Raw genomic sequence first — 51,429 nt, forward strand, 5'->3', positions numbered from 1 at the left:
CGGAGGTCGGCGGCTTCGACCCCCGGGCCTTCGAGTCCGCCGCCTTCGAGTCCGCGGCCGCCGAGCGGCCGAGCGGGGGGCGCCCCGCGGGGGGCGGCCGCCCCCCCCCCGCGGGCGGGGGGGGGCCCGCCACCCGGCGCCCCGCCGGCCCCCCCCTGGCCGCCCCGGCCGCCCCCGCGCGCGCCATCGACCTGCCCGCGCCCACCGTCGGCCGCCCGGTCGGCACCACCAGCCTGCACCTGGTCGACCACGGCCGCCCCGACCCGTTCGCCCCCGTCCCCGGCCCGCGCGAACTCATGGTCCAGTTCTGGTACCCGGCGCGCGGCACCGCCGGCCGGCCCCGCGCGCCCTACACCACCGCGCGGGTCGCGGCCGCGATCGAGCGGATCCTGCCGCTGGATCCGGGCACCCTCGCCCTGGTCCGCCCCACCGCCCGCGCCGACGCCCCCGCCCACCCCGGCCCGCTCCCCCTGCTGCTGCTCGGCCACGGCCGCGGCGGCGCACGCAGCAACTGCACCGCACTGGCCGAGGAGTTGGCCGCCCACGGCTACCTCGTCGCGGCCGTCGACCACACCTACGACGCCGCCGCCGTCGAGTTCCCGGACGGCCGGCTGGTGCGCGGCGCCCTGCCGGAGAGCCCGCCGGGCTGGGACCCCGAGGACCGCAAGGAGATCGCCGCACGGGTCGGCGACCTGCGCTTCGTCACCGACGAACTGACCGGCGGCCGGCTGCCGTTCCGGGTCGATGAGGAGCGTATCGGCGTGCTCGGCCACTCCATGGGCGGAGCCGCGGCCGCCGAGGCGCTGCGCCAGGACCGGCGCCTGCGGATCGGCCTCGACCTCGACGGCGGCCTGTTCGGCTCCCCTGTCCCCGAACTCGGGCTGGACCGGCCGTTCCTGCTGCTCACCTCGATCGACGACCACGACACCTGGCAGCGCTGGCGCGAGCACCACCACGCCTGGGGCCGCCAGCTGCGCACCCTGGGCGCGGGCCACCTCAGCTTCACCGACCTGCCGCACGCCGCCGCCCCCGGCCACCTCGCCGACCACCTCCCCGCCGACGCCTACGCCGCCCTGCTCGGCACCCTCGCCCCGCCCCGCGCCACCGCGCTCACCCGCAGCTACGTCCGGGCCTTCGCCGACCGCTTCCTGCGCGACCGCCCCACCCCGCTCCTCGACGGCCCGTCGCCTCGCCACCCGGAGATCGAGTTCCGCTGGAGCCGCGGGTAGGGGCCGTGTCGCCGATCGTTCCCGGGCCGGGACACTCCCCCGGCCTTCGGGCCGGGCGGTACCCCACCCCCGCCCTGCGATGCACGCACCCCAAGGCCGCGCCCTGATCCGGACTGGTCGACAAGACGGGCCCCGGGCACGATCCCACCCTAACCCGCCGGGTACTCCGCCGGGTCGCGGCCGAAGAAGGCGGCGAGCCGGTCGTACGCCGGGGCGTCCTCGGGGGCGGCGACGGCGGGGCCGAACGCGTGGTGCTCCTCCTCGGCGCCGCGGTACTCGGGCTTGAGCGCGCCGCCGGCCCAGGCGAGCGCCGCGTGTGCGACCTCGTGGTCCAGGCCCTCGGTGGACTGGCCGGTGGCTCGGGCCAAGTCCCAACCGTGGACAGCGAATTCAGCGATCTGCTGGTCCACCGGGAAGCGGGCCGGGAGGGTGCCGACGCCGGGGATCTCCAGGGTGCCTCCGAGGTCGCCGGCCGCGCGCCAGGCGTCGACCAGTTCCTCCGCCCCGGCCTCGAAGGCGTGCAGCCAGTCCTCCTCGACCCGGTCGAAGGGCTGCGACCAGTCCGGCTGCCCGCCCTTCGCCCGTACGGTGAACTGCCGCAGGTCGTGCAGGAGGTGGCTGACCAGGTCGCCGACGTCCCACGAGCGGCAGGGCGTCGGGTGGCCGGCCAGCTCGACGCCGGTGCCGTCGATCAGTCCGGCGGTCTGCGCGAGGGCCCGGGCGAGCAGCTCGATCGGGTCTTCCGCTGCGGTCATGGCACACCTCTCGGTACGGGGTCCCGGTGCGGGAGCGCGGGTCGTGCCGGGTGATCGTAAGCGCGGGCGCCGACCACCGCCCGCCACGACACCGCACCCACCGTCACCGGGCCCGCCGCCGGGCGTCAGGAAGCGAAGCCGCCGTCCACCGCCAGCTCCGCGCCGGTGACGTACCGGCCGTCCGCGCCGACCAGGTAGGCGACGGCGCCGGCGACGTCCGCCCCGGTGCCGAAGCGGCCGAGTGCGGTGAGTCCGCTCTGGAGCTCCGCCGCCGGGCCGTCGACCGGGTTCATGTCGGTGTCGATCGGCCCGGGGTGGACCAGGTTGGCGGTGATCCCGCGCGGGCCGAGCTCGCGGGCCAGCGCCTTGGTCAGGCCGATCAGCGCGGCCTTGCTGGTCGCGTACAGCGTGGCACCGGGGAAGGCGGCGCGCTGGGCGATGCAGCTGCCGATGCTGACGATCCGCCCGCCGTCGGCCAGGTGCGCGGAGGCCGCCCTGGCGTACAGGAAGGGGGCCCGGACGTTCACCTCCATCACCCGGTCGACGTCCTCCAGCGTGAAGTCGCCGATCGGGCCGACGGCGCCGACGCCGGCGTTGTTCACCAGGACGTCCAGTTTCCCGAACCGCTCGACGACGGCCTCGACCACGCTCTCCACCGCCTGCGGGTCGCAGCTGTCCGCCCGTAGGGCCCAGCCGGTCCGCCCCATCGCGGTGATCTTGGCGACGACCTCCTCGGCCCGCTCCGCACCGCCCTGGTAGGTCAGCACCACGTGGGCACCGTCCTCGGCCAGCCGCAGGGCGACCGCCGCCCCGATCCCCCGGCTGCCGCCGGTCACCAGCGCCACCTTGCCGTCGACCCCGTCGATTCCCGCCGCACCGTTCATCGTCATCTCTCCAGAACTCCTCGTTCCGATCTCGGACATGACTCGATCCTGGTCCGGGGCGTTTCAAACCTCCGGCGGAAATCAGACGTTGCGTTCAACGTTCAACCATTCGCGGGACGCCCCGCACCCCGGCGTACGCGCCCGTCAGTGGCAGTACGAGCCGACCGCCGTCTGTCCCGTGCGGTCGGGCCCGGCCGCCGGGTCGGCTCCGGCGTAGCCGAAGGGCCGCTCCAGCTCCCGCGCGCCGTCCAGGAGCAACGGGTGCCGCCGCGCGGTTCTCGAATCCCGCCGCGCGCAGGGCCGTCACCACCGGACCGTCGGCCGACGCCGGCGAGAGGCCGGACGGCCGGCGCCCGCCCCGCGCGGGCACCCCCACCCCCGAACGGCCCGTCAACCGCCCGTAACGGGCCGTTGACGGGCCGTTGACGCACCGGAACCGGCCGGGCGGTCGCCCCCGTCCAGGGCGGCCGCCCGGCCGGTTCCGCAGGGCTCCGTCGGGCGGCGGGCCTCCCGCCGGACGGTCGGCCCGGTCAGACCGTCAGCGTCTGGCCCGGGAAGATCAGGTCCGGGTCGCCACCGATGGTGCGCGCGTTCTTCCGGTACAGGCTGTCCGTGTCGGTGCCGAACTTGGCCGCGATCTCGCTGAGGGTGTCACCGCTCCGGACGGTGTAGCCGCCCGCGGCGGTGTTCTTCGGCGAGGCCGGCGCGGACTGCGCCGGCTTGGCCGAGGGCTGACCCTTGGGCGCCTGCTGGGTGGCGGCGGGCGCGGCGGGCTTGGCCGCGGGCTTCGCCGCCTTCGTGGTCGGCTTGGCCGCCTTGGCCGCCGTGCCGCCCGCGGTGTCGACGGCGGCCGGAGCGCCGCCCTTGCCCAGGCCCGCCTTCTGCGAGCAGACGGGCCAGGCGCCCGGGCCCTGCGAGGCGAGGACCTTCTCCGCGACGGCGATCTGCTGGTCCTTGCTCGCCTTGTTGGCCTGGGAGGCGTACGCGGTCCCGCCGTACGCGGCCCAGGTGGACGGGGCGAACTGCAGCCCCCCGTGGAAGCCGTTGCCGGTGCTGATGCTCCAGTTCCCGCCGCTCTCGCACTGGGCGACGGCGTCCCAGGTCGAGCTGGTAGCGGCGGAGGCCGAGGTGGCCGTGACGAGGCCGGCCACCGGCAGGGCCGCGACGGCGGCGCCCGCGATGACCGCCATCCGAACGCGGTGGCGCTTGACGGTGGCGGTGGTGTCGGTGGCAGCGGCGGTCTCGTGACGGGGATTCATACAGGTCCTCTCGACAAGTCCCGGGCGGGCATGCGGAACCAGGCCCGGGACATGGGCCGGCGGTCTTTTGCTCACCTCACTCGACGGGCGGCCGGACACGTGTCGGACGTGCCGTGCCGCCCCGGTCACCTCCGCACGCCGACGGCCTGTTCGAGCCGGCCTCGTCGGCGGGCACCGCCCTCGCGCCGCGGGTCAGTCGGCGGGCAGTGCGTCGGGGTGAACCCGGGTGGCGCTCGTTGCGCCGCCAATGAAGCTAGGGGGCATCACCCGGACGCAGCAAGCAATTCTTGGACCTCGCAGGTCAGTTGACTGTTACCGGCGGTATCGATCAAGAAGTTGCGCCCGATTTGAAAGCTTTTGACCGTATTTTCAAGATCAAATGGTCAATTTTCGTGCCCTCGCTCACACCTATCCCTCCGAGAAAGCTGACACACCATCCACGCGGAGGAATCGCCCACTGACGCACTGTCACCACCGAAGCCGGAGTTCCCGGTTCCGCATGGCCGCCGAGTGGCATCCATCACGCTCGACACGGCGAGCGAGTGAGAAATTACCCTCAGTTACGGTCGTCAAGCTCCGCGTCCCGCGCCAGCAGCGCCGCCTGGACCCGGTTCTCGCAGCCCAGCTTGGCCAGGATCCGGCTGACGTAGGTCTTCACCGTCGCCTCGCTCATGTGGATCCGCGCCCCGGCGTCGGCGTTGGACAGACCCTCTCCGAGCAGCGCCAACACCTCCAGCTCACGCGGGGTGAGCACCTCCAGCCGGCGCCTCGCCGCCACCGCGCGGGCGGCCAGCGAGGCGCTGCGTCCGGAGGCCAGCGAGTCGACGATGTGCCGGGTGGCGGCCGGGGAGAGGAAGGCGTTCCCGCCCGCCGCCGCCCGGACGGCCTGGATCAGCTCGTTCGGCGCGGTGTCCTTGAGCAGGAAGCCGGCACCGCCCTCGGACACGGCGCGCAGGACGTTCTCGCGCTCCCCGAAGGTGGTGAGGATCAGCGCCCGCGCGCCGGGGGCGACCTTCGCCAGTTCCCCGAGCGCCGTCAGCCCGTCCATCACCGGCATCTGAATGTCCAGCAGCACCACGTCCACCCGGTGCGCCCGCGCGAGCTCCAGCGCCTCGCGCCCGTCCGCGGCCTCCGCGACCACCTCGATGTCGTCGGCGGAGCCGAGGATCATCCTGATTCCGGCCCGGATCAGCGGCTCGTCGTCGGCGACGAGGACTCGGATCACGCTGGTCATTCCCCTCGAACGGTGCTCTTCGGCTGCGGCACCATCCTCACATCCCGGAGAGACCGCTCCGAACCACCCCGATCCGGACCGGCCGGCTCCGAAACCGGCCCGGCCCGGCCCACCGGAGCACCCGCCCGCGCACGGGGGCACTCAGCCCCGGGCCACGTACTCCTGTTTCTCCACCAACGCCCCGTCCCGGAAGCAGAATCGCGCCACGTGCTCCTCGTTCCAGCCGGAGCCGGGCGCACCGTTCAGGACGTACCAGCGGCAGTGCGCGCCCGCCGGCACCTCGGGCCCCGTCCCTTTATAGGAGTCGGTGAAGAAGTCGTTGCCGCGCGGCAGCGTCTGCAGCACCTCGGCCTCGGCGGTGCCGACCCTGATCTGGTCGTACATCGGCTTCTGCACGGTCGCGTCATTGGTGCCCCGGACGAGGGCGACCACGCCCCAGACCAGCAGCCCGAGCACGATCACCGCGACCGCGACCACCCCGAGGGCACAGCCGATCGCCGGGCTGCGCCGCCCGCGCTCCGGCTCCTCGACGGGCGGCAGCCCGTCCACCATCCAGTCCTCGGCCCCGTCCGCCGCCGCGTCCTGCTCCGCCCCCTCGTACGGCAGCACCCCCGCCAGCCGGAAGCCGTGCTCCGGCGTGGGCCCGGCGTGCACCATGCCGCCGACCAGCCGGGCGCGCTCCCGCAGTCCGGCCAACCCCTGACCGCCGCTCACCGCCGTGCCCGCGCCGACGCGTGCCCCCACGAGCTCCGGCGCGCGGGCGTTCGTCACCTCCACCACCAGCGCGTCCGGCTCGTACCGCAGCGCGACGCCGATCGGCGCGCCGGGCGCGTGCTTGTGGGCGTTGGTGAGCGCCTCCTGCACGATCCGGTACGCCGCGTGGTCGACGGCGGCCGGCAACGGACGCCGCTCGCCCTCCAGGGTGAAGTCGATCCGCGCCCCGGCCGACCGGGAGGACTCCACCAGCCCCTCGACCCCGTCCACCCCGCCGCGGGCCGGCGCCCCGGCGGCGGCCGTCCCGGCGGTCGGCGGCAGCGCCGTCGACTCGTCGTGCAGCACCCCGACCACCTCGCGCAGCTCGCGCATCGCCGCGACCGCCGCCTGGCGCAGCACCCCGACGGCCTCGCGCTGCCGGTCGGTGAGCGTGCGGTCCACCTCCAGCGCGCCCGAGTGCACCGAGATCAGCGCCAGCTGGTGGCCCAGGCTGTCGTGCATGTCCTGGGCGATCCGGTGCCGTTCGCGCAGCCGCGCCTGGTGCACCACCATGACCCGCTCGCGCAGCAGCTGCTCGTTGCGCTCGCGCAGCGCGTCCAGCAGGGCGCGGCGCTGCGCCCGGTAGCGGCCGTAGAGCGCCGGCAGCACGGCGGACACCAGGAAGAAGCCGAGCGACAGCGGCAGGACGAGCTTCGGCGAGAGCGAGGCGACGTCCTTCACCGCGCCCGTCACCGTGAACAGCGCCCAGCCCACGACGAAGGCGCCGACCAGCGACCAGACCCGGCGGATCCGCGCGCCGGCCGTCCAGCCCGCGCACACCAGCATCAGCATCGGCCCGACCGCCCAGCCGGCCAGCGCCGCGGTGGTGAGCAGCACCGTGGCCGGCAGGCCCCTACGCAGGACGAACAGCACCGCGACCGCGAGACCGAGGGGCAACGCCAGGCCGCTGTTGGAGAGCAGCTCCAACAGTGCGGCGAAACCGCCCACCAGCAGGGCGAGCACCGCCTCGCCCACCACCCGCCGGGGCCGCCAGGGCCCCGGCAGAGCCGTCCGTACCGCCGTGTTCCAGGCCCGCGCGATCGCTTCCACCCGTCGAGGCTACCGGTCCGGCCGCGGCGCCCGCCGCCCTCCTTCGTCTCCGCCCCGCGACGACGAAAGTCGCCTGGTCACCGCGGCCGAGTGGCATCCGTCCAGCGGCCGCTCGGGCCGTACTCAGCCGAAGGCCGTGAGCAGCAGCGCCACGTCGTCCACCCGGCGGGTCGAGCCGACCTCGCGCAGCAGCCGCTCGGCCGCCTGCTCCAGTCCCTCCCCGGCCGCGGCCCGGGCCAGCGCGGCCCGCAGCCGGTCCACGCCCTGGTCGATCGCCACCGCCGGGTCCTCCACCAGCCCGTCGGTGTAGAGGGCGAGCACGGCGCCGCTGCCCAGCCGCAGGTCGCTGACCGGGTAGTCGGCCCGCTCGACCACCCCGAGCAGCGGCCCGCCCGGGACGTACAGCGCCTCGGCCTGCCCACCGGGGTGGCGCAGCACCGGCGGGAGGTGCCCGGCCCGGGCGATCCTGGCGAGGCCGGCGGCGGGGGTGAGCCGGACGAGGCAGCAGCTGGCGAGCAGCCCGGGGTCGAGGTCGAGCAGCAGCCGGTTGGTGCGGGCGAGCACCTCGTCGGGCGGGTCGCCGCCGGTGGCGAAGGCGCGCACGGCGCTGCGCAGCTGCCCCATGGTGGCGGCCGCGCCGACGCTGTGGCCCTCGACGTCGCCGATCACCAGGGTGACGTCCGGGCCGGTGACGATCGCGTCGTACCAGTCGCCGCCGATCTCCATGCCCTGGGTGCCGGGCAGGTAGCGGGCGGTGATCCGGATGCCGGGCACCTCGGGCAGCCGGTGCGGCAGCAGTGCCTGCTGCAGGCCGCGGGCCAGGGCGAACTCGGCGTCGTACAGCCGGGCGCGTTCCAGGGCCTGGGCGATGAAGCCGCCGAGCGCGGTGAGCAGGCCGCGCTCCTCGACGGTGAAGGGGCGCGGGCGCTCGAAGCCGATGATGCAGCTGCCGACCGGACGGCCGGAGGCGATGAGCGGCAGGAAGGCCCAGGCGCCCATCTCGTCCAGGGCGAGGCCGGGATAGGTGGCGGCGAGTTCGCGCACCGACTCGAAGAAGATCGGGGTGCGGGTGCTGAGCGTCTCCGAGCCGGGCACCCGGGCGTCGACCGACAGGCCCTCGAAGGCGTCCAGGAAGCCGGCCGGGTAGCCGGTCTGCAGGAGCAGGTTCAGGCACTGCTCGCGCACCGCGTAGATGGCGAGCTCCTGGCCACCGCAGGCCGGCAGGATCTCCTCGGCCACCGCCCGGCACACGTCCCGGACGGTGACCGCCTCGGTGAGCGCGCTGGCCAGCTGCAGCAGGTGGTGGGTGCCGCTCACGCTGTCGCCCACCCCGGTGCGGGTGGCGGGCGGCGGGGTGGCGAGCGGCTCGGCGGCGCCCGGCGGCGCCTCGGCCGCGACCACCCGGCCGGTGACGCCGTGTGCGTCCGGGTAGAGCGAGAAGGCGAGCCAGCAGTCCGGCGGGCGGGCGGCCAGGAAGGCGGTGGGCTGCTGGGAGAACAGGGCGGCGCGGTAGCGGTTCTCGTAGAAGGGGTCGGCGAGCCAGGGCAGCATGTCCCAGGGGCTGTGGCCGAGCAGGTCCTCGCGGCGGGCCCCGAGCAGCGGCTCGACGGCGCGGTTGGCGTAGCCGATCCGGCCGTCCGGGTCGAGCGAGAACACGCCCTCGTGCAGCCGCTCGACGGCGGCCGCGGCGGCGGTCAGGGACCGCACGTCCAGCACCGCGCCGACCAGGTGGGTCCGGCCGTCGGAGATCGCCACGGGCACCCGGGCCCACAGTTCCACCGGGTACGGCAGGCCGTCCCGCCCGAGCACCCGGACGCGGGCGGCCAGCACCTCGCCGTGCTCCAGCGCGACGCGGGCGGCGGCCCGGAACTCCGGCAGGTCGCCGGGCGCGATCCGATGGTTCAGCGCCGCCGCCGTGCCGTCGAACTCGCCCGGCCCGAAGCCGAAGATCTCCCGGAAGCGGTCGTCGGCGGCGAGCGCCCCGGTGGCCAAGTCCCAGTCGAACAGCCCGATTCGGGTGGTCGGCACCGTCGACGACGGCGCCTCCACCACGGCCACCTCGCCGCCCGGCTCCACGGACTGCCCCGGTTCCGCCAACTCGGCCAGCTCCCGGCCGAGTTGGTCCGCCACCGAGGCGAGCTGCCGCGCGGCGGGCTCCGGCAACCCCTCGTCCGAGGCGGGCCACAGCCCGCTCAGCACCCCGAACCGCTCCTCGCCGCACCCCACCGGCACACAGGCCGAGGCGAAGTCGTACGGCAGGCCGACCGCGAACTGCGGGAAGCGCCGCATGGTGTCCTCGGTGTCGGTCAGGGTGATCACGTGCCCGGTCCGGAAGCAGACCGCGACCGGCATCGGCCCCGCGGCGGCCACCCGCCGGAACGGGCTCATCACCGTCGGCGGCACGCCCGCGATCGTGCGCAGCACCAGCGACCGGCGGTCCCGCGAGCGCAGGTACACCAGCGCCCCGTACGCCTCGGTGGTGCCGAGCACCCGGCGCACCGCCCCGGCGAACAGCTCGTCCCGCCGCTGCTCCGCGTGCCGGGCCGGGTCCCGGACGGACCGGGCCGGCTCCGCGCCGGCTCCGGGCTCCGGCGGCCGGTCGGGACCGGTGCGCGCACCAGGGGCCCCACCGGTCGCCTGCGGATGGCACATGCTCTTTTGCTACGCCCGGCCCGGAACGGTGTCAAGGCGAGTGCGCACCGGCCCCGAGCTGCCACGGGGCCCGGCCTGCCCCGGCACGGACGGCATGCCGAGCGAATCCCGCCGCACCACCGTGGTCAACCGCAAGGGGCACCGCGACGACCCCGGAGACGGGGTCCGGTCGGCGGCCCGTCGACCGTTTCCCGTTCGATATCCTCCGGGCGGGTGGCGGCGCGAGGCCGCCGGGTGGGGAAGTGGGAGCCGCATGCAGTCGCCGTCGTCCGAGAAGTCCGCACACGGAGCGTCGTGGCAGTGGGACGGGGAAACGGCGGGCGGCGAGGCCTCCGCGGACGTGGTCGCGGGCGGCGGGGAGCGTCTGCGGCCCAGCCGGCGCGGGCTGCTGGTCGGGGCCGGGGTGCTCGCGGCGGGCGGGGCCGCCTGGGCGCTCGGCCGTACGGGTGGCGGCGGAGTGCTCCCGTCGCCGGGGCCGAGCAGGCCGCAGCCGACCGCGCTGTCCGGGCCGACGCCGCTCTGGACCTACCGCGGCCCGGAGGCGATGACCCCCGAGCGGCTCACCGACCCGCCGCACCGGCCCGTCTACCTCTCCAGGAACGGCCTGCAGGTCCTCGACCACGACCGGGGCACCGCCGGCCGGCTGCTGGTCTTCGAGCCGCCGACCCCCCGTAACCGGCCCAGCGACAGCGACATGCTCGACAAGGTGGTGTTCGGACCGGAACACCTCTTCGCCACCTACCAGGGCCACGCCGAGGCCCGGCACTTCACCGACCCCGCCGCCGACTGGAGCCTGCCGCTGCCCGACGAGCTCCAGGGCCAGACCCGTCTCGCCGGCCACGACCGCGGCATCCTCTACGGCTACTCGTGGGGCCGCCCGCGGGCCGACGGCACCCCACCGCAGAACCACCTCTTCGCGCTGCGGGTCGCCGACCGCTCCGTGCTCTGGTCCGTCCGCACCGAACAGACGGAACAGCCCGTCACCCCCACGACCGGCCCCAAGCACCCCCTCCTGGTCTGCGTCCGCTTCCTCGGCGGCCGCACCGAGCTGGCGGCCCGCGACGCCCTCACCGGCCGCGAGCTGTGGACCGCCCCCGGCGAGGAGGACCTCCGCTGGTGCGTCACCGGCGCCGAGCGGATCTACGTCCCCGACGGCAGCGGCGGCGTTCGCATGCTGCTCCCCACCGGCGAGACGGGCTGGACCCACTCCCCCGCCCGGGGTGAGTCCTGGCGGGCCCTGCCGCCCGTGGAGTGCGACGGGCAGCTGCTCATCCCGCGCGACCAGGGCACCGTCGCCGCCCACGACACGTGGTCCGGCGGGCAGAACTGGTCCTGCCGGCTGCCGTTCCCGCTGGACCGCCGCAACCGTCCGCTGGTCGCCGAGCGCACCATGTTCGTCCCGGGCACCGCGGCCGGAGGGGTCAGCGCGGTCGACATCACGGCCGGCGAGCTGGAGTGGACCTTCCACGACTCGGGCCCTGGCAAGGACGTCTGGACCGTCGCCGCCGACAAGGACCGCCTCTACGCCGGCCACGACGACATCCTGCACGCCCTCCCGCTGCGCTGAGCGCCGAGCACCCCGACGAGACGGCACGACACGGCAGGATGGCCCGATGCAGGTACGCCCGATCTCCCCCGACAACCTGGCCGAGCTGCTCGCCGACCGCATCGCCGCCCTGCCCGACGCCCGAGGCCGGCGCCTGCGGGTGGCCGTGGACGGTGCGGCGGCCGCCCGTCCTGAGGCGCTCGCGGACGCCCTGGTGGAGCCGCTGCGGCTGCGCGGCCATCCGACGCTGCGGGTCTCGGCCGCCGGTTTCCTTCGCCCGGCCTCCATCCGGCTGGAGTACGGCCGCCACGACGCGGACGCCTTCCACGACCTCTGGCTGGACGACGGCGCCCTGGCGCGCGAGGTGCTCGATCCGCTGGAGCCGGGCGGCAGCGGCCGCGTGCTGCCCTCGCTGCGCGACCCGGTCACCGACCGCTCGACCCGCGCCCCGTACACCGAACTCCCGCCCGGCGGCGTGCTGTTGCTGGACGGCGCCCTGCTGCTCGGCCGCTGGCTGCCGCTGGAGCTGACCGTCCACCTGTCCCTCAGCCCGGCCGCGCTGGCCCGCCGCACCCCGGCCGACCAGCAGTGGACGCTGCCCGCCTTCGCCCGCTACGAGGCGGAGACCGGGCCCGCCACGGCGGCCGACCTCACCGTCCGGGTGGACGACCCGCGCCACCCCGCGCTGGTCGAGCTGCCGTAGGGCCTGACAAGGATCCGCCGGTCAGGCCCTCCTCTCCGGGGCCGGGCCGCGCTGGCAGTACGGGCACCAGAACACCGCCCGGTCGCGCGGCGGCGAGCCCTGGCGCCCGGCGGCCACCGGGGTGACGCAGCGCGGGCAGGGCCGGCCGGCCCGGCCGTAGACCCAGTGCTGGTAGCCGGGCCTGGTGTCGCCGGTGGTGATGTGGCCGGGGCGCAGCTTGTTGGCCTCCAGCATCTGCCGGGCGCGCTCCACCAGCCGGTCGGGGTGCGGGAGTTCACCGACCTCGGTCCACGGTGTGACGCCCGCGACGAAGCAAAGCTCGTTCGCGTAGACGTTGCCGATCCCGGCGAGGTTGCGCTGGTCGAGCAGGGCCTCGACGACCGGGCGGCCGGGGCGGGCGAGGAGTCGGCGGACGGCCTCGACCGGGTCCCAGTCGGGGCCGAGCAGGTCGGGGCCGAGGTGGCCGACGATCCGCCGCTCGTCGGTGGTGCGCAGCAGTTCGACGACGGGCAACCGGTAGCCGACGGCGGTGCCCCGGTCGGTGCCGAGGACGGCGCGGATCTCCCGGTCGGGGCCGCCGCTCCACCGCTCGCCGGGGCGGTAGAGCACCCAGCGGCCGTCCATCCTCAGGTGGGTGTGCAGGGTGAGGCCGCCCTCGAGGCGGGCGAGCAGGTGCTTGCCGCGCGGGGCGACCTCCAGCACCCGGCGGCCGATGAGGTCGGCGGTGGCGTGCGCGGGCACCCGCAGGTCGGCGCTGGTCAGCGGCTGCCCGGCGAGGACCTCGTGCAAGTGGGCCGCCACGCGGTAGACGGAGTCACCTTCTGGCATGTCTCCATTCTGGTCCGCGTGGCGGCCCGACGGGTCACCGACCCCCGCCCGCCTACTCCGACTGCTCCGCGTCGCCGTGGGCCTCGCGCACGACGACGACCGGGCAGGGCGCGTGCTCGGTGAGGTGGCGGCTGACCGAGCCGAGCAGCACGCCGGAGAAGCCGCCCAGGCCGCGGCTGCCCACGACGAGCAGCGCGGCGCCCTTGGCGGCTTCCAGCAGCACCCGGGCGGCGTTGCCGGGCGTCACGCTCTCGGTGATCCGCACGCCCGCGTCGTCACCGGCCACCTTGGTGATGGTGTCGCTGAGGGTCTTGCCGGCGATCTCCTCGGGGTTGAAGGTCTCGACGGTCGGTACGCCCTGTCCGGCCCAGCCGTAGAAGGCCGGGTACTCCCAGGCGGCGATGGCGTGGATCGTCCCGCCGACGGCCCGCGCGTAGTCGATCGCCCAGCGCAGCGCCTGCTCCGAGGCGGGCGAGCCGTCCACGCCGACGACGATCCGGGGATTGGTACTCATGCCCTTGCTCCTTCGGTTGCTGCTGATCGGTCCCGACCCTCCGAACATAGATCAAATCGGACAAACGGTCGCTATCTGCCACGCCGCGAGCGGCCCGCCGCATTCAATTCCAGTGTGGGCGCACCGCCGGCGCCTGGGAGGGTGCCGGGAGATCGCCCGGCCGTCCGGTTGCGGGCCTCCGCCGCCCCGGAGCACCGGCGTGGGGTTCCGTGCCTCCGGCGGCCGGACACCGCGCTACCCCGTCGTCTTCTGCTGAGACCTCAACGGCGGTAGGCGGCCCAGGAGTTGGCCATCCGCCGGACCTGCCCCGGGGTGAACAGGGTCATGCAGGAGTCGTAGCTGTAGTCCATGAAGTTGTGGATCGGGTCCAGCCCCGGGCCGGAGCAGGTGTCGCGACCCTCGGGGCAGCCGGAGGCGGCGGTGCGCTCGGGCGGGGTGTCGTCCACGTAGTCGCCGGGGGCCCGGCAGCCGTTCTGGAAGGTGTGGAAGAGGCCGAGCCAGTGGCCGATCTCGTGGGTCGCGGTGTCGCCCTCGTCGTAGCGGGTGGCGGCGCCGCCGGGCAGGGAGGCGTCGAGGACCACCACACCGTCGTCGGTCGGGTTCGTCCGGTACGCGTTCGGGAAGGTCGACCAGCCGAGCAGGGAGTCGCCGAGCCGGGCGCTGTAGAGGTTGAGGGTGCCCTGGTCGCCCTTGCGCAGGGCGGTCTTCATCGCCATCTCGGCCGGCGAGCCCGGGGTCATGCCGGTGTACCAGGAGGCGTTGTCGGTCCAGTCGGTGGCGACCAGCTGGAAGTGGAACGGGCTCGCGGTGTTGCCCTCGCCCTGGCCGCCGTAGCTCTCGTTGAGGTGGTCGATCTGGCCGGTGACGGCGGCCTGGTCCAACCGCCCGGCGTCGCCGTCGTGGATCACGTGGAAGTGGACCGGAACGGTGGTCGGGGTGCCGACCCGGAGCCGGCCGGTGCCCAGTTCGGCGAGCCGCCGGTCGAGGTCGGCCTGCATCGCCCGGGCCTTCCCGGCGCTCACCTCGTTCGGGTCCCGGACCACCCGGCTGCCGGCCGGCCGACGGTCGGCGGCACCGGTCGCACCGTCGCCGGTCGCACCGGCATCGGCATCGGCATCGGTCGCACCGGCGTCGTCGTCCGCGCACTCGACGGCTGGAGCGGCGGACTCCCCGGCCGCGGCGCGGTGCGCGGCCGGTGCGGCGAACTGGCTCAGGCCGGCCGCCACGACCAGGGCGGCGGCGCAGGGGAACAGGCGGGGGGCACGCGGGCGCACCCGGGAGGTACGGCGCATCAGCGCTCCTGACGGGGGGAGTTGACGGAGTCCCGGCCGCGCCCGGGGCCTGCTCCGGCCGGCCCGCCGGTGCACGGCGCGGACTCGCCGAGACTACGACGCGGTGAAGTCGATCTCCCGCAGGGCGCGCGCGGCGGCCCGGTCGAGTACCACGGCCGACGCACAGCCTGCCGGCAGCCGTCCGGCCCCCAGGATCAGGTGGCGCAGCCGGGCGATGGCGGCCCGGTTCCGGGCGAAGGCGTAACGCGAGACGCCGCGGGCGCGTCGCCGCTGTCCGTCCAGCGCCTCGGCCGGATCGGCGTCGAGAAGCAGCAGGTGCACCCGGCGGCCCTGCCGGGCGGCGGCGCGGACCAGCCAGGCCCGCACCCACGGCTGGGTGCCGCAGTCGTGCACCGCGAGCGGCCCGCCGTCCAGCACGGCCCGGCGCAGCCGCCGGTAGTGGGCGAGCCGGGCCAGCGGGCGGTAGAGCGCGTACGGCAGGCGGGCCGGCAGCCGGGCCGCGTACTCCTCGCGGACCAGCTGGGAGTCGATCAGCGGGGCACGCACGCAGCGGCGCATCAGGGTGCTCTTGCCGCTGCCGGGCAGGCCGGTGACGACCAGCAGGTCCCCGGCGGGGTAGCGCAGGGCCGCCGGTCCCGGCCCGCGCAGCTCGTGCCGGACGGGCGGCTCGTACGGGCCGTGCGACGGGGGCAGGACCACCCGCTCGTCGGTGCTGCGCGGCGGCGGCACCCTCGGCGCCGCCGCCGTCCGCACCGTTCTCGTCCCGCTCACCCGGTCTCCCCCCGCCGTTCCCCGCTCCTAGGAGCATGGCGCATCCCCAAGAACGAGTAAAGGGCGGAGGTCGGCGCGGGTACGGCCGGCCGGGGGCGGCCCGGGCCGGGCGGTGTCCGGGCCGGGCGGTGTCCGGGCCGGGCGGTGTCCGGGCCGGGCGGTGTCCGGGCCGGGCGGTGTCCGGGCCGGGCGGTGGGGATCAGCCCAGCTGCGGGGCGATCCGGGCGGCGATCAGCTCCAGGTGGTCGAGGTCGTCCAGGTCGAGGATCTGGAGGTAGACCCGCTCGCAGCCGATGGCCGCGTACCGGCCGAGCTTCTCGACCACCTCGTCCGGGGTGCCGGCCAGGCCGTTCTCCTTGAGCTCCTCGACATCACGGCCGATCGCCGCGGCCCGGCGGGCGACCTCGGCGTCGTCGCGGCCGACGCAGGCCACCAGGGCGGCGGAGTAGACGAGGTCGCCGGCCGGGCGCCCGGCCTCCTCGGCTGCGGCACGGACCCGGCCGAACTGGGCGGCGGTGTCCTCCACCGAGGCGAACGGCAGGTTGAACTCGTCGGCGAAGCGGGCGGCCAGGGCCGGGGTCCGCTTGGGGCCGTGGCCGCCGACCAGCACCGGAACGTGGTCCTGGGCAGGCTTGGGCAGCGCCGGCGAGTCGGTCAGTGTGTAGTACTCGCCGGCGAAGTCGAAGGTGTCGCCGAGCTTGGTGCGCCACAGGCCGGTGATGATCGCCAGCTGCTCCTCCAGGCGCCCGAGCTTCTCCTTCGGGAAGGGGATGCCGTACGCGGTGTGCTCCGCCTCGTACCAGCCGGCGCCGAGGCCGAACTCGACCCGGCCGCCGCTCATCGCGTCCACCTGGGCGACCTGGATCGCGGTGACGCCCGGCAACCGGAAGGTGGCGGCGGTCATCAGGGTGCCCAGGCGGATGGTGCGGGTGTCGCGGGCGAGCCCGGCCAGGGTGATCCAGGCGTCGGTGGGCCCGGGCAGGCCGTCGACGTCGCCCATCTTCAGGTAGTGGTCGGAGCGGAAGAAGGCGCTGAAGGCACCGAGCTCCTCGGCGGTGCGGGCGACCTTGAGGAGGGTGTCGTAGCTCGCACCCTGCTGGGGTTCGGTGAAGACGCGGAGATCCATGCCGGCCATTCTGGTACGGAGCCCCCGGTGATCGGCAGAGCGGATCCGGCGGGCCACGGAACGTATCCGGCCCGTCCCGACGGGCGCGGGCGGGGAGCAGGGACAGGATGTGCCCGGGGTGGCCAAGGTCTCAGCACGGAACCGTCACGGCCGTCCGTTCCCGCTCCGGGGCTCGCCTACCGTGGACGGATGTTCGCCACCTCCGACGATTCCTTCCGGCGCTCCCCCGACGAACCGGCCGGCTGTCCGCTGCCCGGCATCGTGACGGCCTTCTCGCCGCGGCTGGCCGAGTTCGCCTTCGAGCCCGGCTTCGTCGCGGCGGTCGACCAGCACGTGGCGATGCTGCGGGAGCTGCTGTACGCGCAGGGGCCGGAGCTCGCGCCCCTGCCCCTGGACCGTGAGGAGTTGTCGGACTACGCGCTGGGCTTCGTGGACGCGCTCGCCGAGATCGGCTGGCGGGAGCCGGTCGGCCACGACTACGCCGTGCTCCGGCTCACCGCGATCTGCTGGCTGGTGCGGGAGCAGGGCCTCCTGGAGGTCTGAACCCCGGCAGGCCCTGCCCGCGAGCCCGCACTACCCGGGGTTCTGGTCGCCCTCGATGCCCGGCGCGGGTGGGGTGCCCGGGCCGGTCTGGGTGGTCGGCCGGATCGGCTGGTTGGACAGCGCGTCGGAGCGGCCGGCCTGGTAGGCGCTGCCGCGCAGCCGGGCGGTCTCCCGCTCGGCGCCGTCCAGCCACCGCTCCCAGCGCTGGCGCATCGGCAGGATCAGGCCGCCGCCGAAGCCGACCACCAGGATGCCGGTGATGGTGGCGAGCACGGCGATCAGCACCGGGGTGGTGATCGCCGTGGCGATCCCGACCTGGCCCAGCGCGGCGATCACACCGAGGCCGACGATGAACGCCCAGACCGTGGTGGCGACCACCTTGCCGTACGAGGTACCGGACAGCGAGCTGCGCACGATGTCGCGCACGCCGTTGGCGATGGCCATCGCGACCACCACGATCACGACGGCGACGATGGCCCTGGGCAGCCAGGCGACGATGCTGTGGATCATCACGCTGATCGGGTTCGGGCCGAAGACCCCGAACGCCAACTGCAGGGCCATCAGCAGGACGATGTAGTAGACGACCTTGCAGACGATGCCGGTCATGTCGTACCTGGAGCGGAACAGGTGGGCGGCCATCCCCGACCGCTCCGCGACCCGTTCCGAGCCGAGCCTGCGCATCACCCGGTCGAGGAGCTTGGCGATCATCTTGGCCACGATCCAGCCGATGACGAGGATCGCCAGGAAAGCGATGAACTGCGGAATGAACTTGGCGATCTTGGACCAGGCCTCGGTGAAGCCCGACCCGAAGTCGACGGACAGAGCGAGCTGCTGAGCCACGGAGTCCTCCACTCGGTGACACGGCGCCACGAGTGGGCGCTGCCGGCCCCCCACCTTCGTGGATAGCAGGCGCCCGCTCCGGCCGCTCGCGCCCGGTGTCCGGGATGCTTCCCTCGGGTGAACCGTCCGGCCGTCGGCCCGCGTACAGTGGCGGTCCGGGGGACGGGCCACGGGGCGGGACGGACGGGACGGTGCGGCAGTGAGCGGTACGACGACGGAGCGCGCGGCGGGCCACCGGGCGCTGCACTGGCGGGTCCGGCCGGCGACGGCCCGGGCGGCCGTCCTGGTGCTGCACGGCGGCGAGGAGCGCAACTTCGCCCCGCCCGGGCGCCTCAACCTCCCGCTGGTGCGGATGCACGGCTTCCTGCGCGGCCTCACCCGGGCGACCTCAGACGCCGGCGTCGCCATCGGGACCGTCCGCTACCGCCACCGCGGCTGGAACGGCGAACGGGCCGACGCCGCGCGGGACGCCACCGCCGCGCTCGACGAACTGGCCGCGGTGCTCGGGCCGGTGCCGACGGTGCTGGTCGGCCACTCGATGGGCGGGCGCGCCGCGCTCCAGGCCGGCGGGCACCCGTCCGTCACCGGCCTGATCGCCCTCGCCCCATGGTGCCCGGCCGAGGACCCGTGCGACCAGCTCGCCGGCCGGGACGTGCTGATGCTGCACGGCGACCGCGACACCGTCACCGCGCCCGCCGACACCCACGCCTTCGCCGCCCGCAGCCGCGCCGCGGGCGCCCGGGTCTGCGGCTACACCGTCACCGGCAGCGGCCACGCCATGCTCCAGCGCATCCCCGACTGGCACCGCGCCACCACCCGCCTCACCACCGCCCTGCTCGGCCTGCGCCCCCTCCCCGCCGAGACCGCCTCCGCCCTCGCGCTCCCGCCCGCCTCCCGCGAGGCCCTCACCCTCCCCCTCCCGCCCCAGCCCCGCCGCACCCCGGCCCACCCGGCGAGCCCCTGACGGGGCGACCGCCCCGGCACCGTGCCCTCAGGTCCGACGCAGCGAGCGCCACGAGCGGGAGGCGCCGGCGCTGACGGCCCAGGGCCGTTCCACCACCGTGCTCGCGGCGGAGCCGTTCATCAGCCCATCAGCAACGCTGCGGTGAACAAGCACATCGGCGACACCTTCGCCGAGCCGGACCTGCCGGTGGACGTGGACGGCCACCGGCGGGTGCCGGCGGTGCTGCGCCACCTCGGGGCGTGACGGGGCAGGGGTTTCCTAGAGGGCGTGCCAGAGGGCGGCGACGAAGACGGCCGTGACCCAGGTCCAGAGGACGGAAAGGGCGAGGTGGGCGGCGGTGCGCAGGCGGTCGCCGCGCCACAACCGGGGGGAGAAGTAGACGAACTCGAAGAGCCAGCGGGTGCCCCAGAAGAGGGTCTGGCCGGCCAGCAGGGCGGCGCCGAGCCGGCCGCCGGCGAGCAGGTCGGGGGCCAGGCAGAGCGGGAGCAGGCCGAGCAGGGCGCAGGCGAGGCCGATGAAGAAGACGTGGGCGTAGGAGACCTGGCGGGTCAGCAGGGTGGTGCCGGACAGGTCGGCGGGCCAGTCGATGGCGCGGGGCAGCACCGCGTGGACCAGGCCGATGGTCACGAGGGCGGCGCCGACCAGGCGCAACTGGGCTTCCAGGGTGATCAGTTCGGGCACGGTGCGGGCTTCCGGAAGGTGAAGGCGGTGACCAGGCCGGCGATCCGGCGTTCGGCGGCCAGGCGCAGGCCCGCCTCGGCGGCGTGGCGGAGCCAGGTGGCGCGGGGCAGGAAGTGCCAGGCGCCGGGGCCGTAGACGGCGGTGTTGGCCGCGTCCCGCAGGTGCTCGACCAGCAGCAGGGTGCCGCCGGGGCGCAGGGTGCGGGCGGCCTCGGTGAACAGGGCGGTGCGGTCGGCGGGCCGGCGCAGTTCGTGGGCGGCGAAGACGGCGAACACGGTGTCCAGTTCGCCGGTGCCGGCGGGCAGGGCGCCCGGGCGGGCCGGGATGCCGCCGGGGGCGGGCGGGGCGTGGCGGCGGGCGCGGCGGATCGAGCCGCTCGACGTCAGCGCCGGGTCGTACAGGTCGGCGACCCGCCTGCGGGCGGTGGGGTGGCGCTCGGCGATCGGCCGGCTGGCCTCGTCCAGGCCGGTGCTGACCACCAGGTGGTCGCCGGGGCCGTCGGGCAGCAGGGCGGGCAGCCAGTCGTAGCGGTGGAGTTCGGAGCGGTCGTAGACGCACCAGGTGGCGAGGGTGCTGACGGCGAGGTACCCGGCGGCGGTGACGGCGGCCGACCGGGCGAGGGCGGCGGCGGGGCCGGGCAGCCGGCGGGCCAGCGCGCCGGCGGCGGCGACGGTGAGCGCTCCGGCCGCGTACATCGGCCAGTTGTAGCGGACCACTTCGCGCACCCCGGACGGGCGCGGGCCGGCGAGCCCGGCGGTGGACGGGCAGAGGGCGGCCTGGCAGGCGGCGAACCGGCCGGGGCCGTACGGGCGTCGGCTGCTGGGGCGCCGGTCGTCCGGACGTCGGTCGTCCGGACGTCGGTCGTCCGGACGTCGGTCGTCCGGGCGGGAGCCGGCCGGGACGGGGGTGGTCATCGGGCGGCTCCGGTCAGGGTGCGGCGCTCTCCGGCGTGCCAGCCGTAGTCGAGGCCGGCGACGTGGAAGGCGTTCGCGAGCACCGGCCGGCTGCCGGCCAGCGGGCCGTGGTCGAAGAAGGTGAGTCGGGACACCTCGACCGCCACCGGGGCCGGGTCCCAGTGGGCGCGGGTGGCCTTGACCACGATCATCGAGCGGGTCTGCGGCTCGTACTCGAAGGTGTAGGGCAGCGGTCCGGCGAAGCGGCGCGCGGCGCGGGCGTCCGCGAAGGGGCTGCCCGGGGGGAGGGCGGCGGGGGCGCTGCCGAGGTCGGCGCGCACGTGCAGGTCCGCGTGGCCGTCGCCGCTGAGCACCTTGAACTCCAGGGTGCCGTCGACCACCCGGGTGCCGATCCGGGCGTGCCGGTAGTGGTAGCGGGAGAAGGCGTTGCCCCCGAGCGTCATCATCCGGCTGTCGGTGTCGGAGCGCAGGATGCGCAGGCCGCGCATGGTGCGGCCGCCGGGGGTCGGGAAGCGGGTGAAGACGCGGTAGCCGGTCAGGATGAAGTCCCGGCCGAGGCGGGCGGGCAGCGCGGCGGGGCGCAGTGCCCGGGTGTCCACGACGGCGGCGGCGACGAAGCCGTGCTCGGTGCCGTCGGGGTCGGTGTAGGTGTCGAGGGCGAGGCCGGGCGGCACCAGCGGGGCGAGCAGGTGGGGCGGCAGGGCGTAGGTGAGGACGAGCGAGTGCGCGAAGTGGGTGCGCATCGCGAAGGGGTGGCGTTGCAGCAGGTGTCGCACGGTCGACTCCGTGGTCTGGTGCGGGGATTCGGAGCGTGACTTGGCAGCACGGGACCGCCCTTCGCCGCAGGCCGCGGCGGGGGTGTTCTCGCGCTCCCTCATCATGGCGCACGAGTTTGAACGCGTTCAAGTTGGGGTGGAGGGGTGGTGGCAGGGGTGGCGGAGGCGAGGTCAGGCCGGGTCGTCCCCGGGGCCGGGCCGCCCTCCGGGTCGGGGCCGTCCGACGGCTCGCGGACGGGGTGCCCGGTTGCCGGAGCGGACACCCGGCGGGCAGCGGTCCCGGGGGGCTCCCGCTCCCGGGCGAACCACTCGGGGCCGCTCCCCGCTCCCCCCACACGGGTGGTTTCACCCTCCGGGCCCCGCTCCGGGACGGTCGGTGGACGGATGATCGGTCCCGGGTCCGTACTGGGCGGCCCGGGAAGGACGGATCGGGACGATGAGCACGACGCGGCGCTCGATGCTGGGCGCGGCACTGGCCGGCCCGCTACTGGGCTGGCTCACCGGGACGGCGGCCGGTGCCGTTGACGGCGGCACCGACCGCGCCGGGAAACTGGGCACGCTCACCGACGGCTGGGTGGAGGTCCGCTGGACCGCGGAGGCACAGGCCCAACTGGACCGCTTCCACGCGATGGTGGACGTCGTCGCCCCGGCCCGCATGGTGCTGGACGACCGGGGCCCGGCCGTCCACCTGCCGATCCGCTCGGCCCAGGGCGACCCGTCCCTCGCGAACCCGCCCAAGGCGCGCGGCGACGGGGCGCTGGACGGCGGGGTCTCCGTGCGCACCTCCAAGGGCGACTACCGGGTGGTCAACCTGGCCGGCGCGATCCAGGACGGTCTGGGCTCCGGCCGGTGCGAGGTCGGCGGCGCGGAGATGGGGCACCGCTCGGCCTTCCGCTGCGGCCTGGCGGAGGGCAAGTTGACGGCCCAGCCGGTGCCGGCCGGGCATCCGATGCAGGTCCGGCTCAGCGGGGTCCCGCTGCGCCCCACCCAGGAGGCGGTGGACGCGTACACCGCGAACTTCGGCGCGCACCCGGTCACCGTGGACACGGTGCTGGCGTACGTCACGGCGCAGGGGGTGTACACCCCTCCCCCGGCCGTGAAGGAGCAGCAGCCGTAGCGGGCCGGTCGCCGCGGGGTTCCGCGGACTCCTGGGCTTTCCGGGGATTCCGGGGATTCCCGGGTTTCCGGGACTGGGCGGGCACGCCGCCGCCGAAGCGGCGCTCGCGGGCCGCGTAGGCGCGGACGGCCTCGCGCAGCCGGGCGAGGTCGTAGTCGGGCCACGGCGTGGAATCGAACAGCAGCTCGGCGTAGGCGAGGTGCCAGGGCAGGAAGTTGCTGATCCGCTGCTCCCCGGAGGTGCGGATCAGCAGGTCGACGTCCGGGAGGTCCGGGAGGTACAGGTGCCGAGCGAGGTCGGCCGGGCCGATCTCCTCCGGACGGATCCCGCCGGCCACCGCCTCGGCGGCCAGGCCCCGTGCCGCGGCGGCCAGTTCCTCGCGTCCGCCGTAGTCCACGCAGACCGTCAGGGTCAGCGTGCCGTTGTTGGACGTCAGGCTCTCCACCAGCGCGATCGAGGAGGCCAGCGACTCGTCCACCCGATCCCGCCGGCCGCACCAGCGGATCCGCACGCCGAGCGCGTGCAGGCCCTCCGCGCTGCGGGCGAGGCCGTCGGCCAGCGAGTCGAACAGGGCGGTCAGCTCCTCCGGCGGGCGGTCCCAGTTCTCGGTGGAGAACGCGTACAGGCTCAGGTGGCGGACGCCCAGCCGCAGCGCCGCGTTGACCAGGCGCAGTGCGGCCCGCTGCCCGGCCTGGTGGCCGTACCGGGCGGGCAGCCGCCGGGCCTCGGCCCACCGGCGGTTGCCGTCCATGATCACGGCGACGTGGGCGGGCGCGCCCTCGGCGGGCACGGACCGGGTGCGGCGGTGGGGCGTGCTGCCGTCGGGGCTCAGTGGGGTGAGGCCGTCGATCAGGACGCGTGAACCCACCAGGGTCACTTCGTCGTACTGGAGCTGGGCGCCGAGCAGCACGGTCTGCAGGAACGGGCGGCAGGCGGGGGCGACGAGCCAGGTGGCGGGCAGGGCCTTCTGCAACAGGCGGTGCATCCGGGCCTGTTGGCTCTCCACCAGCTCGTCCAGGGCGGCCCTCCGGTCGTCCCGGCGGTCGCTGAGGCGCTCACCGCGGCAGTCGTCCCGGCGGTCGCTCCGGCCGAGGTCGGCGGTGGTCAGGCCGAGCCGGCGCAGGTCCTCCCGCGGCAGGTAGCAGCGGCCGGCCGCGAGGTCGAGCGGGAGGTCCTCCAGGATGTCCGCCAGCTGGCAGGCCTCCCCCAGCGCGGACAGCGCACCCGTCGCCCGCGGGCCCCGCGCCCCCAGCAGCGGGGCCCACAGCTCGGTGATCGTCCCCGCGACGCCGCGAAGGTGGCGGCGCTGGTCCTGGTGGGTCTCGAAGGCGGGCGGGCGGGCACCGTCGGCCCCGGTGGCGTCCAGGAACTCCTCGACCAGCGCCCGGTCCAGCTCCCAGTGCCGCACGGTGTCCACGAAGGCCCGGCGCAGCGGGTGCGCACTGCGGCCGGCCGCCAGCTCGGCCAGGGTGTCGGCCCGCCAGCGGGCGAACCGGCGCCGGCGCTCGGCGGGGTCGGCGGCTGCCCGGTCGGTGTGGGCGGCTTGGGCGGCTGCCCGGTCGGTGTGGGCGTCGCCGTGGTCAGGGTGCGACCGGGCGTCGTCGGCGATCCGGTCGGCGCGGGAGGCGAAGGCGTTGAGGGCGTGGAAGTACGGCCGCACCTCGGGCGGCAGCGCGTCGCTGATGGCCCGAAGTGAGGCCAGGTGGCCGGCCACCTCCCGCTCGCAGACCCGGTACGACTCCGCCAGCTCCGGCGACCTGTCCACCGCCGCCGACCCGCTCCCCGCCATGCCCGTTCCCCCGTCTCCGTCTCCGCCTCCGCCGACACCGTGCGCCGTCTGGTCAACGAGACGGGGGCGGATCGGTGGCGTCACCGCCGTCGTACACGGCGACGGCGACGGCAACAGCGACAGCAACCGCAGCGGCAACCGTCACGGCAGCCGTACGGTGAACGCCGTGTGCCCCGGCCGGCTCGCCACCTCCACCGTGCCGCCGTGCGCCCGGACCACGGCCCGGACGATCGCCAGTCCGAGCCCGGTGGAGCCGGTGGCGCGGGAGCGGGCCCGGTCGCCCCGGACGAAGCGCTCGAAGACCCGCTCGGCCAGCTCCGGCGCGATCCCCGGACCGTCGTCAGTGACGCTCAACTCGACCTGCCCGTCCGACCGTTCCATGCGCAGCCGGACCTCGCTGCCGGGCGGGGTGTGGGTCCGGGCGTTGGCCAGCAGGTTGGCCACCACCTGGCTCAGCCGGTGCCCGTCCCCGCGCACCACCACCGGGTCCTCGGGCAGGGCGAGCCGCCAGCGGTGGTCCGGCCCGGCGGCGCGGGCGTCGGCCACCGCGTCGAGGGCGATCCGGGTCAGGTCCACCTCCTCCTCGGCCAGTGGGCGGCCTGCGTCCAGCCGGGCGAGCAGCAGCAGGTCCTCGACGATCGCCCCCATCCGCAGCGCCTCGGCGTCGATCCGCTCCAGCGAGTGCCGCACCTCCGCCGGCACCGGCCCGGGGTGGCGCAGTGCCAGCTCGGCGTGGCCGCGGACCGCCGCGACCGGGGTGCGCAGCTCGTGGCTGGCGTCGGCGGCGAAGCCGCGCAGCCGCTCCTCCACCGCGTGGCGGCGGGCCAGCGCGTCGCCGACGTGGCCGAGCATCCGGTTGAGCGAGGCGCCGACCCGGCCGACCTCGGTGCGCGGGTCGTCATCGGGCACGCGTTCGGCGAGCAGCACCTCGCCGCGGGCGAGCGGCAGCGCGCTGACCCGCTCGGCCATGCCGACCACCCGTCGCAGGGGGCGCAGCGAGAAGCCGACCCAGGCGGCCCCGGCCGCGCCGGCGGCGGCGACGGAGATCGCGAAGACGGTGAGTTCCAGGGTGGCCAGCCGCTCGACGGTCTCCTCGGCCGGGCGCAGTGGCAGGCCGCTGACCAGCACGTCGCCGTCCCGTCCGGCGACCGCGCGGACCCGGTAGTGGCCCAGGGCTCCGCCGAGGTCGAGGGTGCGGGCCGGGCCGTTGACGGGCAGGGCGGCCAGCGCGTGCTGCCGGTCGGGGGTGAAGGTGACCCGGTCGTCCTCGTCGCCGGGGTCGTCCACGTCGTCGGCGTCCCCGTCGACCACGCCCGCGGCGCTGACCCGGCCGTCCAGCAGCCGCACGCCGAGGGTGCCGGGGGTCTGGGCCCGGGTGTCGGGGCCGGCGCCGTGGCCGGTGTGCTCCAGGCTCGCGGCGTAGCGGCCGCCGGACTCGGCGAGTTGCTGGTCCAGGCGGTCGACCAGGAAGTGGCGCAGCGCGGCGGTGGTGGCGAGACCGACGGCGGCGCAGGTGGCGACGAGCAGCACCAGCAGACCGGCGATCAGCCGGGCACGCAGGGTGCGGGGCGCCAGCGCGGAACGCAGGGTGCGGGACGCCGGCCGTACGGCGCGGTCCTGTTCGGCACCGGCCCGTACGGTCGTCACGTCGCCGCCTTGATCAGGTACCCCGCGCCGCGCACCGTGTGGATCATCGGACTGCGGCCCGCGTCCACCTTCTTGCGCAGGTAGCTGATGTACAGCTCGACGATGTGCGCCTGCCCGCCGAAGTCGTACGACCAGACGGCGTCCAGGATCTGCGCCTTGCTGAGCACCTGCCGCGGATGGCGCATCAGGTGGGCGAGCAGCGCGTACTCGGTCGGGCTGAGCTCGACCGTCTCCCCACCCCGGGTGACCTCGCGGGCCCGGTCGTCCAGAACGAGGTCGCCGAGCACCAGCGCGTGCGGCGGCGGCTGCCCGGCCGCGGCGGGCGGGGCGGCCCGGCGCAGCAGGCCGCGCAGCCGGACCACCACCTCGGCCAGGCTGAACGGCTTGGTCACGTAGTCGTCGCCGCCGGCCGCGATGCCGGCGATCCGCTCCTCGACGGCGTCCCGGGCGGTGAGGAAGAGCACCCGCACCTCGGGCTGCTCGGCGTGGATGCGGCGCAGCACCTCCAGGCCGTCGAGGTCGGGCAGCATCACGTCGAGCACCACGGCGTGCGGCCGCCAGGCGGCGGCGGCCTCGACGGCGGCCAGGCCGGTGGTCGCGCCGCGCGCCTGCCAGCCCTCGTAGCGGACGGCGCCGCTGACCACCTCCACCAGGTCCGGTTCGTCGTCGACGACCAGGACCCGCCAGTCGGGGCGGTCGACGGTCTCGTCCACGGGGCTCCTCGGGTCCACAGGGCTCCTCGGGTCGGTGCTGCGCATGGTTCATCCTGGCCGGTCCCGATGAGAAACCGGTGAGACCTCCGCATCGGTCCGGCAGCCTTCGCACCTTGCTCTGACCTGCGCCGATGCCCACGCGGGCGGGCTTCGCGGGCGGGCCGGTTCAGAGCCTACTCAGAGCTTGCGGTGCGATCGTGGTCGGCCTCGGCGGCACCCGCCGCCGGGCCCTGAGGAGGTTCCCGATGACCACTGCCGCCGCGCCGAAGCCGCGGCCCGGGCCCCGGCCGGCCCCCGACCGCCGGGGCCACCGGGCGGCGCCGCGTCCGCTGTTCGCCCTCGACCCGCGCGCCGTGCTCGGTCTGATCGCCGTGGGCGGGCTCGGCGTGCTCGCGCTGTGGTGGAAGGGCACGCCGGCGGTGGTCGGCGCGGACGGCTGGCTGACCGGCGCGGGCCGGATCACCGGGCTGCTGGCCGGCTACGCCGCGCCCGTGCTGCTCCTGCTGATGGCGCGGCTGCCGCCGGTGGAGCGCGGGGTCGGTGCGGACCGGCTGGCGCGCTGGCACGCCTTCGGCGGGCGCTGGATGGTGGCCCTGGTCTCGGCGCACGTGCTGACGGTCGTCTGGGGCTACGCGCTGACCGACGGGCGCGGCCTGGTCGACGAGGGGGTGGAGCTCGTCTTCCACTACCCCGAGATGATCAAGGCGACCCTGGGCACCCTGCTGCTGCTCGGCACCGGCGCGGTCTCCGCCCGGATCGCGCGCCGCCGCCTCCCGTACGAGGCCTGGTACTACCTGCACCTGGCGACCTACCTCGCGGTGGCGCTCGCCTTCTCCCACCAGCTGGCCACCGGCGCCGACCTCGCCGGCGGCCCCGGCCAGGCCGCCTGGTACGCGCTCTACTTCGGTACGGCGGCGCTGGTCGGCTGGTTCCGGCTGCTGCGGCCGTGGCTGCTCGACCGGCGGCACGGCCTGACGGTCGCCGAGGTACGGCCGGAGGGCCCCGGCGTGGTGTCGCTGTTCCTGAGCGGCCGGCGGCTGGACGAACTGCGTGCCGAGCCGGGCCAGTTCTTCCGGCTCCAGTTCCAGGCGCCCGGGCTGCGCTGGGCCGCCAACCCGTACTCGCTGTCCGCGCCGGCGCACCCGCACTTCCTGCGCTTCACGGTCAAGGACCTCGGCGGGCACAGCGCAGCGGTCGCCGCCCTGCGCCCGGGGACCAGGGTGCGCGCCGAGGGCCCGTACGGGGCGTTCACCGGGCGGCGGCTGCGGCAGCGCCGGGTGCTGCTGCTCGGCGCCGGGGTGGGGATCACCCCGCTGCGCGCCCTGTTCGAGACCCTGCCGGGCGAGCTCACCCTGGTCCAGCGGGCCCGGCGGCCGCAGGACGTACTGTTCCGGGCGGAGCTGGCCGACGTCGCCCGGCGGCGCGGCGCGACGGTGCACGAGCTGGTCGGCCCGCGCGAGCGGGTCGGCGACCTCGGGGCCGCGCTGGCCCGGCTGGTCCCGGACCTCGCCGAGCACGAGGTCTACCTGTGCGGCCCGGACGCCCTGACCGAGGAGGCCGTCCGCGCGCTGCGGGCGGCGGGGGTGCGGCCGGGGCGCATCCACCACGAGAGCTTCTCCTTCTGAGCCCGTTCGGTCTTCCGAGCGGCCGTTGCCAAGAGCCTCTTGCCGAGCGCCTCTTACCGAGCGCCTCCTGCCGAACACCCGAGCATGAACCTGAGCACCCGAGGAGCGTTGATTCCATGCGCCGAGCCGTCGTCACCAGTGCCGCCACCGCGGCCGGGGTGGTGCTGCTGCTGTCCCTCAAACCGCACCAGGCTCCCGGGCCCGCCCCGGTGATCGGATCGGGGGCCGCCCCGGGGGCCGGGTCCGACGTCTCGGATCCGTCGGGCACGGCCGATTCCCCCGGCCCGTCCGCCTCCGCCTCCGCGTCCGCCTCCGCACCCGCCTCGGGGTCGGGTTCGGGCTCGGGCGCCACCCGGAAGGTCAGCGGCAACACCGTCAACACCCGGTACGGCCCGGTACAGGTCCAGGTCACCCTGGCGGGCAGCCGGATCACCGCCGTCGACGTGGTCAAGTACCCGACCGCCGAACGGCGCGACCTGGAGATCAACGGCTCCGCGCTGCCGATCCTCAACCAGGAGGCGATAGCCGCCCAGAGCGCCCGGATCGACGTGGTCAGCGGCGCCACCTACACCAGCGACGGCTACGTCCGCTCGCTGCAGAGCGCCCTCGACCGGGCCAAGGGCTGAGGCGCCCGTGCTGAGCCACGCCGAGCCCGTGATGGGCACCGTCTTCTCGATCACCGTGCGCGATCCGGGCCCCGGTACCCCGGCCGTGCTGGAGCGGATCGCCGAGCGGTTGCACCGGATCGACGCGGTGTTCTCGACGTACCGGCCGGACAGCGACATCAGCCGCCTCGACCGGGGCGAACTCACCCCGGAGCACTGCGACCCGGAAGTCCGCGCCGTCCTGGCCGCCTGCCGCGAGGTGGCCGCCGAGACCGACGGGTACTTCACCGGGCGGCCGGGAGGCCGGCTCGACCCCAGCGGCTGGGTCAAGGGCTGGGCGGTCGAGCAGGCGGCCGCCCTGCTGCGCTCCTCCGGCGCCCGGCAGTACTGCGTCAGCGGCGGCGGGGACGTGCAGACCGCCGGCGGGCCGTGGCGGATCGGCATCGCCGACCCCCGGCAGCCGGGCTTGCTGGCCGCCGTCCTGGCCGGCCACGACCTGGCCGTGGCCACCTCCGGCACCGCCGAGCGCGGCGCCCACATCCTCGACCCGCACACCGGACGCCCCGCCGAAGGCCTGCTCTCGCTCACCCTGGTCGGTGCCCCCGGCACCGGCATCGCCCGCACCGACGCCTGGGCCACCGCCGCCTTCGCCATGGGTCCGGACCGTGCCCTCACCTGGGCCGCCCGCCGACCCGGCGTCGAGGCGCTGGCCGTGCTGCCGGACGGCACCAAGCGCTGGACCCCGGGCCTGCCCGGACACCTCCCGGCGAGTGGTCCGGCGGACTGGCGGACCGTTGTCGGCTGACCGGGGCCCGTCCGTGCGGTGCGTGTCATGGCGGAACGACCGTTCCTCAGGCGGAACGGTCGTTCTCGGGAACCACCGTTCCCCGCGTTCGGTCCACGCCCGCTCCGTGCCCACGCCCGCTCCGTGCCCACGCCCGCTCCGTGCCCACGCCCGCTCCGTGCCTACGCCCGCTCCTGCTGCGCCGCCCGCCAGGCCTCCCACGCCACCAGCGGCGCGAGGTACGACCAGCGCCGGGAGCCGTCCGGGCAGGTGCCGCCCTCGACCAGCTCGGAGACCGTACGGCGGGTGAACGGCACCCAGACGGCCATGTCGTGCTCGAAGGTGCTGTGGCAGGCCTCGCGGCGGCGGTCGATCTCGGCCGCCTCCAGCCGGGACCGGACGGTGGCCACCAGGGTGTAGCAGGAGGCCGGCTCGCTCCAGCCGAGCCAGGTGATCACGGTCGGCCCGACGTCCTCCGGCAGCAGTCCCAGTTCCTCCTCCAGCGCCCGACGGACCAGCCCGTAGAAGTCCTCGGCGGCGCCCGGCTCGTCGCGGTACTTCATCGTTTCGTTGATTCCGACCGTCCACTGCGCCGGGAAGGTGTTGACCGCCAGCGAGCGGCGGAGCAGCAGCAGCCGGCCCAGCCGGTCCCGCACCGCGACGCAGGCGCTGACCATCGTGGGCGGCGCGACGGCCACGAAGCTCGTCAGGCCCTCGTCCAGCGCCTCGCGCAGCAGCCGGGCCACCTCCGGCTCCTCCCGGCCCAGCCGGGTGGTGGCCATGCACTCCGCGTAGTCGCTCTCCGCGATGTCCACCTCGCAGACCCGCGCACCGCCGTGCTCGCCGTGATCGACCGTCAGCCGCGAAACGTACGCCGTCCGGCCCGCGGCTCCGGCCGCCCGCTGCCGCGCCACCTCGTCGGCCCAGCCGACCGCGTCCAGCACGTGCGGGCGCTCGATCCGCCCGCGGTGCGCCGTCACCAGCGTGCCCGGCGTCAGCGGCCGGGCCGCCGACCAGGTGATCAGCGGCGCCAGCCCGTCCGCCCGCAGGTCGTGCGCCCGGGCCGCTGCCGTCAGGCTCGCCCGCCGCACCCGCGGCGCCGGTACCCGGGAGCCGAGCCGCGAGCCGCCGAACTTGGCGAAGTCGTACACCAGGTTGGTCAGCACCCCGAGCAGCAGGGCCCCACCGATCCCCAGCAGCCACTCCACGTCGGCCCCCTCCGTCCGTGATCGACCGCCCCATTGTGGAGGCGCCCTCGCCGCCGGGGGAAGGGCCGCGGCCGGCGGCCGGTTCCGGGGCCGGTTCCGACGGCCGCTTCCGGAGCCGGTGTTAGGGTGATCGGAAAGTCAGCTCGGAGACCCGGAGACTCGGAGGCACTGAACAGTCGTGCGGGCGCCCAGGGTTGACGCGTCCACGGTCCGGTCGACCGTCCGCTCCGCCGCCCGGTCCTCCGTGCGTCGCTTCCCCGCAGCCGCCGGCTATCTCCTCCTCTGTCTCGGCACTGGCCTGGCCGCCCTGGCCGGACTCTGCCTGCTGCTCGTCCTCCTCGCCCTCTGCCTGGTCGGCCTCGGCCTGCCGTTCCTCCCACCGGCCCTGCGACTGCTGCGCCACTGCGCCGAGTTCCACCGGCGGCTGGTCTGCCGCCGGCTGGGCGGCGAACGGCCGCGCACCCCGTACGGCGACCGCGCGTCCGTACGCGATCCGGCCGTACGCCAGGACCTGCTGTGGCTGCTCGCCCACGCCACCGCCGGGACGGTCCTGTCGGGCGCCGCCCTCACCCTGTGCAGCCATGCGTTCAACTGGCTGACGGCGCCGGTGTGGTGGCGGCTCCTGCCGGGCGAGCGCGACGCCGTCATCCTGCTGACCGTCGACTCCTGGCCGGTGGCCCTCCTGGCGGCGGTCGGCGGGGTCGGCTACGCCGCGGTCGCCGTGGCCGTGCTGCCGCCGGCCGCCGACCTGCACGCCCGGAGCTCCCGTCGGCTGCTGGTCGCCCGGCCCCGCACCTCGCTGGCCCGGCGAGTCCAGGAGCTGACCACCAGCCGGTCCGAGGCGCTGGACACCCACGCCGCCGAACTGCGCCGGATCGAACGGGACTTGCACGACGGCGCCCAGGCCAACCTGGTGGCGGTCTCGCTCCGGCTCGGCATGATCCGCCGCGCGCTCGACCAACGTCCCGAGCAGGCGGCCGCGTTGGTGGACTCCACCCAACTCGTCGCCGAGCAGGCCCTGGAGTCACTGCGCGCCCTGGTGCGCGGCATCCACCCGCCGCTGCTCGCCGACCGGGGCCTGGCCGAGGCCGTACGGTCGCTCGCCGACCGCTGCGCCGTACCCACCCGGGTCGAGCTGGACACCGGGGAGCATCCCGACACCCCGCCCTCGCCACCCGCCCCGTCCTCCCCGCCTTCCCCTCCCTCCCCGTCCTCCGCCGACCCGCCGCCGCGCGCACCGGCCGCCGCCGAGGCCGCGGCCTACTTCGTGGCCTCCGAGGCGCTCGCCAACGTCGCCCGGCACAGCGGCGCCCGCAGCGCCCTGGTCCGGCTGCGGATCACCGCCGCCACGATCGCCGTCCGGGTCGAGGACGACGGCCGGGGCGGCGCCGTCGAGGGCGCCGGCAGCGGGCTGGCGGGCCTGCGCCGCAGGGTCGCCGCGTTCGACGGCACCACCCGCCTGTCCAGCCCGCCCGGGGGCCCGACCATCCTGGAAGTGGAGATCCCGTGCGGATCCTGATCGCCGAGGACAACGCCCTGCTCCGCGAGGGCCTGGTCCTGCTGCTGCGCAGCGAGGGGCACGAGGTGTGCGCGACCGTGGAGCACGGCGACGACCTGCTGCCCGCCCTGCTCGACCACCGCCCCGACGTCTCCGTGCTCGACGTCCGGCTGCCACCGGACTTCCGCGACGAGGGCCTGCGCGCCGCCGTCGAGGCCCGCCGCCGACTGCCCGAGCTGCCCGTCCTGATCCTCTCCCAGTACGTCGAACGCGCCTACGCCGCCGAGCTGCTCGCCGAGAGCGCCACCGGCGTCGGCTACCTGCTCAAGGACCGGGTCGGCCGGGCCGAGGAGTTCCTCCAGGCACTGGGGCGCGTCTCCGAGGGCGGCACCGCGATGGACCCGCAGGTCATCTCCCAGCTGATGGCCCACCGCCCAGGACCCGACCCGCTGGCCGCGCTCACCCCGCGCGAGCGCGAGGTGCTCGCCCTGATGGCCGAGGGGCACAACAACCCGACCATCGCCCGGCTCCTCTTCCTCGCCGAGAGCTCGGTGAACAAGCACATCGGCGCCATCTTCGGCAAGCTCGGCATGCCCACCCCCGACACCGGCCACCGCCGGGTACGCGCCGTCCTCACCTACCTGCGCGCGCTCGCGGACGGCTGACCGCCATCCGCTCGTCCGTGGGACGCCGCCGGTCATCCGTGGGCAGCCGCCAGCCGCAGCTGCTCCTCCTCGACGATCAGCGCCGCCAGCGACGGCTCCGACACGTCCACCGCCTCCGGTGTCGACTCCGCCACCTCGCTGCGCCGCGCGTAGTCGTCGAACAGCCGGTCCTTCGCCCGCAGCAGGTCCAGCATCCGCTGGTCGACGCTGTCCACCGCCAGCAGCCGGTGCACCCGCACCCGGCGGACCTGCCCCATCCGGCGTGAGCGCGCCACCGCCTGGTCCTCCAGTGTCGGCTTGACCTGCGGCTCGCAGAGGATCACCACCGAGGCCGCCTGGATGTTCAACCCCACGCCGCCGGCCTGGATCTGGCAGAGCAGCACCGCGTGCCCGGGCGCGGCGCTGAACCCGTCCACCGTCTCCTGCCGCCGCACCGCGCCCAGCGAGCCGTCGATCGGCCCGAACGTCCGCTGCCCCAGGGCGGCTCGGACGGCCGCCAGGACGTCCCGGAAGTACGAGAAGACCACCACCTTCAGCCCGCTGTCCGCCGCCTCCCGGACGATCTCCCGCAGCCGCCTCAGCTTGGCCGACTCCGCCGGGTCCGCGTACCCGGCCCGGCGCATCGCCGGGAAGTTGCCCGCCGCGACGGCCGATCGGTAGGCGGCGAGGTCGGCGGGCGAGAACTCCTCCCACTCGTCCACGTGCACCACCTCGGGCAGCTCGGTGAGCACGTCCTGCTGGTTGCGGCGCAGGTACGCCGGGGCGACCGCCCTGCGGAAGGCCGCCGGCCCGGCGGCCGCCGAACCCAGCTCGACCAGCGGCACAAGCTCCGGCCGCAGGTACCGCACCAGGGTGCGGAACTCCTCCACCCGGTTCTCCATCGGCGTCCCGGTGAGGAACAGCACCCGCTCCACCCGCTCCGCCCAGGCGGCCACCGCCCGGGAGCGCTGCGCGGCGGGGTTCTTGACGAAGTGCGCCTCGTCCACCACGACCATCCCGACGGTGACCGCCTCCGCGACCTCCGCCGCCTCCAGGCGGCGCAGCCCGTCGAAGGTCAGCACCGCGACCCCGCCGTCCCGCAGCCACTCGGCGAGCGCCGCCTCCCGCTCCGGGCCGTGCACCCGCAACGCCCTCAGGGTGCTGCGGGACTCGACCTCCCGGATCCAGTTGACCAGGACGCCGGCCGGGCAGACCACCAGGAAGTGGGTGCTCCCCCGGGCCCGCAGGTGCGCCAGTACGGCGATCGCCTGCACCGTCTTGCCGAGGCCCATCTCGTCCCCGATGATCACCCGTCGCTGGGCGAGCGCGAACCGCGCCCCGAACGCCTGGTAGCCGCGCAGCGAGACCCGGCAGTGGGCGTCGTCCAGCGGCTCGGCCCGCACCCGGTCCGACAGCTCCTCCGGCAGGAACCCCTCGGCGGCGGCGGGTTCGACCCCGGCCTCCTCGACGATCCCGCCGAGCACGCCGTAGTAGTCGGCCGAGCGGAGCTCGAAGTCCGTCCACGCCTCGATCGGGTCGAGCGGCGGTCGCAGCAGGTCGACCGAGGCCTGGGCGAGCAGCACCGGGACCTCCTGCGCCCGGTACCCGACCAGCAGCTTCTCCAGCCGCTCGACCGCCGCCCGCGCATGCGCCCGCCGCTCCCGGCCGGCGAACAGCCCGCGCAGCACGCCCCGGGCCGGCCGCGCGGCCGCCACCAGCGGCTCCACCTCGGCCTGGACCCGCTCCGCGGTCTCCCGGGCCCGCCTCGCCTCCGGCCCGGCGGCCACCAGCCGCTGGAGCGCGACCACCAAGGCGGTGCTCAGCGGGTCCTGCCGCTCGACGTCCAGCCGCACCGCCACCGTCTGCTCGACCGCCCGGGCGAGCTGCCCGGCCGCGGCCCGCGCCTGCGCCGCCGTCTGCGCCCCGACGCCGGGGATCAGCCGGAGGGTGTAGTCGGAGGCCTCCAGCACCTGCCGCACCGTCCCCAGCCCGGCCGCCTCCAGCGCCCCGACCCGCAGCCGCCCCTCGGTCACGTCCCGCAGCCGCGCGACCGGGATGGCCCCCAACTCCTCCCCCACCATCCGGTCCCGGATCGCGGCGTACGCCGGCCGCACCTGCTCCACGGCCTCCCGGTGATCCGCCACCACCGCCCCGGCCGCCGCCCGCAAGCCCTCCGCCTCGGCCAGCACCACCCCGACCCGCCGCCGCTCCCCCAACCGCCCGCTCCGTCCGCTCCACGCACCCAGGAGCACCATGCTCCCACCCGCCACCCGCAGCCGTCCGGGGCCGCAACGCGCCGGCGGTTTCGGTGGAGGTGGCCCTCCACCGAAACCGCCGGTCGCCCGAATCTACGGTCGGACCTCAGCGCAGGACGCGAATGGCCATGACCGACCCGTCCTGGTTCAACGAGACCGGCCCCCGCCACTTGGCGTCCCAGGGCTCGCCGGGCCACTCCGCGCGCAGCGCGTTGGCCCTGCGCCTGTACTGCTCGACCCGGCCCTTCGCAAGATCCTCGAAGAGGTCTCGCGCGACCCCGGAGAAGGCCTCCACACGCGTGCCGTTCAGCCGGAACACGTGGTCGGTGCCCACGAAGTCGACGCCGTGCACCGAGTGCACGACGTCCTGGACGATGCCCGTACCCGCATGCGTGTACTGGTCGAAGTGGCCCTTCCCCTGGCTCTTCGACAGATAACGGGCAGTGGGCTTGCCCCCACCGGTGAACGCCAGCAGACCGGCGGCGTCCGCGTGGGCCAGCACTCGGCGGAACCACCGGTAGTCGTCGGGCCTGACGTGGTAGCCGGACACCAGGCGGGGTTCCTCGGTGGCCCCCCACGCGAGGTCGATTCCGGGTACGACGGCGTGCTCTTCCGGTTCGACACCGTCCGGGAGGTTCAGGTCGACCCCGTCCGTTCCACCGGGCACGTGTAGAACGCCGTCTCCGGCTGCTTCCAGCACGTGGACGGTGATGGGTTCCTTGCCCGGGATCTCGGTACCGAACACCATGGCTGGCGTCTCACCCGGGCGTCCGATGTGGACCGCCTCGACGTGCACCGCCGCAGTGGACAACTGGGCGTGCACCTGCGCCGCCTTGCCGTGCCTCCCCTTGCAGGCGACGAGTACGACCTTCGAGGGCTCTCCGGGCCTCCACACTTCCAGAAAGAAGTGCGGGCGCTTGGCCGCCCGGTGCGCGGAGCCCTCCTTACCGGTCAACGTCCACCCTGCGCGGAGGGCGATCTCCGCGTCGATGACCGACACCGAGTGGCCCGGATACCGCCGCCCGAGGATCTCCTGGGCTGCGACGAGGGCGAACCCGATCCCCAGTTCCCCGGACTGGACCGCCTTGTAGTGGCGCATCGGGTTACGGCCCTCCGTGGAGAGCGTCATGAAGCTCCCGTGGTTGCCGTCCAAGGCCTGGCAGTACTTGAGGCTCGCCCAGTGCTCGGCCAACCCCCGGCCGGCTCCCTGCCGTGCCAGAACGTTGGCCCGGCCGAGAGTGTGCAGCAGCTTCCATGGCGTGAGCTCGATCGAGTACCCGCGGTCGCTCGCCGACACCTCCCGCAGCCCCGGCTTGCGTCGCAGCGGCTCCTGGTTCTTCTCCCGCCGGTCCTTGTCGTCCGTATCCGAGAGCTCCGCGACGCTCCCGGCCAGACCAGTGGTCGAATGGATCGCCACGTTCCACGGCCGGACGAGGTCCTTGAGCACGGCTGCCGCCTTCTTCCCCATCGTCTCTCCTTCGAAGTGGTTGCGGATCATGCGGTGCGCTGACGGTTCGTGCCCGGTACGGCTACCGGGCACGGTCGGGGTGGGTGTCGGCGAGATCGTTCAGGGCCGCGTTGACCACCTGCCAGCAAATGCTCAAGGTGTCGCGGTCGGGCCGGTGGCTCTGCCGGGACTCGGCCTTGGGGTGGACGAAGTTCCGGTACCTGCGCAGCTCGTGGCTGAACTTCTCGGCGTCCGGACCGATCCATCCGACTCGGTGACAAGCCTTGATCAACTTGTCCAGACTGATGTTGTCCTCGGAGTCCCGGCCCAGGAGGGACGGATCCCGTTCCACGACGGTCTGGAGGAGCACCCCCTCCATCAGCGACCCGAGCATGATGATCGCCGCGACGTGGGCACCGTTGGCGTAGCACGTGCGGGCCTCGTCCAGACGCCACTGGAGCAGTTCCGCCATGGCTTCATCGGCGATGAGGTCCGTCATGACGACCTTCAGTTCGGTGGAGCCGTAGTGCGTCGGGTGGACCAGCGCCGGGTCGCACGGCACCAACCGGGGGCTGCCGCCGGGGTTCTCCAGCCGGAACCCCTCGTGGATGAGGAAGGTGTTGACGGCTGCCACGACCTCGGTGAGCAGGCCGGGCTCCTCGAAGTACTCCCGGGGGTCGGCCAGCCTGAGCAGCACCTTCTCGATCTCCCCGGGCTGGTCTCGCCGGGACATCAGCAGTTCGGTGGCCCATTCCCTGCGGTACTGGCCGTCGTACTCGGGCACCTCCTGCCAGCCGGCCCGCTTGAGGAAGGCCGCGATCTCGAAGCCGCGACGGTAGAGGAGGTCGTCGTCGCCCGCGACGACGCGGGCGAGCTCCTCCAGGGTGTTCTCGTCCAGCATGCGGTCGTCCTGCCGGCTCTGCGTCTGGGTCATGCCGTTCCTTCGGTGGTGTCGGTTTCCTGGTGGGGGACGGGTCCTGCGCCGGCCCCGTCGTGGGAGCCGTGCGGCTCCTCCGGCTCGTGGTCCTCACCGCCTTCGTCGGGCAGCTCGTCGCCCTCCGGCAGTTCCAGCCGTGTCCACGGCTGCGCGTCCCCCGGCGGCGCGGAAGGCCGGGAGTAGTTCGCCGGCCGGATGCCCTGCCGGTCGAGTTCCTGCCACAGCCCCTCCAGGGCCTCGTTCGGATCGAACCGGAACTCGCTCTCCCGGACACGCCAGAACTGCCAGCCGACCCGCTGGAGTTCACGGTCTCGCTGGTGGTCGTACCGGATCTGGTCGAGCGTCGAGTGGTAGTAGTCGCCGTCGCACTCCACGCCAAGGCGGCCCCGCGCGCCGACCACCACGAGGTCGATGCGTTTGCTGCCCGCCGGGTACTGGGGCACCACGTGGTAGCCCCGCTCCTTCAGCCGCAGGTAGACCTGCTGCTCGAACAGAGAGTCGAAGGGTGGGCGTCGGACATCGGGCAGCACAGCGCCGAGGTCCGCCGCCTCCGCCAGCGCCGTCGGCGGGTTCTGCATGTAGCCGAGCAGGTTGAGCCGCAGGTCCCCGCTCTTGAGCTGGTCCGGCGGCACCGAGTAGAAGAGCCGCATCTGGTCCTGGGCGCGACTGGCCGCCACGTTGTAGGCCTGCTGCTCGCTGCGCATGCCACCGGCGATCTTCCGCACTCGGTCGACCACCATCGAGAGCAGGATCACGTGCCGTTCGTCACCCTGGAACTGAGCCGGGGTTCCCACCCGGATGCGGTGGCGTTCCCGGACCGGGGCCGACAGACGCTGTTCGATCAGTTGCTCAAGCAGTTTGACCTGCCCGAAGCCCTGGAGCACGATGACTCCCATCGTCTTGTGCTCGTACGCCGGGTCCGCGGCCAGCTCGGCGAGACAGTCCACGATCGCCTCCGCCTCCTTGGGGTTGCGGATCCGCCCGTCGCGTCCCTCCGCGACCCCACCCTCGACGTAGCGCGTCAGCAGCGGGTCCAGCCGTTCACCGCCGTACTGCCGCAGTGGGATGAGGCCCGGCGGTGTGTAGAACGTGGCCGAGGACCACCCGATGATCTCGGGCATGCAGCGGAAGTGCTCCTGCAAGCGAATGGTGGACGGGAAGAGCGCCGACAGCAGCTGGTACAGGTTGGAATGCGGCATGTACAACTGGCGCAGGTGGGCCGGGACTTCCGGCAGGTGTGCGGTGAGCCGGTCCTGGATCTGCTGGGTGCGTCCGAGCGCGGAGACCGAGGGCGTGCACTGCTTGTCGTCGCCGACCACGATGATCCTCGGTGCGAGCCACAGCAGGAACAGCGCGTCCATGCCGGCCTGGCTGGCTTCGTCGACGATGACCACGTCGAAGGCGTCCTGCCGGGGCTTGATCATCTCAGCCACCCGCGCGATGGGCATCACCCACGCGGGCACCGCTCCCTGGGCGACGTGCATCGCGCTGTGGGCGGCTGCCTTGAAGTGGGAGGAGCTCTTGCCCTTCCCCTTACCGTAGGAAGCCATGTGCGTGCGGTAGGCCTGGAGCGCCGAGCGCTGTTCCTGGGTCATCCGTACCAGGCAGTGCTGCCGCCCCTGTGCGGCGGCCAGGTCGCCCGTGAGCTCCTCCAGCTTCGCCTCGTGCTCGGTGAGCTCACCGTCGAGGCGCTGCTCCCGGCCGGGTGCGCGTTCATCGTCGATGAACTCGGACGCCTTCGCCCAGGCCCAGGCCTCCCGGAGCCGGGCGAGCCGTTCGTCCCAGGCCGGGTCCTCGGCCTCCGCTTCGATCCTGTTCGCGAGCGCGGGCGACGCGCCTCGCAGGCCTTCGAGCAACTCCATGCAGCGACGCCGCCGTTGGTCCCGCTGCTGCGCTGCCGCAAGCGCTTCGAGCTCCTTCGTGTACCGGTCCACATCGCGGTCGCGCAGAGCCTGTGCCATGGCGAGCGCCTCGATCGGCGGGGCCACGCCGTCCTCCGTACCGTGCAGGAGCCGGTCCCACCGGTCGAGCCGCGCCGACGCCTCCTCGGCCCGCTGCCTGCCGTCCAGGGCAGCGACGGCCTCGGCGAAGTCCTGCCACGCCTGGGGCCGGGTCAGGTCGAGGTAGACCCCGTGACGGACCAGGTGTTCGTCGACCTGCTCGCGGATCCGGCCGAAACCGTCGACCTCGGCGAGGTGCCGGTACCGTTCGGACAACGCCGCCAGCCGCACCTCCAGCGGCGCGTCCGGAAGCGCCGCACCCACCTGTTCCCAACGCGCCGCCACAGCGGCGAGAGCAGCATGCGCGTGAAGGTGCGCCAACACAGCGCCCAGGTCGCCGTCGGCGGCCGGTACCCTTCCGTCCACCGTGCAACTGCCGAGGAGTTCCTCTGCTTCCCGCTGCACCCTGGACGCGAACCGGTTCCGCAGCCGGCGGCCGCCGGACAGATACTCCCGCAAGGCCGGGATCGTGGCCGCCATGCGGCGCGCACGCTCGGGAGTCAGGCCGTCCGGAATGACGACCGTCCGCAAACCGGCACGGTCGAGGCCTTCGGTCACCTCGGGGAGCACGCCCGCGACATCGGTGACACGCTGCCAGAGATCGGGGTGGCGCCGGGCCAGCCGGTCCGTCAGCGCGCGGTCCACCCAGCTCTCGTTTCCCCAGCGTGTGGCCTCCCGGTGAGCACCCAGGCGGTGCAGTCGGCTTCGGCTGTGCCCCAGAAGCTCGGTCAACCTGTCCGTGACGGTGGTATCCAGCGAGGCCAGGACGTTCCGCACCTCGATCGCCGCCGGGGAGAGCCCGTTGACGCTCAGCCGGCTCGCCGCGAGGGCCGTTGCGACCTGGCCGGAGGTCGGCAGCGTGTCCGCGGACGGGAAGACCCCGGACTCCGCCCACTGCCCCGCCCCCTCCCGCAGCAAGGCGAGCAACTCCTCCGCCTGCACCGGGGACAACGGCGGTGTCACAGACGCCCGGTCCGGCAGCCTCCCGATCCAGCTCAGCCGTACCGCCTCGTCCCGCACCTTCCGTACGATCGCCGCGAGCGTCCCCGAGTAACCCGGTGCGACCTCCGGATGCTGGTAGACCTCCGCCTCGCGCAAGGAGATCACCTGCTCGGTCAGCAGCTTGATCCTGCTGCGCACCTCGTAGCGGCGCTGGGTCAGCCGACGGATCTCGTCCCGGAGCTGGTCGGTGTCACCGGCCGCTACCTGGTCGCTCAACGCGTTGATGGTGCGTTCGAGTTCATTCGCACCGTCCTGGCTCGTCGTGCTGAGCAGGAGCACACACAAGTCCCGCACGGCTGGCGGAAGTTTGTCCCGGAGTACGGTCAGCGGCTGGTCCTTGGCGCTGGTGACGAGCACCCGCTGCCCCTGGGCCAGGAGCGCGGAGACCAGGTTGGCGATGGTGTGGGTCTTCCCGGTTCCGGGTGGTCCCTGCACCACAACACCGGTGTCGCGCTGCAACCGCTGCAGCACCGAGCGCTGCTGGGCGTTGGTCTTGCCCGGGAACAGGGGCTCGTCGCCGAAGAGCGCGGGCGCCTGCCGACCGCCCCAGTTCGCCCGGTCCTCGGGGTTCAGCGACATCACCAACTGCGCGAGCCCGAGCGGAGCCCGGCGCTCGGACACCACGCTCTCGGCGATGCGGTCGTAGAAGTTCAGCACCGCGTTGCGGTCCCTGGGTCGCATCAGGAGAGCGGGGGCGAAGGTGAGCCGGGCACTCGACTCCGGCCCCGCCGGAGGACGCCAGTTGGTGCTGAACGCCACCGGCCGCGGCAGCACCAGGTCCAGCCACTGCGAGAGACAATCCAGCGCCTCCTCACTCAACAGATGGAGGGGCCGAGCGGAGAGCTCCTCGTCGTACGCCGCCGCGCGCTCCGGCACCCAGCCGTCGTCCGTGTCCAGGAAGTCCCGGTCCTCGAGGCGGACCGCTCCGTTGTCCGTGAGCCGTACGGTGATCCGCGCAGTCCGCCGGTCCACGCGGGTCTCCACCCGCCGGGACAGCACGTGCCGGTGGATCACACCGCCGCTCGGCTCCCTCAAGGTCAACAGGCCCACCGTGAGCACCAGTTCGTACTGGTCATCCTGCTGCACCAACTGCTGGTGCCAGTGGTAGACCTTCTCGTAGAGCTCGCGCTGCGACCGCTCGGACCGCTCCCGCTCGGCCCAGAGCCGCCACCGCGTGAGCCACGGTCCGTACGCCCGAAGGACGTCCGCAGCCTCATCCCGAACGACGGTCGCCTCGCTCTGCCAGCCTTCACCACCCGTTTCCGACTCCCCGGTCCGGTACGGGCCTTCCTCCGCGAGCGGCGGGTCCTCGGCGTCGGCGTCCTGACAGAGCCGCTCGTCGACCCATCCCTCCAGCACCGGCGGAAGCTCCGGCGCCGCAGCCTGCGGAACGTGGTCCAGGATCAGCAACGGACGGCCGTCGTCGCCGGATGGCCGGGGCACCTTCGCGGGAAGGTCGGCCAACCAGAGCGGACCCCAGGAACGCGTGTCCCGGAGCCGCTGATGGCTGCTCTGCACGACCTCGCGCAGGAAGCCGACCAGCGCAGCAGTCTGACCGATGACATCGGGATCCCCCGCATGTCGCCGTGGAACGCTCACCATTCTCCCTTCGATCGGTGACGAACGCTCCAGAATGGGGGCAGGCGGCGCCGCCGGAAACCACTCGGCGAAGAGTGGCCGATTAACTGCTGAGTGATGGCCGACATTTACTCAGCAGCCATTCAGACCATCACCTCAAATAGCCCATGAAATAGAACTCGATTCCCTCTGTCGAACATGTAATTGATTTCCGATCGGGCGAGGTGAGGCATGAAAAAGTCCCCCTGATCCGCCAGGGGGATAAGAAGCCAAATGTGAGATCTTCCGACTGCGTTCGGCACTGCGGGAGTCCTCGTGCGCTCCGAACGCGCCGCGGCTAGGGCCCGATTCGGTGAATCGGGCCCTAGCCGCGGTTGGTGTCGCTCCGCTCGGCCGGGCCGGCGGTGGGGGCTCAGGGCCTGTCTCTTGGACTTTGTCGGATCAGGGCGCGGCGTTGGGGTGCGTGCATCGCAAGGCGGCGGTGGGGGCACCTCCCGGCCGAAGGCCGGGGGCCATTGGCGACCGACGACAACGCCGCGAGGTGCGCTTGTGCCCTGGGGGTTCCTCCCGGCCGGAGGCTGGGGGGCGCCGGGCACCCGGCAAGGATCCAGGAGACAAGCCCTATGTGCGGATGCGGCGGAAGACGACGAGCAGGAGGAGTGCGGTGAGGGTCAGGAGGATGCCGGCTTCGACGAGTTGGATAGGGACGAGGTGGTCGGCCGGGTGGTAGCGGAGCCAGGAGGCGGAGGCGCCGTCGCAGTCGGTGCTGAAGTGGAAGCTGCAGGCGCTGGTGCTGACGCGGGTGCCGTCGGGGAGGACGACGCCGCGGTCGAGGAGCCAGGAGTTGGTGGGTTGGGTGGTGCGCAGGTCGGCCACCCGGTCCACGGCCGGGTAGAGGAAGGGGCGGGCCCAGAGGACGAGGCCGTGGGCGACGGCGACGAGGGCGCCGGTGAGGAGCATCGCCGGCACGGTGCGGCGGACGAGTTGGCCGACGAGGACGCCGAGGGCCAGCGCGAACAGGGACCAGGCGACCGGGGCGAGGCCGAGCGCCGGGTAGGTGAGGGCCTGGAACGGCGGGTCGAAGGCGACCGGGCCGTGCACGATGTCCGTCCACCACACCCAGGTCATCAGCGCGGCGATCACGCCGCCGGCGGCCAGGACGGCGAGGCCGGGGACGGCGAGGCGGACGGCCAGCCAGCGGATCGGGCCGACGGACTGCGCGCGGATCAGGCGGATGGTGCCGCGTTCGTACTCCTGGGCCAGCAGCGGGGCGCCGACGAACATGCCGAACAGCAACGGGAGCGCGGCGACGGCGGGTTGGAGGACCAGGAGGTACCAGAAGTTCGGCCGGTCGAGTGGCTGGACGAGCTTCCAGCACCGGGCGCTGTCCCAGGAATCGGGGTAGTAGCAGCCGGTCCGGCGCAGGGTGTCCACGATGCGGCCGTAGGCGATGTGGATCCAGAGGAGGTCCGCCACCGCCAGGACGAGCAGTACACCCAAGACCCAGAAGAGGAAGCGGTTCTGACGGAAAACCAGCCAGAGGAGTCCGCGCAGGCCGGGGGCCGTGGGGGCGGTCCGGGCGGTGGCGCGGTCGGGCAGGACGGTCGTGCTCATACGGCCACCTCGTTCGGGTTCTTCCGGCCGGCCAGGCCGTCGGCCGGGCCGCGGAGGTAGCCGAGCAGCAGGTCCTCCAGGCTCGGCCGCTCGCTCTCCCATTCGCCGTCCAGCGGGTCGCCGGTGCGGACCAGGGCGATGGCCCGGCGGCCGCTGACGCGCTGCTCGACCACCGAGTCCGCGGCAAGGCAGGCGCCCCGGGCGGCCGGCCCGGTGAGCAGTCGGTGCCCGTCGAGGATCTCCTCGAGGTCGCCGGCCAGCCGGATGCGTCCGCGCTGGACGAGGAGCAGGTGGTCGACGACGCCGTCCAGTTCGGGGAGGATGTGCGAGGACAGCACGATGCTGGTGCCGCGTTCGGCGGCGGCCGACATCAGGGTGCCCATCAGCTGGTGCCGGGCGAGCGGGTCGAGGTCGGCCATCGGCTCGTCGAGCAGCAGCAGGTCGGGGAGCTTGCCGAGGGCGAGGGCGAGGCAGACCCGGGTGCGCTGGCCGCCGGAGAGCGAACCGATCCGCGCTTTGAGGTTCAACTCACCCTGGTCGATAATCTGTTGGGCCAACATCTCGTCCCACACCGGGTTGAGCTCGCGGCCCATCCGGATGGTCTCGGCGACGGTGAGGCCCGGGTAGAGCGGCTTGTCCTGCGGCACGTAGGCGACCCGGGCGCGCAGCTCGGGCGCGCCGGCCGGGGCACCGAGAACCATCAACTGGCCCTCGGTGGGCTTGAGTTGGCTGGCCGCGAGGGAGAGCAGGGTGCTCTTGCCCGCGCCGTTGGGGCCCACCACGCCGCAGATCCGCCCGGCCGGGACGGTGACGTCGCAGTCGCGTAGCGCCCAGCCGCCCCGGTACTTCCTGCCGAGGCCGGTGGCCTCCAGGGCCGCCTCCTGCGCAGTCTCCGGCGCCGACGCGGGCGCCGTGGTCGTCGGGTCGTCCACCCGGTCCCCCCACTGTTCTCGTTCGATGTTGCCGGGGCGTCTCGGGCCCCGGTGTCGAGGCGCGCGGCCCCGGCGTCGGAGCCTCAGGCCCCGCTGCCGGGGCCGGTGACCCCGGTGTCGAAGCGCTGCTCCAGGACGGAGGCCATCAGCGCGGCAATGTCCTCACGCTCCAGCCCGGCCGCGCGGGCCTGGTCCACCCATCCGACCAGGTCCGCGCGCAACGGCCCGTCGGCCGCGGCCCCCGGCCGGGCGAGTGAGCGCCGGACGAAGGTGCCGAGCCCCGGGCGGGGTTCGACCAGCCCTTCGCGTTCGAGTTCGCGGTAGGCCTTCAGCACGGTGTTGGGGTTGATCGCGGTCGCCTCGACCACCTCACGGGCGGTCGGCAACTTGTCTCCTGGCTGGAGCAGTCCGAGCCGCAGGGCCTGCTTGGTCTGCTGCACGATCTGCTGGTAGGTGGAGACACCGCTGCGCCGCTCGATGCGGTACTCGATCACCGGCTTTCCGGCCTTTCACTAGTTCAATAGTGGAATGGTGGCCCACTGCGGCGCGCGGGTCAAGCCGGACCCGGGGGTGCCGCCGAGATGCGGGGTGCCGCCGGGATGCCCCGTACGAGGCGCTTCAGGGGCGTTGCAGCAGGAGCAGGCCGTCCTGCTCGACCAGCGGCCGGTAGCCGCGCTCCCGGTAGACGCCCAGCATCCGAACGGTGTCGGCGGTGGCGCACGGGGACTGCACGCTCGGGTCGCGCAGGTCGACGGCCACCCACTGCGGCCCGGGGCCCACCGGCGCCCGGCACACCAGGGTGACCTCCGCCCTGGCGGTGAGCTGGGCCGCCAGCCGGTTGGAGGCGGCCACGGTGGCGTCGTCGGGTATCCGACCGAGCAGCGCCCGGGCCTCGGTGAGCCGGGGCGAGGTGCGCCACGCCTCGGGCATCACCACCTCGTGCAGCGGGTAGAGCGGCAGCGTCACGGCGGTCGCCAGGGCGCTGACGGCGAGCGCGCGCCTGGCTCGGCGTACGTCGACGCGCCGCAGGACGTCGACCAGGGCGGCGAGCGCGATCGGCATCGGCACCGCGCTGTAGTGGTAACTGACTCCCCAGTAGTGCGAGTTGCCCGAGGTCAGCCGCCAGGCGAGGGTGGGAACACAGAGCAGCAGGAGCGGCGATCGGAGGCCGGCGAAGCCGGCGGTGGCGGCGAGCAGGAACAGCAGCAGCCACTTGACCGGCGGCCAACCGATCCGCACCGGCAGCCCCCAGATGGCGGGCTGCCCGCCGCCGTCCAGCTGCCGCCAGTAGTCGAAGCCCCCTCGAGATTGAAGGCCGGCAGCACGACGAGCACGGTGAGCGCGGTCGCGACGAGGCCGAGGGCGGCGAAGGCGAGTCCGGGCAGCGGACTGCGGTGCCGCTCCCGCCGGGCCTGCCAGGCGATCAGCACGCCGACGGCGGCCACCGTCAGCCCCAGGTCCTCCTTGACCAGCGGCAGCGGCAGCGACCAGAGCGCGGCGGCGAGCGGTCGGCGCCGGCCGAGCGCGGTGACGGCGAAGGCGAGCAGCGGGACGGCGAAGGCGATCTCATGGAAGTCGTCGGCCGCCGCCCGGACGATCCCCCAGGAGGCCCCGGTGGCGCTGCCGACGAGCAGCGCCACCCGCGGCCCGGCCACCTCGTGGGCCCAGCGGGTGAGCGGGACGACGGCGAGCGCCATCAGCAGCGCCTGGGCGACGACGAGGGTGAGCGGGCTCGGGAAGGCCCGGTAGGCGGGGGCGAGGACGGCGATCAGCGGGTGGAAGTGGTCCCCGAGCAGGTGGTAGCCGGGCCCCTTGAGCGGCACGATCGGCGCCTGCCCGTGGGCGTACGCCCGGATGGCCTGCTCGAAGATGCCCAGGTCGTAGGCCTTGCTGAGGCCGCGCCGGTGCCGGTTGACGCCGACGCAGGCGTACAGCGCGGCGAACCCGGTCGCCAGTGCCCAGGCGAGCACGGCGGGGCGGCGGGCGAGCGGTGTCGCGCGCCGGACGGCCAGTGCGAGCACGGCGGGTTGCGCGGGCGGGGAGGACGTGGAGGGCCGGGAAGCCGGGGAAGGCCGGGCGGCCGGGGAGACGGAAGCGGGCATCGACAAAGTACCCTTTCACTATTCGATTAGTGGAAGGGTGTTGGAAGTCGCGAGAACCCGTCAAACCCGGCCGGGCGACGCCGACCGGGCCTTCTGGCTGCCCTCCAGGGGCCTCGTTCCGGCTCACCCGGCTCACTCGGCCCAGTCGGACCCTTCGTCCCGCGATCCCCCTCGACATCCACCGCGACCTCGGCCTCAGCCCCCCGACCTCGACAGAAGCGGAGCCGGACGGTGCTCACGATCAGTCAACTCGCGTCGACCGCCGGCGTGACCGTGCGCACCGTCCGCCACTACCACCAGGTCGGACTGCTGCCCGAGCCCGAACGCGACGGCTCCGGCTACCGCCGGTACAGCGCGCAGGCCGCGGTGGACCTCATCCGGATCAGGACGCTCGCCGACGCCGGGGTGCCGCTGGCCCGGATCCAGGCCCTGCTGAACGCGCGGCCGGAGGAGTTCGCCGCCGCCGTCACCGACCTCGACGGCGAACTGGAGCGCCGGATCGAGCAACTCGCCGAGCACCGCCGCCGGATCGCCGACCTGGCGAGCGGCGAGCGGCTCGCACTGCCACCCGAGGTGGTCGCCATCCTGGACCGGATGCGCGCGCTCGGGGTCAGTGAACGGTCGGTGCGGCTCGAACGCGACACCTGGATCCTGCTCCAGGTCCTGGACCCGGAGGCCGTGCGCCGGGGCATCCGGGAGAAGAACGCCAGCTTCGACGACCCCGAGACGACCCGGTTGTTCCTGCTCTGCGACCAGTCGCTGGACTGGGAGCCCGACGATCCGCGGGTGGACCGGCTGATCGACGACCTGGACGCCTGGGAGCTCGCCCACGGCCGGGACAGCAGCCGACCCGGCAACCAGGCGGTGATCTTCGCCCGGATCGCCGAGGCCTCGCCGACCTGGCAGCGCATCCTCGGCGCGCTCGCCCACCGCGCCAAGCAGCGCCGCCTCGCCGACGAGCGCCGGGACGCGGCCCCGCCGCGGAAGCGTTGACGTCGGATTCACGCCAGCCCGACCCCCGCTCGCACTGGTGGACTTCGGGTCACAGACCCACCACCCGTCGACAGGATCTCCGGCATGCCGACCGGCACCACCCCCCGCTCCGCTCCGCCCGTCCCGAAGCCCCACACCCGGGACGGCGGCACCCTCGCCGTCCTCGCCGTGACCACCGGGGTCTTCTCCATCGTCACCACCGAGATCCTCCCGATCGGCCTGCTGACCCCGATCGGCGCCACGTTCCGGATCTCCGACGGCACGGCCGGGCTGATGATGACCCTGCCCGGCATCGTCGCCGCGGTGGCCGCGCCCGTGGTGACCGTCGCGACCAGGCGCGCGGACCGGCGGACCATGCTCTGCGCGCTGCTGCTGGTACTGACCCTGGCGGACCTGCTCAGCGCGTTCGCCCCGGCGTACTGGGCGCTGCTGACCGCCCGGATCGCCCTCGGCCTGGTCATCGGGGCGTTCTGGTCGATCGGCTCCGGACTCGCGCCGCGCCTCGTCCCCGAGCACCGGCGGGCCCGGGCGAACACGCTGATCTTCTCCGCCGTGCCGCTCGGCTCGGTGCTCGGCGTGCCGGCGGGGGTGTTCCTCGGCTCGCTGGCCGGCTGGCGGGCGGCCTTCCTCGCGATGGCCGCACTGACCCTGGTCGCCCTGGCCGCCCTCCTGCGGTCGCTGCCGCCGCTGCCTCCGCTGACCGCCACCGGGCTGGGCGTGCTGCGCGGACTGCTGGCCGGTCGGGGCACCCGTACCGGCATCGTGGTGACCCTGCTGATCGTGCCGGCCCACTTCGGCAGCTACACGTACGTCACCCCCTTCCTCACCGGTACCACCCACGCCGGCACCGGACTGATCACCACCCTGCTGCTCGTCTACGGCGCTGCCGGGCTGCTCGGCAACGTCCTGGCCGGCGGCCGCGCGACCCGGGCACTGCGGCCGGTGTTCGGCGCGGCGACCGTCCTGCTCGCCGCCGCGGCCCTGCTGCTGCCGCTGCTGGGCACCGGCGGTCCGGGCGCCGCCGTCCTGCTGACGCTCTGGGGCGTGGCGTACGGCGCCGTCCCGGTCTGCTCGCTCACCTGGTTCCTCGCCGCGGCCCCGCACGCCCCGGAGGGCGCCGGCGTGGTGTTCACCTCGGTGTTCCAGGCCGGCTTCTCGGTCGGCGCGCTGACCGGCGGCGTGGTGGTGGACCGCTCCTCCCCCACCACGGTCATGCTCCTCGGCGGGACGGTCGCGCTGCTCGCCTCGGCCGCGGTGTGGCGGTACGGCCACCGGGTCCGTCCCGCGCCGGCGCCGTGACGCGCCCGTGCCCCGACCCTGGTCGTCGGCGCGGTTCGTGGTGAGAATGCCGGGGTGCCGTCAGCCCACCCGCACGTCCTGCGGGGTGGGCGGGTGGGCTGACGGCACCCTGCCGGGACGGTCCCGGGCGGGTGCGGACGGAAGGACGGCCGGCGGATGGGCAGCGAGCGGGTGGGCGGCGAGCAGGGGGGCAGCACGCCGGGGAGCGGCGAGCGGACGGCCCCGGCGTTCCACGGGCGGTTCGGCGACTACCAGCACGAGATCTACCTGCGCGGGCTCGGCGGTGTGCTGCCGACGATGCCGATGGCCTTCACCGACTTGGAGGCGCGGGCGAGCGCGGCCCTGGCGCCCTCGGTGCTCTCCTACGTCGCGGGCGGGGCCGGCGACGAGTCCACCCAGCGCGCGAACGTCGCCGCCTTCGACCGGTGGGGCCTGGTGCCGCGGATGATGGTCGGCGCGAGCACCCGGGACCTCTCGGTGGAACTGTTCGGCCTGCGGCTGCCGACCCCGCTGTTCATGGCTCCGATCGGGGTGATCGGCCTGTGCGCGCAGGACGGCCACGGGGACCTCGCCACCGCCCGGGCCGCCGCCAGGACCGGCGTGCCGATGGTCGCCTCCACCCTGACGGTCGATCCACTGGAGCAGGTGGCCGCCGAGTTCGGCGACACCCCCGGCTTCTTCCAGCTCTACACCCCCACCGACCGGGCGCTGGCCGAGAGCCTGGTGCACCGCGCGGAGGCCGCGGGCTACCGGGGCATCGTCGTCACCCTGGACACCTGGGTCACCGGCTGGCGCCCGCGCGACCTGGCCACCGCCAACTTCCCCCAGCTGCGCGGCCACTGCCTGGCCAACTACACCTCCGATCCGGTGTTCCGCGCCCGCCTCGCCCAGGCGCCGGAGGAGGACCCGCAGGCCGCCGTCCTGGAGTGGGCCGGCGTCTTCGGCAACCCGCTGACCTGGGACGACCTGCCCTGGCTGCGCTCGCTCACCGACCTGCCGATCCTCCTCAAGGGCATCTGCCACCCCGAGGACGTCCGCCGCGCCAGGGACGGCGGCGTCGACGGCATCTACTGCTCCAACCACGGCGGCCGCCAAGCCAACGGCGGCCTGGCCGCCCTCGACCTGCTCCCCGACGTGGTCGCCGCCGCCGACGGGCTGCCCGTCCTCTTCGACTCCGGCGTCCGCTCGGGCACCGACGTCGTCAAGGCTCTCGCCCTCGGCGCCACCGCCGTCGGCGTGGGCCGCCCGTACGCCTACGGCCTGGCGCTGGAGGGCACCGACGGCATCGTCCACGTGCTGCGCTCCCTGCTCGCCGAGGCCGACCTGCTGATGGCCGTCGACGGCTACCCCACCCTGGCCTCCCTGCGCGCGGACGGTGCGCTGCGCCGTACCTGACACGACCTCAGGTCGCGGGGCCCACCGGAAACCGTCGGGGCTTGCCGGGATATTCGGGACGGCCCTACGCTCGAACGGCACAAATCGGGTCCGTACGTTCCCATCGGCCAGGAGGTCCGCCATCATCCGAGTCCTGCTGACCGCCTTCGAACCGTTCGGCCGCGATCCCCTGAACTCGTCCCTGGAGGCGGGCCGGCTGGTCGCCGCCGCTCCGCCGGCCGGAGTGGCCCTGGAGTTCGCCGAACTCCCCTGGGTGTTCGGCGACTCGATCACCGCACTGCACCGGGCGGTGGCCCGCTTCGAACCCGACCTGGTCATCGCCACGGGCCAGGGCGGCAACCGCCCGGACCTCACGGTCGAACGGGTGGCGGTCAACCTCGACGACGCCGTCCGGGGACCGGACCGGAAGGGCAACCAGCCGGTCGACCAGCCGGTCGTGCCGGCCGGCCCGGCCGCGTACTTCTCCTCGCTGCCCGTGAAGGCGTGCGTGGAGGCGGTCCAGCAGGCCGGCATCCCGGCCACCCTCTCGCACACCGCCGGCACCCACCTCTGCAATCACGTCTTCTACGGGCTGGCCCACCTGATCGCCACCGAACGCCCGGCGCTGCGCGGCGGGTTCGCACGCCTGCCCTACCTGCCGAGCCAGGCATCCGGGCAGGAGAAGAGCGCCTCGATGTCGGCGGAGACAGCGGCCGAAGGGGTGCGCATCCTGATCCGCAGCGCCGTGGCCGCCCTCCATCCGCCGCCCGTCGGCACGGTGGCCACACCGCGCCGACGGAACTGGCTGTCCCGCCGGGGCGGCTGACTGCCGTCGAGCCCGTCGAGTCCGGTTTCCGGGAAATGCGAAAAGCCCCTGATCCGAATGGATCAGGGGCTTTTCAGAAGAATTGTTCGGCGGCGTCCTACTCTCCCACAGGGTCCCCCCTGCAGT

At 74.4% G+C, this 51,429-nt stretch carries 43 protein-coding genes; 15 read left to right on the plus strand and 28 right to left on the minus strand.

Annotated elements, in window-relative coordinates; translation table 11 throughout:
* Window positions 1-1,229, plus strand: a 1,229-nt coding sequence (locus ACWDBE_RS35985; protein ID WP_449810041.1) for an alpha/beta hydrolase, incomplete at its 5' end; no start/stop codon positions are given.
* Between the two features lie 149 nt (window positions 1,230-1,378).
* On the opposite strand, the gene ACWDBE_RS35990 is transcribed toward ACWDBE_RS35985, so the two are convergent.
* From ACWDBE_RS35990 to ACWDBE_RS36015, 6 genes are all read right to left on the minus strand, one after another.
* Window positions 1,379-1,984 carry a TIGR03086 family metal-binding protein gene (locus ACWDBE_RS35990; RefSeq protein WP_449790616.1) on the minus strand — a complete coding sequence of 202 codons (606 nt, stop codon included), beginning with the start codon at window positions 1,982-1,984 and terminating at the stop codon, window positions 1,379-1,381.
* A 125-nt stretch (window positions 1,985-2,109) separates the two neighbouring features.
* Window positions 2,110-2,874 (minus strand): SDR family NAD(P)-dependent oxidoreductase, encoded by a 765-nt coding sequence (locus ACWDBE_RS35995; RefSeq protein ID WP_449790615.1) that lies wholly within the window; start codon window positions 2,872-2,874, stop codon window positions 2,110-2,112.
* Window positions 2,875-3,398: 524 nt separating this feature from the next.
* Window positions 3,399-4,127: a LysM peptidoglycan-binding domain-containing protein gene (locus ACWDBE_RS36000; RefSeq protein WP_449793124.1), complete on the minus strand. Its 729-nt coding sequence runs from the start codon at window positions 4,125-4,127 to the stop codon at window positions 3,399-3,401.
* Window positions 4,128-4,683: 556 nt separating this feature from the next.
* A complete protein-coding gene (locus ACWDBE_RS36005; protein ID WP_449810064.1) occupies window positions 4,684-5,352 on the minus strand; it encodes a response regulator transcription factor in 669 nt (222 codons plus the stop codon).
* Between the two features lie 150 nt (window positions 5,353-5,502).
* On the minus strand, window positions 5,503-7,164 hold the full coding sequence (locus tag ACWDBE_RS36010; protein ID WP_449810042.1) for a sensor histidine kinase: 1,662 nt from the start codon (window positions 7,162-7,164) through the stop codon (window positions 5,503-5,505).
* A gap of 123 nt (window positions 7,165-7,287) precedes the next feature.
* Window positions 7,288-9,816, minus strand: coding sequence for a SpoIIE family protein phosphatase (locus ACWDBE_RS36015; protein WP_449810043.1), 2,529 nt, complete (start codon window positions 9,814-9,816; stop codon window positions 7,288-7,290).
* 253 nt (window positions 9,817-10,069) lie between these two features.
* On the opposite strand from ACWDBE_RS36015, the gene ACWDBE_RS36020 reads away from it, so the two are divergent.
* Window positions 10,070-11,383, plus strand: a complete 1,314-nt coding sequence (locus ACWDBE_RS36020) for an outer membrane protein assembly factor BamB family protein (protein ID WP_449810044.1) — start codon at window positions 10,070-10,072, stop codon at window positions 11,381-11,383.
* Window positions 11,384-11,429: 46 nt separating this feature from the next.
* The gene (locus ACWDBE_RS36025; RefSeq protein ID WP_449810045.1) at window positions 11,430-12,065 is read left to right on the plus strand and encodes a uridine kinase; all 636 of its coding nucleotides are present in this window, start codon (window positions 11,430-11,432) and stop codon (window positions 12,063-12,065) included.
* 21 nt (window positions 12,066-12,086) lie between these two features.
* On the opposite strand, the gene ACWDBE_RS36030 is transcribed toward ACWDBE_RS36025, so the two are convergent.
* From ACWDBE_RS36030 to ACWDBE_RS36050, 5 genes are all read right to left on the minus strand, one after another.
* A complete protein-coding gene (locus ACWDBE_RS36030; RefSeq protein WP_449810046.1) occupies window positions 12,087-12,893 on the minus strand; it encodes a DNA-formamidopyrimidine glycosylase family protein in 807 nt (268 codons plus the stop codon).
* Between the two features lie 52 nt (window positions 12,894-12,945).
* Window positions 12,946-13,407, minus strand: a complete 462-nt coding sequence (locus ACWDBE_RS36035) for a universal stress protein (RefSeq protein ID WP_449810047.1) — start codon at window positions 13,405-13,407, stop codon at window positions 12,946-12,948.
* Window positions 13,408-13,667: 260 nt separating this feature from the next.
* Window positions 13,668-14,699 carry a zinc metalloprotease gene (locus ACWDBE_RS36040; RefSeq protein WP_449810048.1) on the minus strand — a complete coding sequence of 344 codons (1,032 nt, stop codon included), beginning with the start codon at window positions 14,697-14,699 and terminating at the stop codon, window positions 13,668-13,670.
* Between the two features lie 93 nt (window positions 14,700-14,792).
* Window positions 14,793-15,470 (minus strand): AAA family ATPase, encoded by a 678-nt coding sequence (locus ACWDBE_RS36045; RefSeq protein WP_449793116.1) that lies wholly within the window; start codon window positions 15,468-15,470, stop codon window positions 14,793-14,795.
* Between the two features lie 199 nt (window positions 15,471-15,669).
* On the minus strand, window positions 15,670-16,596 hold the full coding sequence (locus tag ACWDBE_RS36050; protein ID WP_449793115.1) for an LLM class F420-dependent oxidoreductase: 927 nt from the start codon (window positions 16,594-16,596) through the stop codon (window positions 15,670-15,672).
* 189 nt (window positions 16,597-16,785) lie between these two features.
* Between ACWDBE_RS36050 and ACWDBE_RS36055 the strand changes: the two genes are divergently transcribed.
* On the plus strand, window positions 16,786-17,139 hold the full coding sequence (locus ACWDBE_RS36055; protein WP_449793114.1) for a DUF6401 family natural product biosynthesis protein: 354 nt from the start codon (window positions 16,786-16,788) through the stop codon (window positions 17,137-17,139).
* 30 nt (window positions 17,140-17,169) lie between these two features.
* On the opposite strand, the gene ACWDBE_RS36060 is transcribed toward ACWDBE_RS36055, so the two are convergent.
* Entirely contained in the window at window positions 17,170-17,979 is an 810-nt protein-coding gene (locus tag ACWDBE_RS36060; protein ID WP_449793113.1) for a membrane protein, read from the minus strand.
* A 199-nt stretch (window positions 17,980-18,178) separates the two neighbouring features.
* On the opposite strand from ACWDBE_RS36060, the gene ACWDBE_RS36065 reads away from it, so the two are divergent.
* Window positions 18,179-18,943 carry an alpha/beta hydrolase gene (locus ACWDBE_RS36065; RefSeq protein ID WP_449810049.1) on the plus strand — a complete coding sequence of 255 codons (765 nt, stop codon included), beginning with the start codon at window positions 18,179-18,181 and terminating at the stop codon, window positions 18,941-18,943.
* Window positions 18,944-19,201: 258 nt separating this feature from the next.
* On the opposite strand, the gene ACWDBE_RS36070 is transcribed toward ACWDBE_RS36065, so the two are convergent.
* From ACWDBE_RS36070 to ACWDBE_RS36080, 3 genes are read right to left on the minus strand one after another with little or no spacing between them, the layout of a single operon-like run.
* On the minus strand, window positions 19,202-19,624 hold the full coding sequence (locus ACWDBE_RS36070; protein ID WP_449793111.1) for a hypothetical protein: 423 nt from the start codon (window positions 19,622-19,624) through the stop codon (window positions 19,202-19,204).
* Entirely contained in the window at window positions 19,612-20,538 is a 927-nt protein-coding gene (locus ACWDBE_RS36075; protein WP_449810050.1) for a class I SAM-dependent methyltransferase, read from the minus strand. The genes ACWDBE_RS36070 and ACWDBE_RS36075 overlap by 13 nt, the downstream gene beginning before the upstream one ends.
* Window positions 20,535-21,314, minus strand: coding sequence for a DUF2071 domain-containing protein (locus ACWDBE_RS36080; RefSeq protein WP_449793109.1), 780 nt, complete (start codon window positions 21,312-21,314; stop codon window positions 20,535-20,537). Before ACWDBE_RS36080 ends, ACWDBE_RS36075 begins: the two co-directional genes overlap by 4 nt.
* A gap of 436 nt (window positions 21,315-21,750) precedes the next feature.
* On the opposite strand from ACWDBE_RS36080, the gene ACWDBE_RS36085 reads away from it, so the two are divergent.
* The gene (locus tag ACWDBE_RS36085; protein ID WP_449793108.1) at window positions 21,751-22,431 is read left to right on the plus strand and encodes a hypothetical protein; all 681 of its coding nucleotides are present in this window, start codon (window positions 21,751-21,753) and stop codon (window positions 22,429-22,431) included.
* Here ACWDBE_RS36085 and uppS read toward each other — a convergent pair.
* The 3 genes from uppS to ACWDBE_RS36100 form a co-directional block, all read right to left on the minus strand.
* Window positions 22,376-24,220, minus strand: coding sequence for a polyprenyl diphosphate synthase (gene uppS / locus ACWDBE_RS36090; protein ID WP_449810051.1), 1,845 nt, complete (start codon window positions 24,218-24,220; stop codon window positions 22,376-22,378). The genes ACWDBE_RS36085 and uppS overlap by 56 nt on opposite strands.
* A 141-nt stretch (window positions 24,221-24,361) precedes the next feature.
* Complete coding sequence (locus ACWDBE_RS36095) at window positions 24,362-25,807, minus strand: sensor histidine kinase (RefSeq protein WP_449793127.1); 1,446 nt, start codon at window positions 25,805-25,807, stop codon at window positions 24,362-24,364.
* A gap of 56 nt (window positions 25,808-25,863) precedes the next feature.
* The gene (locus tag ACWDBE_RS36100) at window positions 25,864-26,625 is read right to left on the minus strand and encodes a response regulator transcription factor (RefSeq protein WP_392923462.1); all 762 of its coding nucleotides are present in this window, start codon (window positions 26,623-26,625) and stop codon (window positions 25,864-25,866) included.
* Window positions 26,626-26,825: 200 nt separating this feature from the next.
* Here ACWDBE_RS36100 and ACWDBE_RS36105 point away from each other — a divergent pair, with 200 nt between their 5' ends.
* From ACWDBE_RS36105 to ACWDBE_RS36115, 3 genes are all read left to right on the plus strand, one after another.
* Entirely contained in the window at window positions 26,826-28,205 is a 1,380-nt protein-coding gene (locus ACWDBE_RS36105) for a ferredoxin reductase family protein (RefSeq protein WP_449793106.1), read from the plus strand.
* Window positions 28,206-28,321: 116 nt separating this feature from the next.
* Window positions 28,322-28,831, plus strand: a complete 510-nt coding sequence (locus ACWDBE_RS36110) for an FMN-binding protein (RefSeq protein ID WP_449810052.1) — start codon at window positions 28,322-28,324, stop codon at window positions 28,829-28,831.
* Between the two features lie 31 nt (window positions 28,832-28,862).
* Window positions 28,863-29,615: an FAD:protein FMN transferase gene (locus ACWDBE_RS36115; protein WP_449810065.1), complete on the plus strand. Its 753-nt coding sequence runs from the start codon at window positions 28,863-28,865 to the stop codon at window positions 29,613-29,615.
* A 161-nt stretch (window positions 29,616-29,776) separates the two neighbouring features.
* On the opposite strand, the gene ACWDBE_RS36120 is transcribed toward ACWDBE_RS36115, so the two are convergent.
* Complete coding sequence (locus ACWDBE_RS36120; protein ID WP_449793104.1) at window positions 29,777-30,802, minus strand: hypothetical protein; 1,026 nt, start codon at window positions 30,800-30,802, stop codon at window positions 29,777-29,779.
* A gap of 244 nt (window positions 30,803-31,046) precedes the next feature.
* Here ACWDBE_RS36120 and ACWDBE_RS36125 point away from each other — a divergent pair, with 244 nt between their 5' ends.
* Entirely contained in the window at window positions 31,047-32,321 is a 1,275-nt protein-coding gene (locus ACWDBE_RS36125; protein WP_449810053.1) for a sensor domain-containing protein, read from the plus strand.
* Window positions 32,309-32,965 (plus strand): response regulator, encoded by a 657-nt coding sequence (locus tag ACWDBE_RS36130; RefSeq protein ID WP_449793102.1) that lies wholly within the window; start codon window positions 32,309-32,311, stop codon window positions 32,963-32,965. Before ACWDBE_RS36125 ends, ACWDBE_RS36130 begins: the two co-directional genes overlap by 13 nt.
* A gap of 32 nt (window positions 32,966-32,997) precedes the next feature.
* Here ACWDBE_RS36130 and ACWDBE_RS36135 read toward each other — a convergent pair whose 3' ends face one another.
* The 9 genes from ACWDBE_RS36135 to ACWDBE_RS36175 form a co-directional block, all read right to left on the minus strand.
* Complete coding sequence (locus ACWDBE_RS36135) at window positions 32,998-35,199, minus strand: DEAD/DEAH box helicase (RefSeq protein WP_449810054.1); 2,202 nt, start codon at window positions 35,197-35,199, stop codon at window positions 32,998-33,000.
* 106 nt (window positions 35,200-35,305) lie between these two features.
* Entirely contained in the window at window positions 35,306-36,667 is a 1,362-nt protein-coding gene (locus ACWDBE_RS36140) for a hypothetical protein (RefSeq protein ID WP_449810055.1), read from the minus strand.
* A gap of 61 nt (window positions 36,668-36,728) precedes the next feature.
* A complete protein-coding gene (locus ACWDBE_RS36145; protein WP_392878173.1) occupies window positions 36,729-37,580 on the minus strand; it encodes a hypothetical protein in 852 nt (283 codons plus the stop codon).
* Window positions 37,577-41,944, minus strand: coding sequence for an AAA domain-containing protein (locus ACWDBE_RS36150; protein WP_449810056.1), 4,368 nt, complete (start codon window positions 41,942-41,944; stop codon window positions 37,577-37,579). Before ACWDBE_RS36150 ends, ACWDBE_RS36145 begins: the two co-directional genes overlap by 4 nt.
* 840 nt (window positions 41,945-42,784) lie before the next feature.
* On the minus strand, window positions 42,785-43,777 hold the full coding sequence (locus ACWDBE_RS36155) for a hypothetical protein (protein WP_449810057.1): 993 nt from the start codon (window positions 43,775-43,777) through the stop codon (window positions 42,785-42,787).
* Window positions 43,774-44,709, minus strand: a complete 936-nt coding sequence (locus ACWDBE_RS36160) for an ABC transporter ATP-binding protein (protein ID WP_449810058.1) — start codon at window positions 44,707-44,709, stop codon at window positions 43,774-43,776. The genes ACWDBE_RS36155 and ACWDBE_RS36160 overlap by 4 nt, the downstream gene beginning before the upstream one ends.
* An 83-nt stretch (window positions 44,710-44,792) precedes the next feature.
* A complete protein-coding gene (locus ACWDBE_RS36165; RefSeq protein WP_449810059.1) occupies window positions 44,793-45,203 on the minus strand; it encodes a GntR family transcriptional regulator in 411 nt (136 codons plus the stop codon).
* A 124-nt stretch (window positions 45,204-45,327) separates the two neighbouring features.
* Entirely contained in the window at window positions 45,328-45,942 is a 615-nt protein-coding gene (locus ACWDBE_RS36170; RefSeq protein ID WP_449810066.1) for a DUF2079 domain-containing protein, read from the minus strand.
* Window positions 45,825-46,811, minus strand: a complete 987-nt coding sequence (locus ACWDBE_RS36175) for a DUF2079 domain-containing protein (protein ID WP_449810060.1) — start codon at window positions 46,809-46,811, stop codon at window positions 45,825-45,827. Before ACWDBE_RS36175 ends, ACWDBE_RS36170 begins: the two co-directional genes overlap by 118 nt.
* A gap of 231 nt (window positions 46,812-47,042) precedes the next feature.
* Between ACWDBE_RS36175 and ACWDBE_RS36180 the strand changes: the two genes are divergently transcribed.
* The 4 genes from ACWDBE_RS36180 to pcp all read left to right on the plus strand — a co-directional run bounded on the left by ACWDBE_RS36180 (window position 47,043) and on the right by pcp (window position 51,303).
* Window positions 47,043-47,804, plus strand: a complete 762-nt coding sequence (locus ACWDBE_RS36180; protein ID WP_449810061.1) for a MerR family transcriptional regulator — start codon at window positions 47,043-47,045, stop codon at window positions 47,802-47,804.
* An 84-nt stretch (window positions 47,805-47,888) separates the two neighbouring features.
* On the plus strand, window positions 47,889-49,103 hold the full coding sequence (locus ACWDBE_RS36185; protein ID WP_449810062.1) for an MFS transporter: 1,215 nt from the start codon (window positions 47,889-47,891) through the stop codon (window positions 49,101-49,103).
* A gap of 156 nt (window positions 49,104-49,259) precedes the next feature.
* Window positions 49,260-50,498, plus strand: a complete 1,239-nt coding sequence (locus tag ACWDBE_RS36190) for an alpha-hydroxy-acid oxidizing protein (RefSeq protein ID WP_449810063.1) — start codon at window positions 49,260-49,262, stop codon at window positions 50,496-50,498.
* A gap of 121 nt (window positions 50,499-50,619) precedes the next feature.
* Window positions 50,620-51,303 carry a pyroglutamyl-peptidase I gene (pcp, locus tag ACWDBE_RS36195; protein ID WP_449810067.1) on the plus strand — a complete coding sequence of 228 codons (684 nt, stop codon included), beginning with the start codon at window positions 50,620-50,622 and terminating at the stop codon, window positions 51,301-51,303.
* Window positions 51,304-51,429: the final 126 nt, after the last annotated feature.

The organism is Kitasatospora sp. NPDC001132 (assembly GCF_053598415.1).

Coding starts and splice junctions, on each gene's coding strand:
- ACWDBE_RS35990 (WP_449790616.1), bottom strand. CDS start 1,984: ATGACCGCAGCGGAAGACCCGATCGAGCTGCTCGCCCGGGCCCTCGCG.
- ACWDBE_RS35995 (WP_449790615.1), bottom strand. CDS start 2,874: ATGACGATGAACGGTGCGGCGGGAATCGACGGGGTCGACGGCAAGGTG.
- ACWDBE_RS36000 (WP_449793124.1), bottom strand. CDS start 4,127: ATGAATCCCCGTCACGAGACCGCCGCTGCCACCGACACCACCGCCACC.
- ACWDBE_RS36015 (WP_449810043.1), bottom strand. CDS start 9,816: ATGTGCCATCCGCAGGCGACCGGTGGGGCCCCTGGTGCGCGCACCGGT.
- ACWDBE_RS36020 (WP_449810044.1), top strand. CDS start 10,070: ATGCAGTCGCCGTCGTCCGAGAAGTCCGCACACGGAGCGTCGTGGCAG.
- ACWDBE_RS36025 (WP_449810045.1), top strand. CDS start 11,430: ATGCAGGTACGCCCGATCTCCCCCGACAACCTGGCCGAGCTGCTCGCC.
- ACWDBE_RS36030 (WP_449810046.1), bottom strand. CDS start 12,893: ATGCCAGAAGGTGACTCCGTCTACCGCGTGGCGGCCCACTTGCACGAG.
- ACWDBE_RS36035 (WP_449810047.1), bottom strand. CDS start 13,407: ATGAGTACCAATCCCCGGATCGTCGTCGGCGTGGACGGCTCGCCCGCC.
- ACWDBE_RS36040 (WP_449810048.1), bottom strand. CDS start 14,699: ATGCGCCGTACCTCCCGGGTGCGCCCGCGTGCCCCCCGCCTGTTCCCC.
- ACWDBE_RS36050 (WP_449793115.1), bottom strand. CDS start 16,596: ATGGATCTCCGCGTCTTCACCGAACCCCAGCAGGGTGCGAGCTACGAC.
- ACWDBE_RS36055 (WP_449793114.1), top strand. CDS start 16,786: ATGTTCGCCACCTCCGACGATTCCTTCCGGCGCTCCCCCGACGAACCG.
- ACWDBE_RS36075 (WP_449810050.1), bottom strand. CDS start 20,538: ATGACCACCCCCGTCCCGGCCGGCTCCCGCCCGGACGACCGACGTCCG.
- ACWDBE_RS36085 (WP_449793108.1), top strand. CDS start 21,751: ATGAGCACGACGCGGCGCTCGATGCTGGGCGCGGCACTGGCCGGCCCG.
- uppS (WP_449810051.1), bottom strand. CDS start 24,220: ATGGCGGGGAGCGGGTCGGCGGCGGTGGACAGGTCGCCGGAGCTGGCG.
- ACWDBE_RS36100 (WP_392923462.1), bottom strand. CDS start 26,625: ATGCGCAGCACCGACCCGAGGAGCCCTGTGGACCCGAGGAGCCCCGTG.
- ACWDBE_RS36105 (WP_449793106.1), top strand. CDS start 26,826: ATGACCACTGCCGCCGCGCCGAAGCCGCGGCCCGGGCCCCGGCCGGCC.
- ACWDBE_RS36110 (WP_449810052.1), top strand. CDS start 28,322: ATGCGCCGAGCCGTCGTCACCAGTGCCGCCACCGCGGCCGGGGTGGTG.
- ACWDBE_RS36115 (WP_449810065.1), top strand. CDS start 28,863: ATGGGCACCGTCTTCTCGATCACCGTGCGCGATCCGGGCCCCGGTACC.
- ACWDBE_RS36135 (WP_449810054.1), bottom strand. CDS start 35,199: ATGGTGCTCCTGGGTGCGTGGAGCGGACGGAGCGGGCGGTTGGGGGAG.
- ACWDBE_RS36140 (WP_449810055.1), bottom strand. CDS start 36,667: ATGGGGAAGAAGGCGGCAGCCGTGCTCAAGGACCTCGTCCGGCCGTGG.
- ACWDBE_RS36145 (WP_392878173.1), bottom strand. CDS start 37,580: ATGACCCAGACGCAGAGCCGGCAGGACGACCGCATGCTGGACGAGAAC.
- ACWDBE_RS36155 (WP_449810057.1), bottom strand. CDS start 43,777: ATGAGCACGACCGTCCTGCCCGACCGCGCCACCGCCCGGACCGCCCCC.
- ACWDBE_RS36175 (WP_449810060.1), bottom strand. CDS start 46,811: ATGCCCGCTTCCGTCTCCCCGGCCGCCCGGCCTTCCCCGGCTTCCCGG.
- ACWDBE_RS36185 (WP_449810062.1), top strand. CDS start 47,889: ATGCCGACCGGCACCACCCCCCGCTCCGCTCCGCCCGTCCCGAAGCCC.
- ACWDBE_RS36190 (WP_449810063.1), top strand. CDS start 49,260: ATGGGCAGCGAGCGGGTGGGCGGCGAGCAGGGGGGCAGCACGCCGGGG.